We start from the raw sequence: 56,636 nt of genomic DNA on the forward strand, positions 1-56,636 counted from the left end.
GGGCGCTGCCGGCCCTCGCGGCCGTCACGGTGACCGGCGTGAGCAACGGCCTGATCCGGCTGGGCGGGCTGACGCCGCTGCTCGACACCGGGTACGGCCGCGTCCTGCTGGCCAAGACGGTGCTGCTGGCCGGGCTGCTCGCGCTCGGCTGGTGGTGGCGGCGGCACTGGGTGCCGCGCGCGGGCGAGCACCGCATGACGGCCGAATCCTCGCTGCGCCGAGCGATTTTCGAGGTGGTGGCGATGGCCGTGGTGTTCGGGCTGGCGGCCACGCTGGCCGTCACCGCCTGACCGGCGGCCGGCCTGCCGCGGCGCGCCGGTGACCCGCTCGGCTCCCGCACGGCCGAGGCCTCGGGAAACGCCGCGACGCGCCGTGGCAAGCTGGCAGTCGTGACCGAATCAGCGAACACCGTCGCGACAGCCGACCTGGCCGACGAGATCGGCCCCGACATCCGCAGCTGCGATACCCAGTTCATCCGGTTCGGCGGGCGGGAGGCCTTCGCCGGGCGCATCGTCACCATCCGGTGCTTCCAGGACAACCTGCTGGTCAAGCAGACGCTGAGCGAACCCGGCGCGGGCCGGGTGCTGGTGGTGGACGGCGGGGCCAGCGTGCACACCGCGCTCGTCGGCGACATCATCGCCGGGCGCGGTGTGGACAACGGCTGGTCCGGCGTCGTCGTCAACGGCGCGGTGCGGGACTCGGCGATCCTGCGCACCCTCGACATCGGCCTGAAGGCGCTGGGCACCAACCCGCGCAAGAGCACCCAGACCGGCGCGGGCGAACGCGACGTGCCGGTGGAATTCGGCGGCGTCACCTTCGTCCCGGGCGAGATGCTCTACAGCGACGCCGACGGCATCGTGGTGCGCGCCGAGGACTGAGCGCACCGAGCTACCGCGGCGCACCCGAGCCGTTGTCGCAGTTGCGTCACGCGTCGACGACGCGGACCTGGTGGCCCGCCATCGCGACCACGTCGCCCGCGTGTAGCTGCCGTCCCCGGCGTAGCTCGACCTCGTCGTTCACGCGGACCAACCCGGCGGCGATCACCGTCTTCGCCTCCGAACCGCTCTCGATGAGGTTGGCCAGCTTCAGGAACTGCCCGAGTCGAATGACATGGTCATCGATCGGCACATCGACGGGATCCGACATGCCTACATCATTACCCGGACGCGCCGGTCGGCCGCATCCCGGCCCTGCGGCACGGACATGCCCACTTACGTTCTGTGCACGAGCCCGGTCAACATTCACACTGATTCGGTGACTTCGACGCAGGACCGGCAACACCAGGACACCGAGCACAGACCGCGGTCGCCGGAGGTGCCGCATCGCGGGCACGGGCGGTTGCGCGAGGTGCCCCACATCGTGGGACTCGTCCTGGGCGTCTTCGCCGTCCTGTGCGGCCTGTGGAGCATCTCCCCCGGCCTGCGTTTCATCACCCAGGTTCCCCGTCGCTATCTGGACGCCTACTACTTCGACGCGCCCGACACCAGCCTGGTGTGGGCCCTGATCGTCGGCCTGCTCGCCGGCGCCACGGCCAGCCGCAAGCGCATCGCGTGGTGGCTGCTGGTGGTGTACATGGCGCTGCTGGCGCTGGCCAACGCGCTCGAGTTCGCCGACGAGGGCAATATCCACGACCTGGTCGCGCTGGTGGTGCACGCGCTGGTGATCGGCCTGCTGATCGCCGCCTGGTCGGAGTTCTACACCCAGGTCCGCCGGGGTGCGGTGTGGCGGGCGCTAGGCGTGCTGGCGGGCGGGCTGGCGCTGGGCTGCCTGATCGGCTGGGGTCTGGTGGAGTTGTTCCCGGGCAGTCTCCCGCGCGGGGCCGAGCGCCCGCTGTGGGCCGTGTCCCGGGTGACCGCAACGATCCTGGTCAGCAACGACAACTTCGACGGTCACCCACCGCACCTGGTCAACCTGGCGCTCGGCTTCTTCGGCTTCGTCGCGTTGATGACGGCGGTGATCGTGCTGTTCCGTTCGCAGCGCGCCGAGAACGCCATGACCGGACCGGACGAGTCGGCCCTGCGCGGCCTGCTGGAGCGCGCGGACGTCGAGGATTCCCTGGGCTACTTCGCGACTCGCCGCGACAAGGCGGTGGTCTTCGCGCCGAGCGGCAAGGCGGCGATCACCTATCGCGTGGAGTGGGGCGTGTGCCTCGCCTCGGGCGACCCGATCGGCGTGCGGGAGGCGTGGCCGCAGGCGATCGACGCCTGGCTGCGGCTGGCCGACCGGTACGGCTGGGCCCCCGCGGTGATGGGCGCCGGCGAGCAGGGCGCGACGGCCTACCGCCGGGCCGGGCTGTCGGCGCTGCGGCTGGGCGACGAGGCGATCCTCGACACCCGCTCGTTCTCGCTGGCCGGGCCGGAGATGAAGCAGGTCCGCCAGGCCGCCAACCGCCTCCTGAAACACGGCTTCACGGTCCGGTTCCGGCGGCACAGCGAGCTCACGCCCGACGAGACCCAGCAGATGATCGCCCGCGCCGACACCTGGCGCGACACCGAGACCGAGCGCGGCTTCTCGATGGCGCTGGGCCGCCTCGGCGACCCGCTCGACGGCGACTGCCTGCTGGTCGAGGCGGTGGACGCGCAGGGCCGCGTGCTGGGCATGCTGTCGCTGGTGCCGTGGGGCCGCACGGGCGTCTCGCTGGACGTGATGCGACGGGATCCCAAGGGCCCCAACGGGATCATGGAGCTGATGATCTCGCAGCTGGCGCTGAGTTCGAGCCGGTACGGCATCACCCGGGTGTCGCTGAACTTCGCGGTGTTCCGGTCGGTGTTCGAGGAGGGCGGGCGCATCGGCGCGGGGCCGGTGCTGCGGTTGTGGCGCAGCGTGCTGATGTTCTTCTCGCGCTGGTGGCAGCTCGAGGCGCTGTACCGGTCGAACGTGAAGTACCAGCCGCAGTGGGTGCCGCGGTTCTTCCTGTTCGAGGACCGCCGCCAGCTGCCCCGGGTGGCGATGGCCAGCGCGCTGGCCGAAGGGTTCCTGCCGCGGTTCGGCAAGCAGCCCGACGCCACCGCGCACACCGGCCTGCGCCCGGCCGTGCCCGCCACGATCACCGGCCTGCGTCCCGACGGCAGCGCGCCGGAGCCGCCGCCCGCCGAACTCGAGCAGGCCGCGGCGCGCCGGCCCGAGCAGGTGCGGGTGCGGATGGACAAGGTCCGGCGGCTGGAGGCCGCGGGCGTGGACGTCTATCCGGTCGCCTATCCCCCGACCCACACCGTGGCCGCGGCCCGGCGCTCCCCCAAGGGCACCACGGTGCGAGTGTGCGGGCGGCTCTTGCGGATTCGCGACTACGGCGGGGTGATCTTCGCGGTGCTGCGCGACTGGTCCGCCGACATCCAGCTGGTCATCGACCGCGGCCGGGTGGGCGCCGACCGGTCCGCCGACTTCGACCAGTACTTCGATCTCGGTGACCTGATCGAGGTCAGTGGCCAGGTCGGGCACAGCCGCCGCGGCGAGCTGTCGCTGCTGGCGCAGGACTGGCGGATGATCGGCAAGTGCCTGCACCCGCTGCCGGACAAGTGGAAGGGCCTCGCCGATGCCGAGGCGCGGGTGCGGCAGCGCTACGTCGACATGGCGATCAACACCGAGGCCCGCGAGCTGCTGGCCAAGCGCAGCGCGGTGGTCCGCTCGCTGCGGGACACCTTGAGCGGCTGGGGTTTTCTCGAGGTGGAGACGCCCGTGCTGCAGCAGGTGCACGGCGGCGCCAACGCCACGCCGTTCGCCACCCACATCAACGCCTACGACCTGGACCTGTATCTGCGCATCGCGCCGGAGCTGTATCTCAAGCGGCTGTGCGTCGGCGGTATGGAGAAGGTGTTCGAGCTGGGCCGGGTGTTCCGCAACGAGGGTGTGGACTACAGCCACAACCCGGAGTTCACCATTCTCGAGGCCTACGAGGCGCACAGCGACTACGAGCGGATGATGCACGCCTGCCGCCAGCTCATCCAGGAGGCGGCCGTGGCCGCCAACGGCCGGTGCGTCGCGCTGCGGCACAATCCGGACGGCACGCTGACCGAGGTCGACATCTCCGGCGACTGGCCGGTGCAGACCGTGCACGGCGCGATCTCGGCGGCCCTCGGCGAGACGATCGGCCCCGACACCGAGGTGGAGCGGCTGCGCACGCTCTGCGACAAGGCCGACGTGCCCTACCAGTTCGGTTGGGACGCCGGGCAGATCGTGCTGGAGATGTACGAGCACCTGGTGGAGAACCGCACCGAGGAACCGACCTTCTACATCGACTTCCCCACCTCGGTGTCGCCGCTGACCCGCGCCCACCGCAGCATTCCCGGCGTGGCGGAGCGCTGGGACCTGGTGGCCTGGGGCGTGGAACTGGGCACCGCCTACAGCGAGCTGACCAATCCGATCGAACAGCGCCGCCGCCTCACCGAACAGTCGCTGCTGGCCGCGGGCGGCGACCCGGAGGCGATGGAACTGGACGAGGACTTCCTGCAGGCCCTGGAATTCGCGATGCCGCCGACCGGCGGGCTGGGCGTCGGCGTGGACCGGGTGGTCATGCTGATCACCGGCCGCAGCATCCGCGAAACTCTGCCCTTCCCTTTGGTGAAACCACGCACCTGAGCAAGTGCCCTACCTTCCGGCAGAAGCCGGGTGCCGGGGAGTGGCAGGCGTGGGCGGTACGGCAGAGTGAGGTGCGTGCAGTTGGTTCTCGTACGTCATGCGCAGCCGGAGCGGGTGTTCACCACCTCCGGACCGGCCGATCCGGAGCTCACGGAACTGGGGTCCGAGCAGGCGGCGCGGGTGCCGGATGTGCTGGCGCGGCTGGAGGGCGGGCCGCACCGGGTCACCCGGGTGGTCAGTAGTCCGCAGCGCCGTGCCCGGGCCACGGCCGTGCCGACCGCGGAGAAGCTCGGGCTCCCGGTGGAGACCGTCGACGACCTCGCCGAGTACGACCGCGACCTGCCGGTGTACATCCCCATCGAGGACGCGCGCCGGGAATTCCAGGCCACCTACGACCGCATCAAGGCCGGCTATCTGCCCGAGCAGATCGACGGCCCGGCGTTCGTCCGCCGCGTGCTCACCTCCTTCGACGACCTCGTCACGGCCGCGGGCCGAACCGACACCGTGGTGGTCTTCGCGCACGGCGGCGTGATCAACGTGCTGCTACAGGACGTGCTCGGCCTGGACCGCCCGCTCACCTTCCCGATCGACTATTGTTCGATCACTCGAATCCTGTACTCGCGCACCGGTACCCGCACCGCGGCCACCATCAACGAGAACGGGCACGTGTGGGACCTGCTCCCCCGCAATCTTCCCGGCGGCGCCTGACTCCCAGGAAACTCCCGGGATTCCCAGGAGACTGCCAGCCCGGTCGGATACCGGTCTCAGTGACGGATCGTTCCATGGGGCTTCGTGAGCCGCGCGATCGAGGCGGCTCATGTTCCTAGAGAAAGGCATTCCGTTGCTCTCAACCAGGAAGTCCACTCGCCCGCGCCGCACGGTGGCCCGCCTCGCCGTCGCCGGCGCGCTGGCCGCGGTGCCGATCGCCGCCGTCGCGGTCCCGGCCTTCGCCGACGCGCCCGCCGCCGGTGACGTCGACTGGCCGCAGCACCACGGCGACGGCGACCACCACCGCCACGGACCGGGCGACGGCCCGTGGCAGGGCGGTCCCGGCGGTCCGGGTGGTCCCGGCGGCCCCGGTTTCCCGGGCGGTCCCGGGTTCCCCGGCGGTCCCGGTCCGTTCCACCCGGGTCCCGACGGCCCGCCGCTGCCGCCCACCGGTTCCTTCGGCTGATCGACAGAACCCTTCGACACGAGGGCCACTCCCGAAGAGTGGCCCTCGTGTCGTCTACCGACCCTCGACGTGCGCCGACGAGTTGCCCACGCACCACTTTCCGTTCCCAGAGGGTTGCCAGCCTGATCGCATTCCGGTCCCAGCCACCGCGACTTGGATGGGAACCATGAACGCCGACCGCGGCGATTCATCTTCCGACAGAAAGGGATTGCGTTGTCGAACACCGCGAACACCTCGTCCACCAAGCCGAACCGCGCCCGCCGCCGGGTGATCCGCGTGGCCGCCGCCGGCGCGCTGGCCGCCGTCTCCCTGACGGCCGTCGCCGTCCCGGCCTTCGCCGCCACCACCGACTCGGACGTGAGCGCCACCTCGATCGCCTGGCAGCCGGACGGCCAGCGCCCGCAAGGCGATCAGGACCACCGCGACGACGGCGACCGCCGGGACGGCGATCACCGCGGCGACGACCAGCGCGGCCCCGACGGCGACAACCGCCGCCCCGACGCCCCGAACCAGAACCCGAGCCCGTTCCCGGGCTTCCAGCTCCCCTCCACCGGCTCGGCGGGGTAGCTACCCACAACGACCGAGGGCCGCTCCCCGTGGGGAGCGGCCCTCGAAACTTCACGAAACCCGTTGCCGGGCCGCGGCTCACGCCATGCCGGCGATCCAGTTGTGCATCCAGGAGATGGCGGTCTGCCCGCCACCGACCCGGTAGTTGCCGTAGGAGGTGTGCGCGCCGGAACCGTAGAAGTCCTCGAGCTGCGTCACGCGCTGCTTGTTGGCGTCCTCGGACAGCTGGGACTGCAGGGTCGGGATGCCGCCGTGCGCCATCAGGTCGCCGACGATCGAACCCGCCTCCAGCTGGTAGCGCCACATGTTGGCCGCGGTCGCGCCGGAGGCCTGCGCCAGGAACCCGGCGAAGCGGGTGACGAAGTCCGTGTCGGCGGTCGAGCAGTACAGGTCGCCCTCGGCGCAGATGGTCCGGACCCGGTCGCTGACGAAACCGAAACCGCCCAGCCGCGGCCCGCTCGCGCCGGCGCCGCCGACGACGGGACCCACCTGAACGTCGGCCGGCGAGCGCCGCGGGTCGGAGATCAGCCCGACACCGGCGATCCGGTCCGGGGGCACCACGCCGAGGCCGGTGCCGATCTCGGCGGCCAGGTCGCCCGCCGCGTCCGCGCCCTGGCTGTAGCCGACGAGGGCGTACCGGGTGGCGGCGCAGCTCACGGCCTTGTCGTGGATGAGTCCGCGAGCGGCATCGATCGCCTGCTTCTTGGACGCGCCGTAGATATCGCCCTCCCAGGGGAAGGCCGTCGCCGCGTAGGAGACGTAGTCGACGTCCGTGTTGCTCGGCAGACCGCGCGTCACGCCCGCCAGCATGCCGGGACCCGTCATGTCCTCGGGCTTGTGGTCGCCGGTTTCCCAAGTACCGGGAATGGCAACCACATACAGGCTCGGGCAACCGGGATCCGCTGCGGCGGAACCGGTTCCGAGCGTGGCGCCGGTCATCACGACACCAGACAACACCGCTGCCGCTGCGCCCGCAGCCGCGACAAACTTCTTCAACCGCATACCGCTCCAGTTCAAGCCTGCCCCGGCACGGGGACATCCCGACTCGTTTCGCCATCATGGTGGCGGCACCGAATTTCCGAACGGTAAACAACGGGCTAACCGAAGTTGCGCATTACCCCGAGCACGGAAAACAGACCATTCGGCCGGTTCGGCGGCACACCGCTGCTAAGAATAAAGGGCACTTACCCGAAGTGCCATTCGACCACACCGACATGTCCGATTTCCGTCGGATTCGGCGGCGGCGCGGCCGTTTCCGCACTACGGGCCCACCGCGGCGCGAACGACATCCGCCCGGACCGGACGGCCCCGGAAGACGAGAAGTGCCCGCGGGCAACGACCCGCGGGCACTCTCGTCGTACAGCGCTAGCGCTGGGCGACCGTCGTCGGCGCGATCGGCGACGGCAGCGCCGTCTCGCCCTCGAGGAACTTGTCCACCGCCGACGCGACGGCCCGGCCCTCGGCGATGGCCCACACGATCAGCGACTGGCCGCGGCCCATGTCACCGGCGGCGAACACGCCGGGCACCGTGGTCTGGAACTCGCCGTCGCGCTTGACGTTGCCGCGCTGGTCGTAGCCGACGCCCAGGTCCTCGAGCAGGCCCGGCTTCTGCGGCCCGGTGAAGCCCATGGCCAGCAGCACCAGATCGGCCTCGAGGGTGAAGTCGGAGCCCTCGACCTTCTCGAAGCGCCCGTTGACCATCTGCACCTCGTGCGCCTGCAGCGCGGTGACCTTGCCGTCCTCGCCGACGAAGCGCTCGGTGTTGACCGAGTACACCCGCTCGCCGCCCTCCTCGTGCGCCGAGGAGACCCGGTACATCAGCGGGTAGGTCGGCCACGGCGTCGAGTCGGCGCGCGCCTCCGGCGGCCGCGGCATGATCTCGAACTGGTGCACACTGGCCGCGCCCTGGCGGTGCGAGGTGCCCAGGCAGTCGGCGCCGGTGTCGCCGCCGCCGATGATGACGACCTTCTTGCCGCGCGCGTTGATCGGCGGCAGGCCGTCCTCGTCGGTGATCGGGTCACCGAGCTGCACGCGGTTGGCCAGCGGCAGGAACTCCATCGCCTGGTGGATGCCGTCCAGGTCGCGGCCCGGGATCGGCAGATCGCGCGCGATGGTCGACCCGCCGGCCAGCACCACCGCGTCGAACTTCGCGCGCAGCTGCGCCGCGGTGATGTCCACGCCCACGTTCACGCCGGCCTTGAAGACGGTGCCCTCGGCCTCCATCTGCGCCAGGCGGCGGTCGATGAAGCGCTTCTCCATCTTGAATTCCGGGATGCCGTAGCGCAGCAGGCCGCCGATGCGGTCGTCGCGCTCGAACACCGTCACCGTGTGCCCGGCCCGGGTGAGCTGCTGGGCCGCGGCCAGACCGGCCGGGCCCGAGCCCACCACGGCGACCTTCTTGCCGGTCAGCCGGGTCGGGTACACCGGCGCCACCCAGCCCTCGTCGAAGGCGTTCTCGATGAGTTCGACCTCGACCTGCTTGATGGTCACCGGGTCCTGGTTGATGCCGAGCACGCACGACGCCTCGCACGGCGCCGGGCACAGCCGCCCGGTGAACTCCGGGAAGTTGTTGGTGGCGTGCAGGCGATCGATGCCCTCGCGCCAATTGCCCCGGTACACCAGGTCGTTCCACTCGGGAATCAGGTTCCCCAGCGGACACCCGTTGTGGCAGAACGGGATTCCGCAGTCCATGCAGCGGCTGGCCTGGGTCTGCAGGGTCTCGTGCGGGAAACCCTCCTCGTAGACCTCTTTCCAGTCCATCAGCCGCAGCGGCACGGGCCGCCGGGTCGGCAGCTCCCGCTTCGTGTGCTTCAGAAATCCTTGTGCGTCACCCATGAACGGCCTCTGACCTCCGCGCCTCCTCGGCGCACCCAACAGATACGGTGCTTTGCCCGATGCCGCCCGGGCGGGGGCGCTGCGTGGTTACGCAAGCTGCCTCCTCCGCGCCCTGACCGCCCGGACGGGTCATCTCAGCCACGGGCGGCTTCCATGATTGCTTCGTCGACGTTCCTGCCGGCCTTCTCAGCCTCGGAGATAGCCAGCAGTACCTTCTTGTAGTCGCGCGGCATAACCTTCACGAAGTGGTTCACCTGCTGCGACCAGTCACCCAGAATCCGCTCCGCGACGGCCGATCCGGTCTCGTCGCGGTGCCGGGTGATGATGTCGCGCAGCCACGTGAAGTCGTCGCCGGACAGCGCCTCGATCGCGTCGGCCTGCTCGGGGTTGATGCGCTCGCCGAACCGGCCCTCCGGGTCGTAGACGAAGGCGATGCCGCCCGACATGCCGGCGCCGAAGTTGCGCCCGGTCTCGCCGAGGATGACCACCCGGCCGCCGGTCATGTACTCGCAGGCGTGGTCGCCCACGCCCTCCACGACCGCCGTGGCGCCCGAGTTGCGCACCGCGAACCGCTCGCCGACCACGCCGCGGATCAGTGCCTCGCCGCTGGTGGCGCCGAACAGGATCACGTTGCCCGCGATGATGTTCTGCTCCGCCACGAACTCCGCCGGGGCGTTCAGCGCGGGCCGCACCACCAGGTGGCCGCCCGAAAGACCCTTGCCGACATAGTCGTTCGCGTCACCGAACACCCGCAGCGTGATGCCCGCCGGGACGAACGCGCCGAAGCTGTTGCCCGCCGAACCGGTGAAGGTGATGTCGATGGTGTCGTCGGGCAGGCCCGCGCCGCCGTAGAGCTTGGTGACCTCGTGGCCGAGCATGGTGCCGACGGTGCGGTTCACGTTCGTGATCTTGGTCTCGAACTTCACCGGCTTGCCGCGCTCCAGCGCGTCGGCGGACTGGGCGATGAGCTGGTTGTCCAGCGCCTTGTCCAGGCCGTGGTCCTGCTCCTTGGTGCGCCGGCGGTCCTGGTACATGAACGCCGTCTCGACGTCGTCGAGGATCGGCGACAGGTCCAGCTTGGCGGCCTTCCAGTGCTCCTTGGCCTGGGTGGTGTCGAGCAGGTCGACCCGGCCGATGGCCTCGTCGAGGGTGCGGAAGCCCAGCGACGCCAGCAGCTCGCGCACCTCCTCGGCGATGAACAGCATGAAGTTCTCGACGAACTCCGGCTTGCCCGAGAAGCGTTCGCGCAGCACCGGATTCTGTGTCGCCACGCCCACCGGGCAGGTGTCGAGGTGGCACACGCGCATCATGATGCAGCCCGACACCACCAGCGGCGCGGTCGCAAAGCCGTACTCCTCGGCGCCGAGCAGCGCGGCGATCATGACGTCGCGGCCGGTCTTCATCTGACCGTCCACCTGCACCACGATGCGGTCGCGCAGGCCGTTGAGCAGCAGCGTCTGCTGGGTCTCGGCGAGGCCGAGCTCCCACGGGCCGCCCGCGTGCTTGAGCGAGGTGAGCGGCGAGGCGCCGGTGCCGCCGTCGTGACCCGAGATCAGCACCACGTCGGCGTGCGCCTTGGAGACGCCCGCAGCGACCGTGCCGACGCCCGGCTCCGCGACCAGCTTCACGTGGATCCGCGCCTGCGGGTTCGCGTTCTTCAGGTCGTGGATCAGCTGGGCCAGATCCTCGATGGAGTAGATGTCGTGGTGCGGCGGCGGCGAGATGAGGCCGACGCCCGGCGTGGAGTGCCGCACCTCGGCGACCCACGGGTACACCTTGTGCGCCGGAAGCTGGCCGCCCTCACCGGGTTTCGCGCCCTGCGCCATCTTGATCTGGATGTCGGTGCAGTTGGTCAGGTAGTGCGCGGTCACGCCGAAGCGGCCGGAGGCCACCTGCTTGATCGCGCTGCGCCGCCAGTCGCCGTTCTCCTCCGGCTCGAAGCGGGCCGGGGACTCGCCGCCCTCGCCCGAGTTCGAGCGGCCGCCGAGCCGGTTCATCGCGATGGCCAGGGTCTCGTGCGCCTCGGCGGAGATGGAGCCGTAGCTCATCGCGCCGGTGGAGAACCGCTTGGCGATGTCGCGGGCCGACTCCACCTCGTCGATCGGGATGGCGTGGCGGCCTTCGGTCCGGAACTTGAACAGGCCGCGCAGCGAGGCCAGCCGCTCGGACTGGTCGTCGACGAGCCGGGTGTACTCCTTGAAGATCTTGTACTGCCCGGTGCGGGTGGCGTGCTGCAGCTTGAACACCGTGTCCGGGTTGAACAGGTGGTACTCGCCCTCGCGCCGCCACTGGTACTCGCCGCCCACCTCGAGCTCGCGGTGCGCGCGCTCGTTGCGGTTCTCCAGGAACGCCACCCGGTGCCGGGCCGCGACCTCGGCCGCGATGTCGTCGAGGCCGATGCCGTCCAGCGGCGAGCTGAGACCGGTGAAGTACTGGTCGCACAGCTCCTGCGAGAGACCCACGACCTGGAACAGCTGCGCGCCGCGGTAGGAGGCGATGGTGGAGATGCCCATCTTGGACATCACCTTCAGCACGCCCTTGCCGGCGCCCTTGATGTAGTTCTTGCACGCCTTGTCGTAGTCGGCGGCGAGGTCGCCGGTGCTGTCCGGCATCTGCAGCGCGTTGCGCTCGAGCATGTCCTCGATCGACTCGAAGGCCATGTACGGGTTGATCGCGGCCGCGCCGAAGCCGACCAGCATGGCCATGTGGTGTACCTCGCGGGCGTCACCGGCCTCCACGACCAGGCCGACCTTGGTGCGGGTGCGCTCACGCACCAGGTGGTGGTGCACCGACGCGGTGAGCAGCAGCGACGGGATCGGCGCCAGCTTCTCGTTGGACTCGCGGTCGGACAGCACGATGATGCGCGCGCCGCCGTCGATGGCGGTCGACACCTGCTCGTTGATGGCCTGCAGCGCCTTGCGCAGGCCCTTGCCGCCCTTCTTGACCGGGTACAGGCCGTGCACCACGACCGAGCGCAGGCCCGGGTGCGAGCCGTCGTCGTTGATGTGGACGAGCTTGGCCAGCTCGTCGTTGTCCAGGATCGGCTGGGTCAGCGTGATCTGGCGACAGGAGTCCGCGCTCGGGTGCAGCAGGTCGGCCTCCGGGCCGATCATGCTGCGCAGGCTGGTCACGATCTCCTCGCGGATGGCGTCCAGCGGCGGATTGGTGACCTGCGCGAACAACTGCGAGAAGTAGTCGAACAGCAGCCGCGGGCGGGCCGAGAGCACCGCGATCGGGGTGTCGGTGCCCATCGAGCCGAGCGCCTCGCCGCCGGTCTTGGCCATCGGCGAGATCAGCAGGCTCAGTTCCTCGGTGGTGTATCCGAAGATCTGCTGCCGGATCAGGACGCGGTCGTGCGACATGTGCACGTGCGGGCGGTCGGGCAGGTCCGACAGCTTGGTCGGGCCGTCGTCCAGCCACTCCTGGTACGGGTGCTCGTTGGCGAGCTGGGTCTTGATCTCGTCGTCGCCGATGATGCGGCCCTGCGAGGTGTCGACCAGGAACATCCGGCCCGGCTGCAGGCGGACCTTCTTGACCACCTTGGACGGCTCGATGTCCAGCACGCCGACCTCGGAGGCCATCACGACCAGGCCGTCGTCGGTCACCCAGATGCGCGAGGGGCGCAGGCCGTTGCGGTCGAGCACGGCGCCGATGACGGTGCCGTCGGAGAAGCACACCGAGGCCGGGCCGTCCCACGGCTCCATCAGGAACGAGTGGTAGCGGTAGAAGGCGCGCCGGGCGGGATCCATCGACTCGGCCCGCTCCCAGGCCTCCGGGATCATCATCAGCACGGCGTGCGGCAGGCTGCGGCCACCCAGGTGCAGCAGCTCGAGCACCTCGTCGAAGCGCGCGGTGTCCGAGGCGCCCGGGGTGCAGACGGGGAAGATCTTCTCCAGGCGGTTGCGGCCCTCGTGGTCGGTGCCGAACACGTCGGAGTTCAGCAGCGCCTCGCGGGCGCGCATCCAGTTCTCGTTGCCGGTGACGGTGTTGATCTCACCGTTGTGCGCGACGCGGCGGAACGGGTGGGCCAGCGGCCAGGACGGGAAGGTGTTGGTGGAGAAGCGGGAGTGCACGATGCCCAGCGCCGACTCCACCCGGTCGTCCTGCAGATCCAGGTAGAACGCGCGCAGCTGCGGCGTGGTGAACATGCCCTTGTAGATGAAGGTCTGCCCGGACAGGCTCGGGAAGTACACGGTCTCGCGGCCGACCGCGCCTTCGCCGGGACCCTGCTTGCCGAGCTCGTGCTCGACGCGCTTGCGCACCACGTAGGCGCGGCGCTCCAGGTCCATGCCGGACAGCTGCTCGCTCGAGTCGGCCGGCGAGGCGATGAAGAGCTGACGGAAGGTCGGCATGGCATCGCGCGACAGCGCGCCCAGCGACGACTCGTCGATGGGCACCTCGCGCCAGCCGAGGACCGCCAGGCCCTCTTCCTTGACGATCTTCTCGACGTGGTACCGGGCGCGGGCCGCCTCGCGACGGGCCTGCGGGAGGAAGGCGATACCCGTGGCGTAGGCGCCCGCGGCGGGCAGCTCGAAGTCCACGACGGCACGGAAGAACTTGTCCGGTACCTGGATCAGGATGCCGGCGCCGTCGCCCGAGTTGGGTTCGGCGCCCGCGGCACCGCGGTGCTCCAGGTTCAGCAACGCCGTAATCGCCTTGTCGACGATGTCGCGGCTGCGACGGCCGTGCATGTCGACGACGAACGCGACACCGCAGGCGTCGTGCTCGTTCGCCGGGTCATAGAGACCGGTGGGTCCGTGCCCGTAACCGGCACCGCCGGTGGGGGACCTGTGGCCAGGAAGTTGCGTCATGCCTCTGCCTTCAAAAAAATCAGGCCTTCGATGAAATCGGGCCTTCGTCGAACGCCTCCGTCTAGACTGCGCCCGGACGTTTCGGAGACCAGCGGCGCTGATGGTCATCCCGTGCAGTCAACTCTCCAGTTGTCCTACCCGCTTCGATGTCGTAGCCGGGTGCTCGGCGGTAACGGAACCTCGGGGTCGTTCCATGCCGCCGCGCCGTTGTCGCCCGTGGGGCTGTAGCCACGGCTTGTGGCCGAATCGGGCGATGTAGTCGGACATTTCGTGCCCGACACAAGAGCAAACGATAAGTCAGGACCTGAGCCCAACCAACTTAGGTCGTGCTAATAACGGCGTCTACCTGGGCTTCTTCATCGGTCCTCCACTACCTGCGCGTTCTCCAGTGTAAAGCAGGCTCGGATGATCGCTGAGTCGTGTATGCCACTGTTCGTCAGAGTCGTGCCGGTCCGCTCGCCGAGCCTGCACGTACGCCGCAAGATGCCCTCTTACCTGCATCAACAGAGAATTCCCAGGACCCGGTTCGGACAAACCGATTGTAAGGCGGCTAACTTCCCGGACACCTGCGAGAGACGTTCCGGATACGCAGGCAGCGACCTGACGGCTGCGTTCAGACCGTACGGCTTCGTTTCTTCGATGTGCGTTTCAGCACAATCCCAGCAAACCCTGGTGAGTGGAATTTCTCACATCGTTGCGAGGCGGTCCCGGATCACCGGCACAAGGCGGCCGCCGCGCGTACCAGCGCCGTGCCGTGCAGGGCGTCGGCGCGTCCCGCGGCCACCACCGGGACAGCGGCCGCCGCCACCTGCCGCGGGCAATCGGCGCTGGTCAGCTCGGCGCGCCGGGCGGCCAGCTGGCGCAGGATGTCGCCGTTCACGCGGTCGATCACCGGACGCACCGCGGCGAGATCGGGCGGGGTGGCGGGCACGGTGCTCGCGTCGAAGCGCCACCAGGTGTGCAGACCGCGCTGCACGATCTTGTTGGCCTCGATCTGACCGAGGAACACCTGCCGCACCCACGGTTCCGGCAGGCCGAGGTCCGCGCCCGCGGCGGCCATCGAGTCGTAGACCTCGGCTTCCCGGCCGGGGTCGTCGATGACCGGCGGCTGCCCGGTGCGACCCGCGGCGACCCACTTGGCGGCGGCGACGGCGTCGGCGGTGTTCAGGCGCGCCAGCACGAGTTCCACCAGGTCGGCGAGGGGCGCGGCGGTGTGCTCCGCCGGGACCTCGGCAGTGGCGACGGGTGTCACCGGCAACGTCGCGGCCGAGACCGCCCCGAACGACAACGCCACGGTCAGTGCGAGCACAGCGCCGCGCATGCGAGTACCTCCTGCCGCCGGGCCCCGGGAACCGTTCCCGGAGCCGAATCACCCTCCGGGACCAGGGTATTCGCGCTCGGTCCCGGCATTCCGCGCGCCGCTGATCTGTGAGCCTGGCCACATCCCCCGCGACGTACTCGGTGGAACCCAGCCCAGCCTGTCACGCTGAGACAACGAATGAGCGACAATTTCGCCGAGCATCCGAATTGTTTGGGACTCAGAGGATGTGAGACCACATGACCGCCCCGCATGTCCCTGAACCGCCCGTTTCGTCCGCGGCCACCGACGGCCGCGCCTCCCGCTTCGCGGCGACCGCGCTGCCGACCTGGTTCGGCGGCGCGGGCGCCGAGGTGACCGACCCGCACGAGCGCGGCGGCTATGCCGTCGCCGGCGCCGCGGTGCTGCTGTTCGCCGTGGTGTCCACGGTGGTGGTCGCGGCGGCCACCGCCGCCGCGCACTGGCCGACGGCGCTCGTGGTGCTCGCGGCGCTGATCGTGCTGCCGCTCACGGCCTTCGGCGCGCGGGCGCTCGCCACCGCCACGCCGCCGAGCCGAGGACGCGGGCGATCGATCGGCCGCGTCGCCGTGGCCGTGCTGGCCGGCGTGGTGATCGCCGAACTCGCGAGCACCGTGCTGCTGAGCGGCACCGTGCACCGCGTGCTCGACGAGAACGCCGGGCGCGATACCGAATCCGCGTCGGCGGTGGTCGCCGCCCGGACCGAACTGGAGCAGGCGCGCGCGGAACGCACCGCGCTCGACCAGGCACTCGCCAAGGCGCAGAGCGATATCGACCAGGCACTGGTGGTCGCTCGCTGCGAGTACAACCCGACCCCGGGCTGCCCGCAGACCCGGATCACCGGCGTGCCGGGTCGCGGACCGGAAACGCAGACCGCCGAGGACATGCTCGCCGACGCCCGCGCCCGCCTGGCCGCGGCGCAGGGCCGGGTGCAGCCCCTCGACGATCGGATCACCGACCGGCAGCAGGCCCTGAACCGCGCTCGCACAACCGCTTTCGACACCGGCGACCGCGGGCTCGGCGCGCGCTGGCTGGCCATGCACGACTACACGATCGGGCACGCGGGCGCGCTGCTGCTGCGCCTGGCGACCGTGCTGGTGGGCGTGCTGCTGGCGCTGTTGCCGCTGCTGCTGCGCTGGTGGCGCGGGGAGACCTCGTTCGATCGCCGGGTCGCGGCGCGGGCGGTGGTGGACCGGGCGGAACAGGACGCCGCGACGGCCATCGCGGTCAAGCGGGCCGAGGTGCGTACCGAGGCCGAAAACCTGCGCGCCGACCAGGAATTGGCCGCGGCGCGCCTGGCCGTGCACGCCGACACCGCCATCGACCGCGAGCGGCAGCGCAAGCGCATCGTCGCCGCCATCGGCAATCTCGAGATCGGCATCACCGAGCCCGCCCGCCGGGCCGTCGCCGACTTCGAGTCGCTCGCGGAGCTTCCGGCCGCCCCCGACAACCCAACGGACCAGGAGGGGAACGTGACGCCGCGCAACCTACCCGCACCACGCACCCCGGCCGCGCTGGAATCCGCGCGTGGCTCGAATCTCCCGGTACCGACCGCCACCGACGTGCCCGCAGCGAAAATGACCGGCGGACTGGAACTTCCGGTGATCGGCACGGTCCCGTTCACCGACACGGCGGCCCGCTGGATCCGTCCGCTGGTGCCCTCGTTCGTCGCCGACGCCGTGGACACCGCCACCCATCCGCTGCGCACGGTCCGGCAGGCCTTCGAAGAGGCCGAGGAGATCACCTTCACCCTCCGCCGGACACGGAAGGTCACCGTCCACTCCGACGAATCGACGACGCCGTCCGCCTCCGCGCCGGGCACGCCGGACTATGCCCACCAGGTCGCCGCGCAGGTCGTCGACGCGGCGCACGAGCCACCGCGCTCGACGCTCCCGCCCGGCTCCTCGGCGCCTTCCTACGGCCTCACCGCCGCGGGTCAGCGCGACGCGTTGCCCGGCCCGTCCGGTGCCCGGGAACTGGAGTACCGCGGCCCGCGGCAACTCCCGCCCGCGCCGGACCGTGGCTGAGGAGGCGCGCCGAATGTTTCACGTAGAACATGTAAACCGCCTGGTTCCAACGCTTTCCACCGCGATCCGGCGCTAGCGGCGACCGCTCAGCCACGGACGGCGACGGCATCCACCTCGAACTGCATCCCCGGCAGCGCCAGCGCGGCCACGCCGATCAAGGTCTGCGTCGGGGGCCGCTCGCCCCAGATCTCGGCGATCTTCTTGCCGAGCACCGCCAGCTTGTCCAGGTTGTGGCCCACGATGTGGGTCCGCAGCTGGGCCACGTCGGCATAGTCGAGACCGGCGGAGCGCAAAGCGATTCCGAGGTTGGCGAAGGCACGGTCCACCTGCGTGGCGAAGTCGTCGGAGGTGGTGTGCCCGTGCTCGTCGGAGTCGTACTGCCCGGCGATGAACACCAACTCGCCGGTCGCCCGCGCCAGGTGGCTGTAGCCGAACCCGGTCGGGTCGTGCAGTCCGGCGGGATTGCTGATCTCGATAGTCATGCGACGTCTCCTTCGGTGTCGGTCGAATGTCGGCAACACAGTGACGACGACGCCTATGCCCGCGGTGTGACATCCGCCGGCACCGGTGCGTGCGGCGTGCTGTCGGCGTCGGCCGTGCGCCGCACCACGGGGACGGGCGTGCGGGCGGCGATCACGGCCGACACCAGCAGGATCACCGCCGTCGCGATCGCCGCGAAATGGATGCCGGTGACGAAAGACGTGCGGGCCGAGTCCAGTAGCGCCGCGGCGGCTTGGTCGGGCAGCCTGGTCGCGGCGTCGACGGCACCGCCGAGCGATTCCCGAGCCGCGGACAGCTGGGACTGCGGCACCCGGGAGACGTCGAGGCCGTGGCGGAACACCGACATCACCACGCTGCCGAGCACGGCGACGCCCAGCGCGACACCGGCCTCGTACGCGGTCTCCGAGACGGCGGCCGCGGCACCGGCGCGTTCGGCGGGCGCCGCGCCGACCACCAGGTCGGACGAAACTGTCAGCGCCACACCGACACCCGCGCCCAGCAGCAGGAACCCGACGATGAACACGGCGACGCCGGCGGCCGGATCGGCACTCAGCCACCCGAACAGCCCGGCGCCGGCCGCGGCCACCGCCAGCGCGCCCGCGAGCACCCGGTTCGGCTGCCACACCCGCACCAGCCACGCCGACATCAGCGCGGCCACCATGCTCGCCAGCATGCCGGGCAGCAGGTGCAGCCCCGCGTCCAGCGGCGACCGCCCCTGCACCAGCTGTAGATACTGCGAGCCGAAGAACAGCACACCGGCCAGCGCGAACACCGCGAGCAGGCTGGTCAGCACCGCCGTGCGGAACCGCGGCAGCGCGAACAACCGCAGGTCCAGCATGGGATCGGCGAGCCGCCGCTGCCGGCGCACGAACAGCGCACCGGCGAGCACACCGGCCGCGGCCACGCCCAGCAGCGCCGGGCGCACGCCGTGCGCGGCGGTCTCCTTGACGGCGTAGACGATCGGCACCAGCGCGAGCATCGACAGCCCGGCGCTGACCAGATCGAAACGGCCAGGGTTCGGATCCTTCGACTCCGGCACGAGGAACGGCCCCGCACCCACCAGCACCAGCATGACCGGGACGTTGATGAGGAACACCGAGCCCCACCAGAAGTGCTCGAGCAGCCAGCCGCCCAGCACCGGGCCGAGCGCCGCGCCGCCGGTGGCCGCCGCGCTCCAGACCGCGATCGCGGTGGTGCGCTGGCGCGCGTCGGTGAACATCGACCGGATCAGGCCCAGGGTGGCGGGCATGAGCGTGGCCCCGGCGACACCCTGCAGCACGCGGGCGGCGATGAGCATCTCCGGACTCACCGACCACGCGGCGAGCATCGAGGCCGCGCCGAAGCCGGCCGCGCCGAGCAGCAGCAGGCGGCGGCGGCCGATGCGGTCGCCGAGCACGCCCATGGTGACCAGCAGACCGGCCAGCACGAACGAGTACACGTCGATGATCCACAGCAGCTGCGGCGTGGTCGGGGCGAGGTGCGCGCTGATCGCGGGGACGGCGATGTCCAGCACGGTGGCGTCCACGGAGATCAGCAGCAGCGCCAGCACCAGAACGCCGAGGCCGGCCCAGTCGCGGGGCGTGGCGGTGGCGTTGTCGGTGTTCATGGTCCTTACTCCATCGTCGAGGTTTATTACCGTCCGGACGGTACAGTACCAAAGATAACCGTCCGGACGGTACAGTTGCCGACGTGACAGCTACCACCCGCGACCGAATCCTCGACGCCCTCGAGTCACTGCTGCTGGAGAAGGGCATGTCCCAGGTGACCCTGGAGAACGTGGCCGCGACCGCCGGCGTCTCCAAGGGCGGGCTGCTCTACCACTTCAAGAGCAAGGACGCGCTGCTGGCGGGCTTGGTGCGCCGGCTCGGCGAGCGGGCCGACGAGCAGTTGAATTCGGCCGTGGCACAGGGCAGATCGGTCGCCGAGTGGTACCTGCAGACCCCCAGCCCCGACAACGACGCCGACGCCCTGGAGCTGGCGCTGTACCGCTCGATGGTGGCGGCCATGCGCACCATCGACGCACCCCACGACGAGCACGACGACGAGGTCCAACGCGCCCTCACCGAAGTGATCGACGCCTGGAGCACCGGCCTGGACAGCGAGATCGAGGACCCGGTCCGCGCCGACATCATCCGCCTGGTCGGCGACGGCGTCTATCTCCGCGCCCTCCTCGGCCTCCCCCCGATCGACCCCGCCCGCTATCGCGCCGTCGTCACCCGCCTCCTCGAACACTGACCGACCCGGCCACCCTCGCGCGGAAACCGTACGCGGCGGGCTGCCACGGATAAACTCGGGCGCGTGTTTTCCGCCGCGGCCGAGGGGGCCGGTCCGTCGCCGCGTCACGGCGTGCCCGGCCTCGCCACCGATGCGTCCGTCCACAGCTCGGCGGCCACCAGCTCGACCGACCACGGATCGGCGGTCACCGGCCCGACCAGCCATGCATCGGCGGCCACCAGCTCGAACAACCACACATCGGCGGCCACCAGCTCGGCCAATCACTCATCGGCGGCCACCAGCTCGACCTACCACTCATCGGCAGCCACCAGCTCGAACAACCACACATCGGCGGTTACCAGCTCGACCGTCGCTGTTCGGGCGGCAGGCGCGGGAGCGTCTCCACCCGGCGCTGCCGACGGGCCGGAGTACGACGATCGGCAGGCCGGTGAGGTAGTGCCGGTGCGGCCGTTGTCATTTCGGGAGGCGCTCGATCTGCCCTTCGCCGCGGTTCAGCGGCATGTCCGGGTGTTGGCCGGGGTCGTGGGCACGGCGTATGTGGTCGCCGTGGGGGCGGTCGCCGCGAGTACCGCGGGCGGCTCGGTGGTCACCGGCGGTTCGGATGCCGGGACCGCTTGGGCGGCAGTGCTTTCCACGTTGCTCTTCGCCTGGGTGCTGCGGACGTTCGCGCGGGGTGTGACCGTCGCGACGACGCTCGCGGGCGTGCACGGCGAGGCGCTCACCTGGCGGGAGGCGGTGCGGCGGCCGGGCGCCGTCGCGGGATCGCTGCTGCGCTACCGGATCCTGTCGACGCTGATCGCGCTCGGTGTCGCCGCACTCGGCGTCGTCCTGATCATCAGCGTGCTGCCCGCCCTGGCGTGGTGGAGCTGGCTGCGGGGCCGCCGCGGGCTCGCCACGCCGGTGCTGTTCGAGGAGCGGGTGCGGTATCGCGGTGCGATGGATCGCGCGAAAACGCTTGCCGCCGGGTCGGAATGGCGGCTGGCCGGAGTGTGGCTGTGCCTGCGCGGCCTGGTCCTGGTGCTGGTCGTGCCGCTGGGCGGTCTCACGCTGTTCGTCGCGGAGTTCTCCGGCACCCACCGATGGGCCGCGATCGTCCTGCTCACCGCCACGGCACTGCTCACCGCGACACTCGCCGAGGTCTTCGAGTCGGCCGCCGACGTGGTGAGCTACGTCGACCGGCGCTGTCGGCGCGACGGCTGGGACATTCGAATACCGGCCGCGGGCAACAACTCCCGGACGGCCACCCGATGACCGAGCGACCGAGCGACACCGCGCCGCCCGAACCTCCCGGCGAGCCGCCCGCACCACCCACCCTGGGCCCCGCCGCCGACCACCGCGCCGCCGCGGAGACGGCCGCCGCGCGCCACGACTACGACACCGCCCTGCGGGAGCGCTACCGCGCGGTCACCCGCGGCCTCGAACAGGGCGGCGTGCTGAAGGTGCAGCGGTCGCGCACCGCCCGCGAGACGGCCGCCGCCGCGGTCACCGCGCTCCCCGGCAGAGCCACCGAGCTGCCCACGGCCGCAACGGGTTTCGACGAGGTCGTCTACGGTGGGCGACGCGCCACCGAGGCCGAGTACCGCCGCCTCGAACAGGCCGACCTCTTCTCGCTGGCCCCGCCGCCACCACCGGAACCGGTCGACACGACCTCCCCGCCGCGCCGTCGCCTCCGGATTCCCCCACTCCCGCAACTGATCCGGGATCCGAGGTTCTGGGCCGTCCTGGCGGGCGCGCTGGTGCTGGCGCTGATCATCTATGTGCTGTTCCACCTGTCGACCGCACCGACCGCGCCACCGCCACCGCAACATCCGCCGCCCCCACCGAATCCCGACGACTACCGCCCGCCCGCACCGGATTTCGGCGAGGGCTCCGACTCGATCTTCGCGCGCCTGCCGGGCTGGCTGGCGTACGGCGGTCTGCAATGGCTGATCTGCGGCGCGGTCGTGGTGTGGTGGCGCGCCCGCCGCCGCGGCGCGCTGGTCCCCGAGCCGCGGCCGGTGCGGGTGCCGGCCAACGAACTGCTCGCCGGACAGGCCGCGCTGTACCGGAAGTCGGGCGACCGCGACCACGTCGCCGCCCTGCTGCGCGCCGCCACCCTGCGCCGCCTCCGGCCCGCGCTGGGGCTGCCGCCGGACGCCCCGGTCAACCAGCTGGTGACCGGCATCGCCGTCCGGACCGGCACTCCGGCGGACCACATCGGCGCCACGCTGTTCGGCCCCGTGCACGACGACGACACGCTGCGCCTGGTCGCCGCGCGGCTGCGACACCTCGAATCGGAGATCGGATGACGGAGAACGAATGACAGCGGACACCGACCACACCCCGACCGCCGAGCAGGCCATCCAGGCGTTCGGCGCGCTGCGCGCCGAGATCGGCAAGGCCGTCGTCGGCAACGACCAGGCGGTGATGTTCCTGGTGCTGGCCCTGCTGTGCCGCGGGCACGTGCTGCTGGAAGGCGTTCCGGGCGTGGCGAAGACGCTGCTGGTGCGGTCCCTGGCGACGGGCCTGGACCTGGCGCACGCCCGCGTCCAGTTCACCCCCGACCTGATGCCCGGCGACGTCACCGGCTCGCAGATCTACGACCCGCACTCGGCCGAGTTCACCTTCCGCCAGGGCCCGGTGTTCACCAACCTGCTGCTGGCCGACGAGATCAACCGCACGCCGCCGAAAACCCAGTCGGCACTGCTGGAATCGATGGAAGAGCGCCAGGTCTCGGTCGACGGGAAGCCGCAGCCGCTGCCCGACCCGTTCGTGGTGATCGCCACGCAGAACCCGATCGAGCAGGAGGGCACCTACCCGCTGCCCGAGGCGCAGCTGGACCGGTTCCTGTTCAAGGTCGACATCGAACTGCCCGGCCGCGAGGACGAATTCCGCGTGTTGCAGCGGCACGCGGCGGGCTTCGACCCGCGGGATCTGACCGCCGCGGGCCTGCGGGCGGTCGCCGGGCCCGACCACATCGCGGCGGCGCGGACCGCCGTCGCCGGGGTCCGGGTCGACCCGGAGGTGCTGGCCTACATCGTCGACCTGTGCCGGGCCACCCGGGCCACGCCCGCGGTGCGGCACGGCGCCTCGACCCGCGGCGCCACCGCGTTGCTGGCGGCCGCGCGCGCCTTCGCCTGGCTCACCGGCCGCGATTTCGTCACGCCCGATCACGTGAAAGCCGTTGCGGTGCCGGTGTTGCGGCATCGGCTGCAGCTGCGCCCGGAGGCCGAGCTGGACGGCGTGACCACCGAGAGCGTGCTGTCGTCGCTGCTGCTGTCGGTGCCGGTCCCGGTCTAGGCGATGGTCGTCACGGGTCGGCTGGCCGTCCTCGCCGCGGTGGCGGCGACGGTGGTGACGGCCGTGTTGCCGACGTGGTGGGGCGTGCTCGCGGTGACCGGCGTGCTGTGCGCGCTGGCCGCCGCCGATCTGGCGGCCGTCGGCCGGATCACGGGCCTCGAGGTCGCGCGCGAGCCGCTCACCACGGTCCGCTCGGGCCGCACGGTGACGGTCGAGACGACCGTGCTCAACCGCGGGCCGCGCACCCTGCGCGGGCAGCTGTGGGACGACTGGCCCGACAGCGCGCAGGCCGCACACCACGGCCATCCGCTGCGGCTGCCGCCGAACAGCCGGACCCGGCTGACCACCACGCTGCGCCCGGAGTATCGCGGCGACCGCGTGGCGGGCCCAGTCACGCTGCGGCTGCTCGGCCCGCTGGGCCTGGCCGGTCGGCAGTTCCGCCGCGACGTGCCCGCCCGATTGCGCGCGCTGCCGCCCTTCCGCAGCGAGGGCGTGCTGGCCTCGAAGGTCGCCGAACTGCATCTGCTCGAGGGCAGCACGGTGGTCAATGCCCGCGGACAGGGTTCGGAGTTCGACTCCTTCCGCGAATACGTGGCCGGCGACGACGTGCGCGCGATCGACTGGCGCGCGACCGCTCGCGCCGCCGACGTGCTGGTGCGCACCTGGCGCCCGGAGCGGCACCGCCGGCTGCTGCTGGTGCTGGACACCGGCAGGCTCGGTGCGGGGCGGATCGGCGACGGCACCCGGCTGGACGTGAGCATCGAGGCCGCGCTGCTGCTGGGCGGCCTCGCCGCCGCGGCCGGGGACACCGTCGATCTGCTCGCCTACGACCGGCAGGTCCGCGCCGAGGTGTTCGGCACCGGCGGAAAAGGCTTGCAGCCCAAGCTGATGCACGCGCTGGCCGGCGTCGTCCCGGCGCTGGTCGACACCGACACCACCGGCCTGGTCCGGACGGCGGTGCGGCGCTCCCGCCGCCGCAGCCTCATCGTGTGGTTCACCAGCCTGGACGGCGCGATGGTGGAGGAGAACCTGCGCCCGGTCCTGCCGGTGCTGACCCAGCGCCACCGCGTCCTGATCGTCTCGGTCACCGACCCGGACGTCGCCGCGGCCGCCACCCGCCGCGACACCCTCTCGGACATCTACACCGCGGCCGCCGCCGAAACCCTCCTCGCCGAACGCACCCTCACCCGAGAATCGCTGCGCCGCACCGGCGTCGGCGTCGTCGCCGCCCCGCCCGACCAACTCCCCGCCGCCTTGGCCGACGAGTACCTCGAGCTCAAACGCTCGGGAGCGAGTTAGCCGACCACCCTGCCGCGAATCCGCCGGTCGCTACGCGGGTCGGCCCCAGGCGGCGAGGGGCGCGGGAGGCGGGACCGGGGTGAGGGTGCGGCGTTGGCGTTCCGCGATCACCGCGCCCAGGATGTGCAGCGGCGGATAGCCCGGGGGCGGGGGCACCCGCAGCTGGGCGCAGACGGCGACGACCAAGGCGTGGCCGAGTTCGGCGTGGGCCTCGGGGGTCAGCGTGCGGGCGCGGGTCAGGTACTGCCGGACGGGCAGCGCCAGCTCCTCGGTGAGCGCGGACAGGTCGAGTCGCTGCGCCCACCCTTGCAGCCAGGGCGGCGCGATGGCCAAGGCGGGCAACGGCACTCGGATGCGGTCGTGGACGACGACCGTCCCGGCGAGCACGTCGCCGACGCGGCGGGCGCGCGGCGAGCACAGCGACGTGACCACCGCGACGGCCCCGAAGCCCCCGAGCGCCCAGAAGTCGACGATGGCCCCGGCCAGCCCGCGGGTGAGCGCGTGGCGGAAGTCGACGGGGCCGCCGTCGGCACGCACCACGCGCAGCCCCAGCGCCAGCTTGCCGACGGTGCGGCCGCGCAGCAGCGTCTCGCAGACGATCGGATACCCGGCCAGCACCAGCACGACGATCACCAGCATCGCCACGTCGAGCCACGCCGGGTCAGGCCGCAGCCACACCACCACCACCGAGACCCCGACCACGACCAGCCACCCGACCACCAGTTGCAGCACCACATCGAGCAGGAATGCCGCGGCCCGGGTCGGGATGCGCGCGATCGGCAGGTCCAGGGCGACGGCCTCGCCGGTAGTGAAAACGGCCATGCTGCAGACAGACTAGCCTCTTGCGGGGACGGCGGGAGGGCACCGATGGATGTGGACGCGTACGCCTACGCGCACCGGCGAGCGTGGGACCGGCTGGATCAGCTGACTCGGCAGCGCCGGTTGTCCGGCGCCGAGGCCGACGAACTGGTCCGGCTGTACCGCCGCACCTCGCAGCAGCTGGCCCGCCTGCAGTCGCACTCCCCCGACCCGGAGCTGATCCGCGGCCTCAGCGCGCTGCTGGCCCGGGCGCGCGGGCGTGCCCTGGGCGCGCGCGTCGACGTCCGGCGCGAGATCGGCCTGTTCTTCACGCACGGCTTCCCGGCGGCGGTGTACCGGGCCTGGCCGTGGTGGGCGGGCGTGACGGTGGTGTTCCTCGCGGTGTCGACCGGCCTCGGTGTCTGGGTGTCCGGTTCGGCCGCCGCGCGGCGGGCGCTGGACATCCCGCAGAACACCGACGTGCTCACCGGTCCGGGCGGGCGGTTCGAGACCTATTACTCCGAACATCCGCACGACGCGTTCGCCGCGCAGGTGTGGACCAACAACGCGTGGGTGTCGGCGGTGGCGCTGTTCACCGGGGTGCTGATCCTGCCGGCGGCCTACGTACTGTTCATGAACGCGCTGAATCTCGGCATCTCGGGCGGGCTGATGGCCGACGCGGGCCGGCTGGACGCGTTCTTCGGATTCATCCTGCCGCACGGCATGCTCGAGCTCACCGCCGTGTTCGTCGCGGGCGGCGCGGGCCTGAAGCTCGGGTGGACACTGATCGATCCGGGCCGGCTCAGCCGCGCGCAGGCGCTCGCCCGCCAGGGCCGGGCCACCGCCACCATCGCGCTGGGTCTGGTTGTGGTGCTGCTGGTTTCGGGCCTGATCGAGGGCTTCGTGACGCCGAGCGGCCTGCCCGCCGCCGTGCGGATCGCCCTGGGCGCCGCGGCCGAGCTGTGTTTCCTCGGTTACGTCTGGACCGCCGGACGCCGTGCGGTGCGGGAGGCGGTAGCTACCGATCGGCGCACGAACGCCGGGTGACCGGAAAATCGGTTGCGGGGAGGGTGGCCGCCGACCATGATCGAGGCGGGGGATTTGAGAGCCACTGGCCGCAGCGAGTCCAGCTCAGCTGCGGCCAGCGTTACCGTCAACTCTACACAATCGTTATCGCGATGCAACCAGCCACACGGCTGCCGGACGTCTGGGTAACGCTCCGGAAACGGCTCGGGGTCAGGGGATCCGGGCCGCCTTCGCAAATATGTAGCGTCCGCCACACCCGCACGGCCCGACAGTGTGTCCGACCAAACCATCCGGTCCCTCCCATTCACCCGATTTCGCTGTCGCCGCTTCGTCCCGGATGACCCGAAATGCGCATTTGCCAGGCCGGTTCGGTTACCGCATGGTCCAGCGTTAGGATCGCCGTGATCTGGATGTTCACGAATGGTCCACCGGGTGTCCACGAGGTTGCCGCCCAGCTAAACAAACCTCAAGTTTGTTATCGGGCCGAGTTGCTTGATTTCAGTACTGTAATGACACGTATTTCGCCGATGCACATCTGTTGAACCTCGTCACAACGGCGACGGCTGTACTAATAAGGTGCGCCCGCAACCCCCCGCGTAGTACTGTCTCGCCCGCTCGGGACGACTCCGGGAGTGCGGCGAAGATCACACCGAGGTAACCGTGCGCCGCCGCCAAGACGCCTGGCCACGCCCGCCCTGCGGCGCGCGACCCGATGCCTCGCGGTCCGCGCGATCACCGATGACCTTCTCGTCATGGGTCATTGACACGAGCGGCGCGCCGAACCTGTTCACGCGCAACGCTTCCGATCGCCCGCACACCCGCTCAGCAGCGGGTTCTCGATGGCGGCAACGCTTTTCGGGACCATACCGCTGCACGCCGGGAGGCGAACGGCGAAGATAAGCCGGTGCGGACGAAATTCTCCTCCGAGCTCGCGGCGCTCACCGGTGAGCTGGCGCGCCTGTCGGACCTGGCGCACGAGGCCACCGAGCGCACCGCGGTCGCGGTCGCGGAGGCCAATCTGACCGCCGCGTACGAAGTCCTCGCCATCGACGAACAGTTACAGGCCCTGCACGGCGGCTGCGAGAACCGTGCGGTGATCCTGCTCGCGCTGGAGGCGCCCGTCGCCCGCGATCTGCGGCACGTCGTGACCGCGATGCAGATCGCCGACGACCTGTCCCGGCTGAGCCGGCTGACCAGTCGCATCGCCGACATCGTGGTGCACCGCTACCCGGAACCCGTAGCGCCGCCGGAGATTCTGCGCCTGCTCGACGAGATCGGCCGGATCGTCACCGACCTCGCCGCGGCCGCCGGGCGCGCCATCACCGACGTCGGCCCGTCCGCCGATGGCGGTTCCGGCGCCGACCACGACCGGCTGACCGGGATACAGCAGCAGGTGCTGGCCGCGATCTCGGATCCCGCGTGGCCGCACGGCAGCGCCATGGCCGTCGATCTCGCGCTGCTGGCCCACCACTACGAGCGCTGCGCCGACCACTGCGTGCGGATCGAGCGGCTGATCCACTTCTTCCACACCGGAATTCCGCTGTCGGCCCAGGCCGAGGACTGAACCGCCGCCGACACCCGTAACAGCCGACGTGCCCGTGATTACTCGCCGGGATCGCGGGAATGCATGAGTCATGCATACGGAACGGTTGGCGAATCTGCTCGGCGCGACCGCGCTGGCCGTCAGCGACAAGATGATTCGCGAGGTGACCGCGCGGACGAAGACGAGTCCGAGCGCGTCGGCGGCGCTGGTGGTGCTGCTCGAGGGCGGCCCGAAGGGGGTGACCGAACTCGGCGGCTGCCTCGGCCTGACCCAGTCCGCCGCCACCCGCACCCTGGACTCGCTGGAGAGCGCGGGCCTGGTGCGCCGGACCCGAGCCGGCCGCACCAGCGCGGTCGCGCTGACCGCTACCGGAAGGCGCAGGGCCGCAACGGTTCTGCGGGCGCGCACCGACTGGCTGGCAGACCTCACCGCCACCCTCGACGAGGCCGACCGCGCCCACCTCGACCGGATCCTCGGCACACTGCTGACCCGCGTCTACGACGAGATCCCCGCGGCGGACCTGCTCTGCCGGCTGTGTGACCGGCGGGCCTGCACGCACGAAAGCGTCTGTCCCGTAGGGCAGGCCGAGCGCGACCGGTCCGGGTGAGCGCGATGACCTGGCTGCCGGCCCTCGCCTCCGCCGTCCTCTACGGCATCTCCGACTATCTCGGCGGACTCGCCTCGCGGCGTATACATTTCGCCGTCACCGCGCTACTCGGCCAAGCCGCCGGACTGGTCGTCGCCGTGCTGCTCGCCGGGGCGACCGCCGGGGGCCCGCCGCGCCCGGCCGACCTGGCCTGGGGCGCGCTGTCCGGGCTGGGCACCGCGACCGGCATGGCGGCACTGTTCCGCGGGCTCGGTCGCGGCGCGATGAGCACGGTGGTGCCGACCAGCACGCTGACCGGGATGGGCCTGCCGGTGCTGTTCGGTGTCCTGGTGGAGGGTCAGCGGCCGACGCCGGCGGCGGCCCTCGGGATCGTGGCGGCGCTGCCGGCGCTGTGGCTGGTGTCGCGCACGCCCGACAGCGCGCCCGCCGCGTCGCGCGCGGCCGTGCTCGACGGCCTCTTCGCGGGCGTGGGCATCGCGATCCAGTATCTGGCGCTGGCACACGCCGATCCGGTGTCCGGGTGCTGGCCGGTGGCCGCCGGGCGGGTCGCCGCCGTCTGCGCGCTGATACCGCTGGTCCTGCGTTCGCGTGCGGTGTTCGAGGTGGTGCTCCGGCCGATCCTGCTGGCCGCGCTGGCCGGGGTGACCGCGGCGCTGGCGCTGGCGGCCTATCTCGACGCCACGCAACGGCAGCTCGCCGTCGTCGCCGTCGCGCTCTCGTCGCTGTACCCGGTGATTCCCGTGCTGCTCGGCATCACCGTGCTGCGCGAGCGGCTCACCCGCGCCCAGTGGGCGGGTCTGGGGATCGCCGCGCTCGCCGTGGTACTGCTCGCGCTCTGATACCGGGGTTGACGAGAAACCGCGAGCGACGACCGCTGCGAGTCTCGGAGCTGTGATATCGCGAACATTTCGCGAGAGCCGAGCGCCACGGAACGGTCACGGAAACGACCGAGGGCCCGGATCTGGTGATCCGGGCCCTCGATGCCTGGTGGGCGAAGGGGGACTTGAACCCCCACGTCCCGAAGGACACTGGCACCTGAAGCCAGCGCGTCTGCCATTCCGCCACTCGCCCGAGCGACTCGAAAACGTTATCACGCACCCGTTGTCGATATGAAATCGGCTGGTCAGCGCCATTGTAGCCGCCTCGTTGCCCGACGGGAACTTCGCCGGAGCGCCGAGAGTTACAGGTGTGGAGGATCGTGGATATCATGCAGAGACCGTGTCGGTCCGACGACACGCCCTATCGGTGTGTCGCGGATTGGTGACAGCGGGATCTGCGACCACACAGAGGACAGGACGAGCGCGCGCCGAAGGGAGGACCGGGATGGGGATCGTGTCACGCTTCGAACGCCGCCTGCAGGGCGCGGTCGGCGACGCCTTCGCCCGGGTCTTCGGCGGCAGCGTCGTGCCGCAGGAGGTGGAGGCGGCGCTGCAACGCGAGGCCACCGATCGGGTCACCGAACTCGAGGGTGGGCACCTGCTGGCTCCCAACAGTTACGTGATCACCATCAACACGTCGGACCTGCAAGAACTCGACGCCGATCACGAGCTCACCAGTCGCGCGTTCGCCAAGCATCTGCAGGACTACATCCGTGAGCAGGGCTGGCAGACCTACGGCGAAGTGCACGTCGAATTCCAGGCATCCCCTACGCTGCACACCGGGCAGTTCAGAACGCGCGGCCGGGTCGACCCGGACGCGGGCCGCCGGAACACGCCGGACCGACGGCCGCCCGACCGGCCTGGACAACCCGCACAACGAACCGCACACCCGCAACCAGGAGCTGGCCCCATGACGCAGAACTCAGGCTACGACCCCAGCCGTGAGCCCGCGGAGTCCGATCCACGCAACCGCGGGTACGCGCCGCCCGGTGGCCGCCCCGGTCCGGGGAACTACGACTACGGCCGCGGCGGCGGGCAGTACCCCGCCGCGAGCGACTACGCCGCGCCCGACTCGCAGCAGGCCTACGGCGACTACCAGAACGGCTACGACTACCAGCAGGGTGGCGGCAGCTACGGGCAGCCCGGCTACAGCGATCCGGCCTACGGCCAGCAGGCGGGATACGAGCAGGGCGGCTACGCCCAGCAGGGCTACGCCGACCAGGGCTACGGGCAGCAGGGCGGGTACGACCAGGGCTACGCCGACCAGGGCTACGACCAGGGTTACGGGCAGCAGGGCTACCCGAACCAGGACTACGGCCAGCAGCAGCAGGCCTACGGCCAGGCCCCGGCCGGGTACGAGCAGGGTTACGCGGGCCAGGGCTACGGCCAGGCGCCTGCCGGCTACGAGCAGGGCTACGCCGACCAGGGCGGCTACGAGCAGGCCGGGTACGCCCAGGCCGGGTACGCCGATCAGGCCTACGGCCAGCAGCAGCCCGGATACGGCGCCGCGCCCGCGCAGCCGCAGCAGCCCCCGCGCAGCGGTTCGGGCTACTCCGCCACCTTGCAGCTGGACGACGGCAGCGGCCGCACCTACCAGCTGCGGGAAGGCAGCAACATCATCGGCCGCGGCCAGGACGCGCACTTCCGGCTGCCCGACACCGGGGTCTCCCGCCGCCACATCGAGGTCCGCTGGGACGGCCAGGTGGCCATGCTCTCCGACCTCGGATCGACCAACGGAACGCTGGTCAACGGCTCGCCCGTGCAGGATTGGCAGCTCGCCGACGGTGATGTCATCCGCGCCGGGCATTCGGAGATCCTGATCCGGATCGTCTGATCCCGTAAGCTCGCCGGTGCAGGTCACGATGGGGCCCGAGAAGTCCTCGGCCGTATCGTGATCGCAACCGGTCGTCGACCCTATTATGCTGCCACCATTCGCTCGGCAGCCGGGCCGTGCTGACCAGCACGCCGGTTGGGGGTCGAACCGTACCAACGGCACCGGTCGAACAGGAGGTGGAGCGCCGTGCAGGGACTGATCCTGCAACTGACCCGTGCGGGGTTCCTGCTGCTGTTGTGGTTGTTCGTCTGGGCGGTGCTCCGCACCCTGCGCAGCGACATCTATGCGGCATCCGGCATTCGGATCCAGCCCCGGGCCGCACGCGGTTCCGCGGTGCTGCCATCCTTCAGCCGCGGCCAGAAGGGCGCCAGACATCTCGTGGTGACTCAGGGTTCACTCGCAGGCACGCGCATCACGCTGGGTACCCAACCGGTACTCATCGGCCGTGCCGACGACTCCACTCTCGTGCTGACCGACGACTACGCGTCGACCAGGCACGCGCGGCTCTCACCGCGCGGTGACGACTGGTACGTGGAAGACTTAGGCTCCACCAACGGGACCTACCTCGATCGAGCGAAGGTCACCACCCCCGTCCGAGTTCCGCTCGGCACCCCTGTCCGTGTCGGTAAGACAGTGATCGAGCTGCGATCGTGACTCTTGTTCTCCGCTACGCAGCGCGCAGCGACCGTGGTCTCGTCCGGGCCAACAACGAGGATTCCGTCTACGCCGGCGCGCGCCTGCTCGCGCTCGCCGACGGCATGGGCGGGCACGCGGCCGGCGAGGTCGCCTCCCAGTTGATGATCGCCGCGCTGGCCCATCTCGACGACGACGAACCCGGCGACGATCTGCTCGGCAAGCTCGACCGCGCGGTGCGCGAGGGCAACGCCGCCATCGCGGATCAGGTCGAGGAGGAACCCGAACTCGACGGCATGGGCACCACGCTCACCGCCATCCTGTTCGCGGGCAAGAAACTCGGCCTCGCCCACATCGGCGACTCCCGCGCGTACATGCTGCGCGGCGGCGAACTCGCCCAGATCACCCGCGACGACACCTTCGTGCAGTCGCTGGTCGACGAGGGCCGCATCACGCCCGAGCAGGCGCACACCCACCCGCAGCGCTCGCTGATCATGCGCGCGCTCACGGGCAACGAGATCGAGCCGACGCTGACCATGCGCGAGGCTCGCGCGGGCGACCGCTACCTACTCTGCTCCGACGGCCTGTCCGACGTGGTCAGCGACGAGACGATGGCCAACACGCTGCGCGAGGGCAGCACCGACGAGGCCGCCGACCGGCTGATCGAACTGGCGCTGCGCAGCGGCGGACCGGACAACGTGACCGTCGTCGTCGCGGACGTCATCGACCTGGACTACGGCCAGAGCCACCCGATCGTGGCCGGCGCCGCGTCCGGCGAGGACGAGGACGCGCCGCCGCCCAACACCGCCGCCGGCCGCGCCGCGGCGATGCGCCCGCCGCGTGCCGCGCCCCGCCGGGCTCCCGTGGCCGCCGAACCGCCCGCCCCGCGCAAGAGCCACAAGCTGCGCTGGATCCTGCTGTCGCTGGCGCTGATCCTGGCCGTGGTGGTCGGACTCGTGGTGGGCTACAAGATGATTCGCAGCAACTACTACGTCGGGACCGACAACAACAGCGTGGTCATCATGCGCGGGCTGCCCGGCTCGGTGCTGGGTTACTCGATCCGCGACGTCGACCAGCTGGCGTGCGTCGACCACGACGGCCGGCTGAGCCTGCTGCGCCCCGGCAACAACTTCCCGTCCGGCTGCAAGCAGCTGCAGGTCACCGACCTCAAGCAGACCGGCCGCGACAAGGTCGTGAACAACGGCCTGCAGCCCGGCACCTTCGCCGAAACGCACCGCCAGCTCGAGAAGCTCACCACCTCGGAGTTGTTGCCCGCCTGCGTGAAGCCGGTCCCCGTGCCGATCCCGGCGCCGGCGGTCGACCCGAACGCGGCCACCCCCACGCCGAGCCCGGCCAACCCCGGACCCACCAACGCCCCCGCTCAACAGCCGGTCCCGCCGACCACCTCCGCGCCGGCCCCGCAGACTCCGGGGGAGAACTGCAGGAAGGCGGACTGATGTCCGCACCGGCACCGCCGTCCGCTGGGGCCTTCCCCAGCCCGCCGGGCGGCTTCGCTCCCGCGCCACCACCGACGACGCGGCGCAACGTCGAGGCGTTGCTGCTCGGCGGCGCGGTGGTGATCACCACCGTGGCGCTGGTGCTGGTGGAGGCCAGCCAGGACCAGGAGGTCACCTGGGATCTCGCCAAGCTGGGCCTGGCCTACCTGGGCCTGTTCGGGGTCGCGCACCTGGCGGTGCGGCGGTTCGCGCCGTTCGCGGATCCGCTGCTGCTGCCGATCGTGGCGCTGCTCAACGGCGTCGGGCTGGTGCTGATCCATCGCCTGGACCTGGCCGACGAGCAGACCGCCGCCTACAACTCCTGGCCGATGCCCTCGCCGGACGCCAACCAGCAGGTGCTGTGGACGGCGTTCGGGATCGCGCTGTTCGTCGCGCTGCTGGTGCTGCTGCGCGACTACCGCACGCTCGCGCGCTACAGCTACACCCTGGGCCTGCTCGGCCTGGTGGCGCTGGCCATTCCCGCGCTGCTGCCCAGCGCGTTCTCCGAGACCAACGGCGCCAAGATCTGGATCCGGCTGCCGGGGTTCAGCATGCAGCCGGGCGAGTTCTCCAAGATCCTGCTGATCATCTTCTTCGCGTCGGTGCTGGTGGCCAAGCGCGAGCTGTTCACCGCCGCCGGCCGGCGGGTGCTCGGCATGGAACTGCCGCGCGGCCGCGACCTCGGGCCCATCCTCGGCGTCTGGCTGGTGTGCCTGCTCGTGCTCGTGTTCGAAAAGGACCTGGGCACCTCGCTGCTGATCTTCGCGACCGTGCTGGCGCTGCTCTACATCGCCACCGAGCGGGTGGGCTGGCTGCTGGTCGGCGGCCTGCTGCTCGCGGTCGGATTCTTCATCGCCTACAACAGCTTCGGACACGTGCGGGTGCGCGTGGCCACCTGGCTGCACCCGTTCGCGGACTACAACAGCACCGGCTACCAGATCTCCCAGTCGTTGTTCGGGCTGGCCACCGGCGGGCTGGCCGGTACCGGCCTGGGCAGCGGGCGGCCCTCGCAGGTGCCCTTCGCCAAGACCGACTTCATCGTCGCGACCATCGGCGAGGAACTCGGGCTGATCGGGCTGACCGCGGTGCTGATGCTGTTCGCGATCTTCGTGGTGCGCGGGCTGCGCACGGCGCTCGCGGTGCGTGACAGCTTCGGCAAGCTGCTGGCCGCCGGGTTGTCGTTCACCATCGCCGTGCAGGTCTTCGTCGTCGTCGGCGGTGTCACCAAGCTGATCCCGCTGACCGGTCTCACCACCCCGTTCGTGTCCTACGGCGGCTCCTCGCTGCTGGCCAACTACGCGCTGCTGGCGTTGCTGGTGAAGATCTCCGACGCCGCGCGGGCACCGGCCCCGTCCCGGCGGCGCGAGCAACAGGCCCCGATCGCGGACGCGCAGACCGAACTCATCCGGTCGAAAGGAGAAGCGGTGTGAACACTCCCCTGCGCCGCGTCGCCCTGGCCGTGATGATCATGATCGTCGCGCTGCTGGCCAACGCCACCTACGTCCAGGTCATCAAGGCCGACAGCCTGCGCAACGATCCGCGCAACTCGCGGGTGCTGCTCGACGAGTACTCCCGCCAGCGCGGCCAGATCTCCGGCGGCGGCGCGGTGCTCGCCAGCTCGATCGCCACCGAGGACCGGTACAAGTACCTGCGCACCTACCCCACCGACCCGGCCGCCTACGCCCCGGTCACCGGCTTCTACTCGATGCAGTACGGCAGCACCGGGCTCGAGCGTGCCGAGGACTCGGTGCTCAACGGCTCCGACAGCGCGCTGTTCGGCCGCCGGCTGGTGGACATGATCTCCGGGCGCGACCCGCGCGGCGGCAACGTGGTCACCACCATCAATCCGGCGATGCAGCAGGTCGCCTACGAGCAGCTGACCAGCAAGGGCTACACCGGCTCGGTGGTCGCGATCGAGCCGAGCACCGGCCGCATCCTGACCATGGTGTCCACGCCCAGCTACGACCCCAACCAGCTGTCCGGCCACGACGGCGCCAAAAGCACCCAGGCCTGGGAGTCGCTGTCGTCCGACGAGTCCCAGCCGATGCTCAATCGCGCTGTCTCCCAGACCTATCCGCCCGGCTCGACATTCAAGATCGTGACGACCGCGGCCGCGCTGTCGATGGGCATCAAGCCCGAGGACCAGTTCACCGCCGCGCCGAACATCACACTGCCGGGCACCAACACCACGCTGGAGAACTACAACGGCTCCACCTGCGGCGGCGGCGCCACGGCCTCGCTGTACGACGCCTTCCGGCTCTCCTGCAACACCGCCTTCGCCGAGATCGGCATGAAGGTGGGCGCGGCGAAGCTCAAGGACGAGGCGGCCGCGTTCGGCATCGGCGCGCACGCGGGCATCCCGATCCAGTGGGCCGACAGCACCGTCGGCACCATTCCGGACAACCCGTCGCTGGCGCAGAGCAGCATCGGGCAGCGCGACGTGGCGCTGACGCCGCTCGACGACGCGGTCATCGCGGCCACCGTCGCCAACGGCGGAGTCCGGATGGAACCGCACCTGGTCGACCAGCTGCAGGGCCCGGACCTGAGCGAGCTCACCAAGACCAAGCCGGTCTCCGTCGGTCAGGCGATCAGTGCCCCGGTCGCCACGGAACTGACCAACCTGATGATCGCGTCGGAGAAGAACACAGCCGGAGGGAACCAGTCACGCCCCTACCAGATCGCGTCCAAGACCGGGACGGCCGAACACGGCAGCGATCCGCGCAACACCCCGCCGCACGCCTGGTACACGGCCTTCGCGCCGGCCCAGAACCCGAAGATCGCGATCGCGGTCATCGTGGAGAACGGCGGCGACCGCGCACTCGCGGCCACCGGCGGATCGGTCGCCGCACCCGTGGCCCGGGCGGTTCTCGACGCCGGACTCCAGGGGGGCTGACCAGATGAACGTGCTAGTACGCCTGTGCGGTTCGGGCGTAGTGAAACAGAGCCTACGGGGGCTGCAATGCTGAACAACGGTGCGATGATCGCGGACCGCTACCGACTGCAACGGCTGATCGCCACCGGCGGCATGGGCCAGGTGTGGGAGGCCCTGGACACCCGGCTGGACCGCCGCGTCGCGGTCAAGGTGCTCAAGGCGGAGTTCTCCGCGGATCCGACCTTCCGGCACCGGTTCCGGACCGAGGCCAAGACGACCGCGCAGTTGAACCATCCCGGTATCGCGGGGATCTACGACTACGGCGAGACCTACGACCCGCAGGGCGGCGAAACCGCCTATCTGGTCATGGAATTGGTCCAGGGCGAGCCGCTCAACGCGGTGCTCAACCGGCTCGGCCGGCTGTCGGTGGCCCAGGGCCTGGACATGCTGGAGCAGACCGGGCGGGCGCTGGAGGTGGCGCATGCCGCCGGTGTCGTGCACCGCGACGTCAAGCCGGGCAACATCCTGGTCACGCCGACCGGTCAGGTGAAGATCACCGACTTCGGCATCGCCAAGGCGGTCGACGCCTCGCCGGTGACCAAGACCGGCATGGTGATGGGCACCGCCCAGTACATCGCGCCCGAGCAGGCCACCGGCGAGGACGCCACCTCGGCCAGTGACGTGTATTCGCTCGGCGTGGTCGGCTACGAGGCGCTGTCCGGGCAGCGCCCGTTCACCGGCGACGGCGCGCTGACCGTCGCGATGAAGCACGTGCGCGACACCCCGCCGCCGATGCCGGCGGACCTGCCGCCGAACGTGCGCGAACTCATCGAGATCACGATGGCCAAGGATCCGTCCCGGCGCTACGGCAGCGGCGGCGAGTTCGCCGACGCGGTGTCCGCCGTGCGCTCCGGTCGCCGCCCACCTCCGCCGCGCAGCATCGGGCACGCGCCGCAGACCGGTTCCGCCCGGGTGCTGCCGCCCGGCCCGACCACCGTGCTCCCCCGCGGCGACTACGACGACGCCACGATGCGCTACACGAACCCGAATGCCGCTCGGGCACAGGCACAACCGCCCGGCACCGCGGTGATGGCCGGCCGGACCGGTGCGTCCGTGCCGCCGGGCGACGAGGACAAGTCGCGGTTCGGCAACGGCCAGAAGGCGCTCGCCGGGCTGGGCATCGGCGCGCTGGTGCTCGGCGGGATCGCGGCGTGGGTGCTGCTCAGCGGCAAGCCGCCGGAGTCCACGGTGACGCCGAAGTCGCCGACCTCGGTCGTCGCCCCGCCGCCTGCGCCGCCGACGACGACCACCGAACCGCCGACGACCTACTACCAGCCGCCGGTCACCACCACGACCGAGCCGCCGACCACGACGCAGCCGCCGACGACCACGACCACGCCGCCGCCGTCCAGCACCACGACCCAGCGGCCGACGACCACCGCGCCGACGACCACGGGTCGCGCTCCCCGCACGACGTTCGAAATACCATTGCCGAACATCCCGGGCGTGGACACCACCTACGGCCGCAACGGCACGCACGGCACCACCGGGAACGGCTCCCGCGGCACCACCGAGAACCAGTCCGACAACAGCAGTAGTTCACCGGCCCTCGCACCGCAAGGACTGCCATGACGACCCCGAAGAACCTCTCCTCGCGCTACGAGCTGGGCGAGATCATCGGGTTCGGCGGGATGTCCGAGGTGCACAAGGCCCGCGACCTGCGCCTCGGACGCGACGTCGCGATCAAGGTGCTGCGCGCCGACCTGGCCCGCGACCCCACCTTCTACCTGCGGTTCAAGCGCGAGGCCCAGAACGCGGCCGCGCTGAACCACCCGGCCATCGTGGCCGTGTACGACACCGGCGAGGCCGAGGTCGACGGCGGGCCGCTGCCCTACATCGTGATGGAGTACGTCGACGGCGACACCCTGCGCGACATGGTGCGCGGCAAGGGCCCGCTGCCGCCGCGGCGCGCGATGGAGGTCATCGCCGACGTCTGCGCCGCACTGGATTTCAGCCACAAGAACGGCATCGTGCACCGCGACATGAAGCCGGCCAACATCATGATCAACCGGCAGGGCGCGGTGAAGGTGATGGACTTCGGCATCGCGCGCGCGATCGCCGACAGCTCCAACCCGATGACCCAGACCGCCGCGGTGATCGGTACGGCGCAATACCTTTCGCCCGAGCAGGCCCGCGGCGAACAGGTCGACGCCCGCTCCGACGTGTACTCGGTCGGCTGCGTGCTGTTCGAGATCCTCACGGGCGAACCGCCTTTCACCGGCGACTCGCCGGTTGCGGTGGCGTATCAGCACGTGCGGGAGGATCCCCGGCTGCCGTCGCTGGTGAATCCGGGAGTGCCGCGCGAACTGGATTCGGTCATCCTCAAGGCGATGGCCAAGAATCCGGCCAACCGCTACCAGACCGCCGCGGAGATGCGCGCCGACCTGATCCGGGTGCTGGGCGGACAGAAGCCGCACGCGCCGATGGTGATGACCGACGAGGACCGCACCACCATCCTCGGCAGCATGGATTCCTCGCCGCGCAGCTACCGCACGGTCGAGCGCGACGACATCGATGAGCCCGACGGCGAGGAGCCCCGCGATACGCGCCGCGTCGCCGTGCTCGCGGGCGCGGTGCTGGCCGGTGTCGCGGCGATCTTCGCGCTGTTCTGGTTCCTGGTCGGCCCCGGTAGCAAGCCGGACCAGGTGGCCGTGCCGGACCTGTCGAACAAGTCGGCCCAGGTGGCGCAGGACGAACTGCAGAAGGCCGGATTCAACGTGGCCACCCAGGACAAGGCCGACAGCAAGGTGGCAATCGGCAACGTCATCGCCACCCAGCCGCTCGGCGGCTCCCGCGCGCCCAAGGGCAGCACCATCACCATCCTGGTGTCCACCGGACCCCAGCTGGTCCCCGTGCCGCAGCTCGCCCAGCTCACCCAGCAGCAGGCCGAACAGCAACTCAAGGCCTCGGGCCTGCTCCTCGACGGCAACATCCAACGCGACTGGTCCAGCGCCGAGGACAAGGACAAGGTCATCCGCACCGACCCGTCCGCCGGCTCGCGCATCGACACCGGCACCGCCGTCAAGATCACCCTCGGCAAGGGCCCGGAGCAGGTGCGCGTCCCCGACGTGGTCGGCCAGCCGATCGACGTGGCCGAACCCAACCTCACCCAGAGCGCCGGCTTCAAGGTCGTCATCCAGAAGGTGACGTCGTCGCGGCCCGGTGGCGAGGTGATCTCCACCGATCCGGCGGGCGGCTCGATGGCCGACCGCGGTTCCACCATCACGGTGCAGGTGTCCAACGACCAGATCCAGATGCCGAACCTGGTCGGGATGACGCCGTCGCAGGCGGTGGACAAACTGCGCTCGGCGGGCTGGTCCGGTGGCGCCGGGCAGATCCAGCAGACCACGCAGGGCACCTTCGACGCGGGCAATGTCGGCCGCATCGTCGATCAGCAGCCGAAGGCCGGTTCCGCACTGAGCCGCAACGGCACCGTCATCATCGTGACCGGTGTGATCGGGCCGCCCTGACGGCCGTTACGACAGGTCGAGGTGGCGGTTCATCGACATGGCCTCGGCGGCCAGGTCGGGGAGTTCGATCACCTCGATGCCGTGTTCGCGCAGCTTTTCCACGCCGACGCAGTTGTCGACGAAGGTGGCGGGCTCGCGCCAGGCGATGACGACGCGGGTGAGGCCGGCCGCGAGGATGCGGTCGGTGCAGGGGGCGCGGTCGGTCGAGGCGCGCTGAGAGCACGGTTCGAGGGTGCTGTAGAGGGTGGCCTCGGGCAGGCGCGGGTCGTCACCGAGCTTGTTCAGCGCGGATTCCTCCGCGTGCACCTTGAGGTCGGTTTCGCGCGAATAGCCGTGTGCCAGTTCGATTCCGTCGGCGCCGACGACGACCGCGCCGACCGAGAAGGCGGTCGGGCTGCGCGGGCACAGCCGGGCCAGGCCGATCGCGTGGTGCATCCAGAACCGGTGTGTCTTCTGGGCTTCCGGGCCCAGCTCCGCGAAATGTGATGTCACAGCACCGTTCCCCTGTCGTGCGGTCCTCCGTCGGTCCCCCTCGGCAGATACCGCAGCAGGGCCACGTCCCCGACGCGGCCGACATCCGCCAGTTCCATTCTGCGCCGCGGCCCGCCGGGGAAGGCGGCCGGATGCAGAAACCGCGGCGCGCCGGAGTCACCGACCAGCAACGGGGCGACGGCCAGCAGCAGCTCGTCGGCGAGGTCGGCGGCCAGGAAGGCGGTGTGGACGCGCCCGCCGCCCTCCACCATCAGCCGGGTGACGCCGCGCCTACCCAGGTCGTCGAGCAGGGCGGCGAAATCTATTGTGGCGCCGAGGGATACGACCTCGGCCAGACCGGCGAGCGGCGCGGCGGCGCGCGCGGAGCCCCGGTCGGTGGTGTAGACCAGCCGGGCGTCGCCGGTGTGGAAGAACCGCAACCCGGGATCCAGTTCGCCGCCCGCGGTGACGACGATCTTCAGCGGATGCTCCGGACGTCCCGCGGCGACCCGCCGGGCCCGGCGGCCGGCGTCGCGCACCAGCAGCCGCGGGTCGTCACGCCGCAGCGTCTCCGCGCCGACCAGGATGGCGTCGTATTCGGCGCGCAGGGCATCGACCCGGTCGAAGTCCTCCGGGCCGGACAGCAGCAATCGCTCGGGACTCGCGTCGTCGAGGTAGCCGTCGACGCTCACCGCCACCGACAGCAGGACGTACGGCCGGGCGCTCATACCGTGATCACACCACGCCGGCCGTCAGACCAGCGCCGCGACCTCCGCTTCCAACTGCTCGACGAGCCCCTCCGCGGGACGCTCGCCGCACACGCCGAGCCAGTTGGCCAGCATCCGGTGCCCGCCCTGGGTGAGCACGGACTCCGGGTGGAACTGCACGCCGTGCACGGGGAGCGTGCGGTGCCGCATCGCCATGACGATGCCGCTCTCGGTGCGGCCGAGCACCTCGATGTCCTCGGGCAGGGTGTCCTCGAGCACGGTCAGCGAGTGGTAGCGGGTGGCGGTGAACGGATCCGGCAACCCGGCCAGCACGCCCGCGCCGACGTGGAACACCGAACTGGTCTTGCCGTGCAGCAGCTCGGGCGCGCGGGTGACGGTCGCGCCGAAGGCCGCGCCGATGGCCTGGTGCCCGAGGCACACGCCGAGCAGCGGCACCCGGTGTGCGGCGCACGCGTGCACCAGGTCGATGCTCTTGCCCGCGCGATCCGGCGTGCCGGGGCCGGGGCTGATCAGCACACCGTCGAAGCCGGTGACCACCTCGTCCGCATTCGCCAGTTGCGGGTCGTCGTTGCGCCAGACCGTCGCCTCGACCCCGAGCTGGCCCAGGTACTGCACCAGGTTGAAGACGAAGCTGTCGTAATTGTCGACGACCAGTACACGCATGGTTCGAGGGTACGTGGCGCCCGCGCGGCCGTCGCGGGAATACCTGGCCAGGCGCCCGACAACGGTCCGAACCGGACGGGTATACCCAGCTGGGATAGCCTTTAGACAGACTCGGCGGCCTGCTCCGCCGGTACGACCTGTACGCCGAATACGAGGACGTCATGCCCAAGTCGAAGGTCCGCCGCAAGAAGACCGACTACACGATCAACCCGGCCAGTCGCACCCCGGTGAAGGTGAAGGGCGGCCCGTCGCCGGTCTGGTACGTCGCCATCATGCTCGGTTTCATGCTGGCCGGGCTGGTGTGGCTGCTGGTGTACTACCTGGCCAACGACAAGATCGAGTGGATGGCCAACCTCAACGCGTGGAACTTCTTGATCGGGTTCGGGCTCATGGTGATCGGCCTGATCATGACGATGCGGTGGCGCTGACCGGGCTACATCCGTGTAGTTAATGCACACTTGTGGATGAATCTGTGGACAACTCGAGGAGCAGGTGGGGACCGTGACCGTACCCGACTCGACGTCCCGCCTCACCTGGTCCACTCCCCCGGCGGCGCTGGCGGTGACCGCGCTCGGCGGGGTGGCGCTCCTGCTCGCGGCGATCTTCACCGGTGACGGGCCGAGTCGTCTGCTGGTCGGGATCGCGGCGGCGCTGCTGCTCGGCCTCACCGCCCTGGGCCTGCGGCAACGCCCCCGGCTGACCGTCGTCCCGGGCACGATGCCCGCGCTGATCGTGCGCGGCCTGCTCGGCCCGGTGGTGTATCCGCCGGAGAAGATCCTGCGCGCCCGGGTGGTCGGCTTCCGGCGGCTGGGCCGCAAGGTGCCCAACCTGGAACTCGACGTCGAGCACGACGGTCACGACCGCCTGCTGATCTTCGGCCGCTGGGATCTGGGCGCCCATCCCCAGGACGTGCTGGACGCGATGATCGTGCACGGCCTGACCCGCGGCGAATAACTCACGCGGCCAGCGACATCGCCGCGCCGACGATGAGCAGCAACGCGAGCGCGGCGACGCCGACCGCCGCCGACCACCCGATCCCCCGCGCCGCCTGCGGTGTCTTCGCCCGCAGCCACTGCGGCAGGAAGAGGATGCCGGCCGTGGCGAGCGTGCCCGCGGCGAGCCCGCCGAGATGACCCCACAGCGAGATTCCCGGCAGCGACACGCTGATCAGCACGTTCACCGCGATAAGCACCAGCATCTGCACCGGGCTCTGCCGCAGCCGCAGCAGAATTACCGTCATCGCCCCGAACAGGCCGTAGATCGCGCCGGACGCCCCCGCCGTCGCGGTGTCCTGGGCCAGCCACATCACCGCGGCCGACCCGCCCAGCAGCGAGGCCAGGTAGACCGTGACGAACCGCAGCCGACCGAGCACCATCTCGCAGTCGCGCCCGAGGATGTACAGCGCGAACATGTTGACCAGCAGGTGAATCGGTCCGTAGTGCAGGAATCCCGCGCCGAGCACCCGGACCCACTGCCCGTCGGCCACCGCCGGGGGCGCCAGCACCCAGTCGTGGAACAGCCGCGAACGCTGATTGTCGGCGACGCTGTTCGCCTGGGCCGCGGTGATCGCGAAGATCGCGACGTTCAGGGCGATCAGCAGATAGGTCACATACGGCGTCGCGCGCTGCACGGCGGGCGCGCCCGCCACGGTCCGCACCGGGCGCACGTCCGCCTGCCCCTGCCGCAGGCAGTCCACGCAGTGCTGGCCGACCGAGGCTGGGCGCAGGCATTCCGGGCAGGCCGACCGGCCGCACCGGGTGCATGCCAGGCCGGTGGCCCGATCGGGGTGGCGGTAGCAGGTCGGTGCGGGCGGCTGGGGATTCACGAAACTCCGTCGAGATTCAGTCGATGGTGATGGAGGAGACGACCACCGGGTCCTTCGGACGGTCGTTGCGGTCGGTCGCGGTGGTGCCGATGGCGTCGACGACCTTGCGCGAGTCCGGGTCCACCACCTCGCCGAAGATGGTGTGGCGGCGGTTGAGATGCGGCTGCGGGGCGAGGGTGATGAAGAACTGCGACCCGTTGGTGCCCGGCCCGGCGTTGGCCATCGCCAGCAGGTAGGCGCGATCGAAGCGCAGTTCCGGGTGGAACTCGTCGCCGAACTCGTACCCCGGGCCACCGCGGCCGGTGCCGGTCGGGTCGCCGCCCTGAATCATGAAACCCTCCATCACCCGGTGGAAGGTGCAGCCGTCGTAGAACGGGCCGGACGTGCCACCGCTCGCGTTCTTCGTCGTGTACGGCGCCGAGCCGTCGACGAGACCGACGAAGTTGCGCACCGTTTTCGGGGCATGGTTACCGAAGAGCGAGATCTTGATGTCGCCGTGATTGGTGTGCAGCGTGGCCACGGCGGTCTGATTCGGTGAGGTCACGCCGAACATCGTGCCATGCAGGCGGCGAATCGAGTTGTATCCCACTGTCTTCGGGCCGCGCCGGTGCCGGTCAGGGCAAGCGGGCGGCTTCCTCCGGCGCGGAGCCGTTGGTCGAGTAGCCCAGCCGCGGCGGTTCCGGGGCCGGCTCGGGCAGTTGCGGGCGACGGCGGGCCGCCAGCCAGGCGGCGCTGCCCGCGAATCCGACGAGGGCGGCGACGATGAGCCGGTTGCGCAACCGGCCGGACTTCCGAGAGCTCCCCAACTGCATGCGACCACTGTGGCACAGCAGCACCTTGCGTGCAGCAAAGGCTGGTCACAGTGGTCGCCGCCGCGGCTCAGCGACTGACCGAGCGCTGGAACTGGCGCACGGCCAGCGGCACGAACACCGCCAGGATCGCGACCACCCAGATCAGCGTCGTCGCCACCGGGTGCTGCATCGGCCAGGCGTCCGGTGTCGGCACCGCCGGGCCGGTGTTGCCGAACAGGTCGCGGGTGGCCTGGGTGACCGCCGACACCGGATTCCACTCGGCGAACACCCGCAGCGGGGTGGGCAGCTTGTCCAGCGGCACAAAGGTATTGGCGAGGAACGTGAGCGGGAAGATGACCATGAAGCTGGCGTTGTTGAACACCTCGGGCGCCCGCACGACCAGGCCGACCACGGCCATGATCCAGGAGATGGCGTAGGCGAACAGCAACAGCAGCACGTAGGCCAGCACCGCGTCGAGCAGCGATCCGCGGATCCGCCAGCCGACGAGCAGGCCGGTCAGCGACATCACGACCAGGCTGACCACGTTGATCACCACGTCGGCGGCGGTGCGGCCGATCAGCACGGCCACCGGCGCCATCGGTAGGGAGCGGAACCGGTCGATGATGCCCTTCTGCATGTCCTCGGCCAGGCTCAGGCCGGTGAACGTGGCGCCGAAGACCGACGTCTGCGCGAAGATGCCGGCGATCAGGAATTCGCGGTAGCCGCCCGGAAGGCCCGGCACCTCGATCGCCGTGCCGAAGATGTAGGCGAACAGCAGCACGAACATGATCGGCGACAGCGTCGAGAAGATCAGCACGTCGGGGACGCGCCTGATCTTGATGACGTTGCGTTTGGTGATCGTCAGGCTGTCGCTGACGACCATGGACAGGCGTTGTCCGAGCGTGGGCTGATCGGCGACCGCCGCGGCCGTGCTCATCTGGCTCTTCCTTCCGTCGCGTCGACACGGCCGGCGGCGTCCTCGCCCTCGGACCGGCCGTTCCCGTTGCTCAGTTCCTCGGCCTCGTGGCCGGTCAGGGTCAGGAAGACGTCGTCGAGCGAGGGGCGCCGCAGGCCGACGTCGTGAATCTGGACCCGGTGCTCGGCCAGCCGGCCGATGGCGTCGACGAGCGCCTGCGAGCCCTCGCTGACGGGCACGGTGATGCGCCGCAACCCAGGTTCGAGATGGATCTCGCCGACCGCGAGCGCGGCCAGGGCCTGCTGTGCGACCGCCAGGCTGTCGGCGTGGTCGACGGTCAGTTCGATGCGGTCGCCGCCGACCATGGTCTTGAGTTCGTCGGCGGTGCCGCGGGCGATGACCTTGCCGTGGTCGATGACCGCGATGGCATCGGCCAGCCGGTCCGCCTCCTCCATGTACTGCGTGGTCAGCAGCAGCGTGGTGCCGCCGGCCACCAGCTCCTCGATGACATCCCACAGATCCAGGCGGGCGCGCGGGTCCAGGCCCGTGGTCGGCTCGTCGAGGAACAGGACGGGCGGGTTGGCGACCAGGGCGCCCGCCAGATCCAGCCGGCGGCGCATACCGCCGGAATAACCCTTGACCGGGCGGTCCGCCGCGTCGCTGAGCCGGAAGCGCTCCAGCAGCTCGCGGGCGCGGTCCTTGCTGCGCTGCACGCCCATGTGGTACAGCCGCCCGACCATCTCCAGATTCTCGAAGCCGGTGAGATATTCGTCGACGGCCGCGTACTGGCCGGAGGCGCCGATGTGCGCGCGCAGCCGCTGCGGCTCGCGCAGGACATCGATGCCGGCGACGGTGGCGCGGCCGGCGTCCGGGATGAGCAGTGTGGTCAGCACCCGGACCGTGGTGGTCTTGCCGGCGCCGTTCGGACCGAGTAGCGCCGTGACCGTACCTTCCGGGACGGTGAGATCGAGTCCGTCGAGAGCGGTCAGCTTCCCGTACTTCTTGACCAGACCCTCGGCGATGATGGCGTCGGGCATGATGCTCCTGCCGTTCGTAATGGATTGTGCAGTGACCTGAGCGACACTGAGGCCCAGTATTGCCGACGGCACCGACAAGTTCATTCGATTAAGACCGTGCCCCCTGCACCGGCACGCGGTCCGGCCCGTGGCCGGACGGCAGAGGCCGCATCCCGGGAATCCGGCGGTGCTCGGGGGTGCCGGCGGGATGCGGCCGATTAGATCGTCGCCCAGGCGCCGCCGCGGATCGCGAGTAGTGCACTACTCGTTCCGCCCGCGGCGCGGATACTCACTCCGGTTCGACGCCTTCCGCATGACACGCCGGGAATCCCGGCAATCCGGAACGTCGCCCCCTAATCGGGCGGGTACGGCGGTGCCGGACGCCGGGCGGAGCGCCCGATCCGATGGTTTCACAGCCGCTTCCCAGCTCGCGTAACACGTTGTCCCGCAAGCTTTTCGGACCCATCCGGGGAGCACGCGACAGCTACCGCGCGACCTACCCGAACGACCCCGCACCCCCACCGGGCAAAAACTTTCCGAAAGTGGCAGCCCTCATACACACACAATCACGGATCGTCGCGTAGGATCGTTCACGTCGGCCCCTCCCCCCCGGGCCGACCCTACGCGGGCCTCGGCTAACTCCCCCCCTTCGCCGAGGCCCGCTCCTAATTTCCGAGGTGGTTTCGCGGTCGGATCAGGCCCGCCGCAGCACATGCGATCGCAGCCGATTGATGCCGCGCACCCGCACGCTGCGCAGGTGCCGCAGCGCGAAACCCGGCTCACCGCTCAGCTGCGCGGCCGCCCCGTCGTCGATGAGAACGGTGCCCGGGCGCGCCACACCGGTCAGCCGGGCCGCGGTGTTCACCACCGATCCGTACAGGTCGCCGAAGCGTTGCAGCACCTCGCCGTAGGCCAGCCCGACCCGCAGGTCCGGCGTGGTGCCCGCGGACAGCGTCGCCTCCTGGACGGCCAGCGCGATGCGCGCGCCCACCACGGCCGACTCCGCCGCGAACATCACCTCGTCGCCGACGTTCTTGATCACCCAGCCGCCGTGCGCGGTGATCGCGTCGGTGGTGATCGTCTCGAACGACTCCAGCAGCCGCGTCAGCTCATCGGGATCGAGGTGCCTGGTCAGCCGGGTGTAACCGACCATGTCGGCGAATCCCACGGCCAGTTCGCGCAGCGTGTCGCCGCCGCCCGCGCCGTCCAGCGACCGGGCCAGCGCCGCGGCCAGATGCCGCCGCCAGGCGTAGGCCTGCAACTGTTGCAGCGTCGACACGACCTCCTCGGTCGCCTCCTGCGCGACGGCGACCTCGTCGGCGTCCGGGTCGGCCGCGGTGATGGCCCGGATCCGGTCCACGATCTCCTCCGCGACCAGATCGACCTGCCACTCCGCCAGCCGCGCCATGGACTGGCCCAGCGTGCGCGCGGCCCCCGACTGCTGCCGCAGATCGGTCGCGGTCAGGGCGGCCAGGCTCTGAAAGTTGTTGACCGCCTCCACATCCGCGTCGGTGTATTCGATCGCGTCGTCGTCCGGATTGGCGGGGAAGCCGAGCGAGATCCACAGCCGGCGCGTCAACTCCGGCGGCACCCCGGACTGCCGCGAGACGTCCTCGCGGGTGTACCGGCGCGGCCCGTCCAGCAGATACGGCTCGACGACCGACTGCACCAGTTTCGACAAGTCCGCGGAGGCCATGTCTCGACCTTACGGGGCCGCTCGGACACGCACGACCGCCGTAGTGACGAGTCACAGCCGAGCCGCCCGGCGCAGACGCTCGCGAATGTTCGCGCGCTCCTCGGCCATGTTCCGTCCAGCCGATCGACGATGTACTCGAACCATGACGAATTCGAACAACACAATCCTGGTTCTCGGCGGCACCGGCAAGACAGGCAGTCGCGTGGCCGCGCAGCTGCGGGCGCGGGATATTCCGGTCCGGCTCGGATCACGTTCGGCGCAACCGCCTTTCGACTGGAACGACCGCGACACCTGGGCGGCGGCGCTCGACGGCGTGGCCGCCGTGTACATCGCCTACCAGCCGGATCTCGCCGCGCCCGGCGCCCCGGAGGCCATCCACGCGCTGTCCGCCGCCGCCCGCCGCCACGGCGTGCGGCGGGTGGTGCTGCTGTCCGGACGCGGCGAACCCGAGGCGGCCGAGTGCGAGCGGATCGTGCTGGAGTCCGGGTTGGCGGCGACGATTCTGCGGTGCAGCTGGTTCGCGCAGAACTTCAGCGAGGGCGGCTTCGCCGACTTCGTCCTGGCCGGGGAGGTGGCGCTGCCCGCCGGTGCGGTGCCCGAACCGTTCATCGACGCCGAGGACATCGCGGCGGCGGCCGTCGCCGCGCTCACCGACGACCGGCACATCGGCGCGACCTACGAACTGACCGGCCCCCGGGCGCTGACCTTCGGCGAGGCGGTCGCCGAGATCGCCCGCGCGACCGGCCGGGACATCGCCTACGTCCCGATCGGCCGCGCCGACTTCGTCGCCGCCCTCACCGGCTACCAGGTGCCCGCGGAGGAGATCAGCCTGCTCGACTACCTGTTCGGCACCGTGCTGGACGGCCGCAACTCGGCGACCACGGACGGGGTGCGGCAACTCCTCGGCCGCGCGCCGCGGGATTTCGCCGACTACGCCCGCGCCACCGCCGCCACCGGCGCGTGGGCGGTGCCGGACCACTCCGGCACCGCCTGAGACACCGGAAACGCTGCGGCTCAGAACATTCCGTGCGGATGGGGCAGCCGGTCGGGCACCGGCTGCACCACGTCCCAGTGCTCGGCGATCAGCCCGTCCCGCACGCGCAGCAGGTCGACCGCCGCGGTCTCGGCGTCGCCCGACAGCAGCCGGATGTGTACGGCGACAAGGTCTTCGTCCGCCACCACGCGCACCACCTCCTGCGTCGCCGTCGCCAGCGCCCGCCCGGCCGGGGTGCCGAAGAAGTCTCGGAACGCCTGCTTGCCGGTACTTTTCGCCGGGTCGTGCGGCACGCGCGGATTGTGCGTCACGAAGTCCTCGTGCACGAGCGCGAAGGCGCCGTCCAGGTCGCCGGCGGCGAGGCGGCGGTAGAGCTGCCCCACCACGTGCCGGTTGGCCTCGGCGCGGGAGATGCGGTCGACGGTCATGGGAATCGGGTCCTCTCCGTTCGGGTTACGCCAGGCAGACGAATCCCGGGGCATCGGCGTCACGCGCGTGACGCGCCGGGGATCGGAAACGTCGATACGGATATGAGCGTGGAATTCGAACACCACCGCAGCGAGCTGTTCGCGGCGGCCTACCGCATGCTGGGCAGCCGCGCCGACGCCGAGGACGTGCTGCAGGAGGCGTGGCTGCGCTGGCGCGAGGTCGACCACGACACCGTGACGCAGCCGCGCGCCTACCTGTTCCGGCTGGTCTCCCACCTGGCCATCGATCAGCTGCGCAAGGCGAAGACCCGGCGCGAGACCTACCTCGGGCCGTGGCTGCCCGAGCCTCTGCTCACCGGACCGGAGACGAACGGCGAACTGGCCGAATCGGTTTCGATGGCGCTGCTGGTGGTGCTGGAGGCGCTGGACCCCGCCGAACGCGTCGTCTTCGTGCTGCACGAGGTGTTCGGTTTCGCGCACGCCGAGATCGCCGCGCTGCTCGACCGCACCGAGCGGGCCACCCGCCAACTCGGCTACCGGGCCCGCCGGCACGTCGAGGCCCGGCGGCCGCGGTACCGGCCCAGCCCGCACGAGCACCGTGAACTCACCGACCGTTTCCTGACCGCCGCGGCCGGCGGCGATCTCACCGCGCTGACCCGGCTGCTCGCCCCGGACGTGGTCTTCTGCGCCGACGCCGACGGCCGCTCGGAGACACCGCGCGAGTCGTTGTCCGGCCTGAATACCGTTGCGGGCTACCTGTGTTCGGTCACCTGGGCCTGGCCCGCGGGACTGCGGCGGCGGACCATCTCGATCAACGGCGGCCCGGGCGCGGTGCTGCTGACCGACGCCGGGATCTACGCGGTGCTGTCGCTGGACGTCGACGCCGACGACCGGATTCGCGCGATCCGGCTGATCCTCAATCCCGACAAGCTGACTGCCGTCGGGTAGCACCTGGCACCATATCGGTACATTGTGTACCGTTAAGAACATGACAACCGCAACGGCGCACTGGCCGACCGGACTCGCCGTGGCCCAGGTGCGCGTGGCCCGGCCGACCGACAAACTCGCCGAGGTCGAGGCGTTCTACAGCGAGGTCCTCGGGCTGCCCGTGCTGTACCGCTTCGAGCGGCACGCCGGCTACGACGGCGTGATGCTCGGACTGCCGGGCACGCGGTATCACCTGGAATTCACCTCGCACGTGGACGGCAGCCCGTGCCCCGCGCCGACCGCGGACAATCTGCTCGTCCTCTACTTCCAAGGCGACGCGCAGATGTACGAGGCGGTCGAGCGGCTGGCCGCGGCCGGGCACGAACCGGTCGAGGCGGAGAACCCGTACTGGGCCGGCGTCGGCGCGCTGACCTTCGAGGACCCGGACGGCTGGCGGGTCGTGCTGGTACCGCGCCCGGTCTTCTAGAGTCGGCGCATGGTTCGCACCCGTGACGCCCGGCTCGACGACGCGATCCTCACGGCCGCCGTCGACGTGCTGAGCGAGGTCGGGTATCAGCGGCTCACCATGGGCGCGGTGGCGGCCGCGGCCGGCGTGCACCGGCCCGCCGTCTACCGGCGCTGGCCGTCGAAACGACACCTGGTCGTCGACGCGGTGGCCGACCGCCTGGGCGTGACACCGACCCCCGACACCGGTGACCTGCGCCGCGATCTCGTCGCGGGCATGACGACGCTGGTCCGCGCGCTGTCCGGGACCACACTCGGGCGCGCGCTGCCCGCCCTGGTGGCCGACCTGGCGTCGGATGCCGAACTGGCCGCGGACTTCCGGCGTCGCGTGTTCGATCCGCGCCGCGAAACCACCGCCGCGGCACTACGTTCCGCGATCGAGCGAGGCGAGATCGATCCCGGTGTCGACCTGGATTTCGTCCTCGACGCGCTGGCCGCTCCCCTGTACTACCGCGTCCTGTTCGGCCACCTGCCGCTCACCGATCGGCTCGCCGAGCAGACCGTCGACACCGTGCTGAACAAGATATGGACACGCCCGCCGGTCGCCGCCCACACGGCGGCGCGGCCGGGACCACAATAGGAAGATGAAACGCGACGTCTCGGCTCGCCTGGACGTCGCAGTCCACGCACCGACCGTGCTGGAATTCCAGCTCGCCGTCGCGCGGCAGCCGGGCGTCGAGGTGCACGAAGCACTCGAGTTCACCCTCGACGGCGCGCGGCTGCCCGCGCGCGAGGTGACCGGGTCGCACGGCACCCGCATCCACGTATTCGACTGCCCCGCAGGCACTCTGCGCGCCCGCTACCGCGCGACGATACTGGGCTGCGCATACCCCGAGCCCGCCACGGACTACGACCGCGCGCTGTACCTGCGCCCCAGCCGATTCGCCGAATCCGATCGGCTGCTCGGCTACGCCGCCACCGAATTCGGTTACGCCACCGGCGATCCCGACTTCCCGGCGCGGATCTCCGACTGGGTCGCCCGCCGGGTGCGCTACGCCGCGGGCGGCGATCCCGGCGACGGTGCGGTGGCGACCCTGCTGTCCGGCACCGGGGTGTGCCGCGACTACGCGCATCTCCTGGTGGCGTTGCTGCGAGCGACCGGCGTGCCGGCCCGGGTGGCGTCGGTGTACGCGCCGGGCTGCACGCCGATGGACTTCCATTGCGTCGCAGAGGCTTACACGCACGGCGGCTGGCGGGCGTTCGACCCGTCCCGGCTCGCGCCGCGCACCGGCCTGGTCCGCATCGCGACCGGACGCGACGCCTCCGACATCGCCTTCCTCGACAATCACGGCGGCGCCGTCACCATCACGGAGCTGTCGGTGGACGCTCGCGCGGACGGCCCGCTTCCCCTCGACGACTTCGCCCGGCCGGTCTCGATCACCTGAACCGGGCGGCGGTGGAGCCTAGGGGAATCGAACCCCTAACCCCTGCCTTGCAAAGGCAGTGCTCTGCCAATTGAGCTAAGGCCCCGGACGACCTAGCGCGTCGTCACCTCGTGCCACGTATCCGCCTCGTTGCCCTTACGGAACTTGCTGACAGCGAAGACCACCGCGACCACGACACCGAATGTGAGGAGAAGTTTCATGGGCACCAGCCTACTGGAAGTCGAACGCCCGCCGGGTGCGCGGACCTCGCCTGCGCCACCATGATTCACGAATTCCGGAGCGATTCCGGTGAATGGGTTGTACTGGTGGAGCCAAGGGGAATCGAACCCCTAACCCCTGCCTTGCAAAGGCAGTGCTCTGCCAATTGAGCTATGGCCCCTGGGAGAAAACAGTGCGGTGGGTGGTGCGGAGAATTCTCGGGAATCCACCCGACTGCGATGTCCGGGAAGTGGGTCTAGGAGGACTTGAACCTCGCCACAGTCCCACGTGAACTAGCTGGTCATCGCCTTGCTGCCTGGTCACCGTAAGGCCGCAAGTGACATTTCAGATCGGTTCAGGACGTCTCGCGACCGTACTTTACCACGCGGCTGATGACACCGTCATCACTCGCGTGGCCTGCAGCGCTTCGATGCCAATCCCGCGCAGCAAGGCCGACAGGGAGTCCTCGTAAGGTGGCAGGTCGGACCTGAGACCATCCCGGGCACGCCGGGCACGCGGGTGGGTGTGTCATAGGTCTCGTATATGGTTCGCGCCCGTGATCATCTCCGATGCCGCATCCGTCGACACGCGGAAGCTCGTGCTCGCTCCTCGCAGGGCGCGGCCTGTGCGCTACAACGACCGTGATCTCAGGAGGTTCGTCGGCCAGGTCATCGGCCAGACCGACGTGGATGCTCTGCTGGCTTGCCAGCTATGGCACGCCGAAGGGACCGCTGCGCGCCAGGTAATGGAGAACGTTCAGGACGACATCTCCGAACTCGACGAACACATCGCGAAACAGGACAAGCGCCTCGATTCCGTAGCATCCTCCGCCGACCAATGGCGCTGCACCCGAGACGAATTCGCGGCGCTGATGCAAGGCCACATCGAACAGTGCCGCCATCAGCGGTCCATCATGGCCGAGGCGCTCGGACTGATTCAGGAGGAGTTTTCTGCGCTCCAAGATCGGCTCGGTCGAGATCTCGTCGCACATTTCGACACGTCGGTCCGGACCGAGTCGCCCGCAGAGCGCGTTTGTCGGCATGGCGATTCCGCCGACCGAGCGTTCAATACGGTGGTGCGCAGTTGGAAAGCGACGTGCGCCGAGGCCGCCGCCCTCTCGCAGGTCGATCGGCGCCGATCAGCCTTTCTGGCGTCCAAGGCAAGCGTGCGCGAAGATTTTATTCATCATGCGGATTGGTGGGAGTTCGAGGACCTCGTCGCTCGAACGCTGCGGCGAGACGGGCTCACGATCATCAGAGACGGTGGCGGGCAGTGCGATCAAGGAGTCGATGTCATCGCCTCGATATCCGACGGGCGGCGAGTCGCCGTGCAGTGCAAAGTCCGCCAGTCCGGGTCGATCGCACCGCGATACCTGCGTGAACTGAACGGAACCGCGCGTCCAGTTCACGGTGCCGACATCGTCATCCTCGCCACTAACCGGCACTTCACCACCGAGGGAATCAAATTCGCCGACGGTCAAGCCATCCACCTTATGGACGGGAAAGCTATGCGCGCCTGGGCATGCTGGGGAGATTCACTGTATGACGTGCTACAGATTTCTCCGCCAGTTATGGCGAGCTGAGCCGAACCATCCGACGTAACCCCGCACGTACGGGCCGGCGACGTGATCCGCAGCCGCTCGCGCCAGGCCCCGAAGGACGGTCCCCGCGCGTGCAGGCCGACTTTCGCGGTGTCGTCCTATATCTCCAAAGTAGCGACGATCTCCGCGCGCAGGAACGGTTCCCACAACCGGTACCGGATCAAGTTCGCGAGAATTCGGCCCCCGCGCGCGGATGGTCTTTGGATCACGGTCGCGCCCATCGAACGATTCGACTCGGCCCCGCGCAGGATCGTCCCAGCGCCCCTCCCGCATGACCGGACACCGAAGATCCGGAGGGACTCTCCTGTAAGCGGTCCCTCCGGCGTCCGAAACAAGATTCGCCGACCCGGCCTTCCTCGCCTACACAGGGAAGCGCAGCGCCTTGCGCAGGCCGTAGATGGCTTGCGCGACGTGACAAAGGCCATAGGTGCTGCCGGTTCGGATGACTACCACCGCGCACAACGCGAGGTAGCAGACAAAACAGACTGTGACTAGCAGAGCAATGGTGACCACCAAGTCTCCTCTCAGATTATCCATCCACCCCTCCTTTGAGCGGCGGATTAAGCTGAGAATGTGGGGTCGGGGTCAACAACTATGAAGCCGCATGAAGATCCGGATGTCAATACAGTTTCAGAAATCTCGCTGAAAAAACGTACGAAGATCCGGTCGCTTCTCGCCGACCGTATATATCGTGACACTCCGCAGCGATGGTCGTAATTTTTATAGTAGGAATAAGCGATATCGCTTATTCCTACGAAGTGGTGCGACGTCCCCATCTCCGACGTCCGGGTGCCGCGCAAGGCCAAGGCGGATGCTCTGGTCGCTAGTGCCGTGTCCAGGTAGTTCGTGTCAGTGATCGGGTGTCGATTTGATCGGCGCCTCCACCGGCGGCGATGCTGCCGGTGGAGGTGGTGTTTCGGCCCCGTGCGCGCGCGGGGATGCTCCGTGCGGCTACGGCTGCGCCCTGGCCAACGGCGGGTCGGCCCCGTACACGCGGGGATGGTCCGGCCGGCGGTTCACCCAGCTCGAGTAGGTCGGCAGGAATACCAGTTCCGCCTCGACGCGATCGAGGACTGTGTCCTCGGTCTGGGAGCATCCCCGCGTGCGGGGCCGACGCCATAGGCGGCCGCGAATTCGTCCTCGGCGCGGGAGCATCCCCGCGCGTACGCCCTGGGCCCAGGCGCGGCGGACGCGTTGCCGATGATTCCTGATTTGGTGGGTTCGGGCCAGGTGTCGCGGAACCACGACACCGTGCTGCTGCTGCGGCTGGGCGGTCCACTGCAATCCTGGGGCGAAGCAAGCACATTTGTGCCGACACGCCGCCCTCGCTGCTTCTTTCCGTAGCTAGATTGCCGCTCAGAGCAATAGCCCAGCGTCGCGACTGACCACTGAATGCCGCACCGCCGCTGAGCTGCTCGGCTCTATCCCGCCACCGCTAGGCCCCGAACCATACCGTCGACAGATTAGCGGGACCGCACGATCTTACGTCTCGTAGGCTTCGGAACTCCTTCACTCCTTCTTGGGACCCGTCGCCTTATCGCCCTGTCTGGGCCCCCTTGCTGTTGGCGTGCCGAAGCCGCCTGAGCCAACGCAGACTCTACTAGCAGCTGATACTGCGCGGTGCGCTCCTCGGGAGGCATCTGCGCTATAAACCGTTCTGCCATCAGGAGGTAGCTCTGTACCAGCGGCTGCTCGAAGTAGTACCGCACCTGGTCCTGAATCGAAGAATTCAACCTGATGAACGTCTGAGCGATGTAGCCGCCCGTCGCAGTTCCAACCGCTGCGACGATCGCCGCAGAATACTTCGCCGCCGAAGTGTCAGCCAACACAGTGATGGTAAGGCCGGTGCCCACAATCACCAGGCCAACCACCATCGCGCCGACGCTGATCCAGTGCGAGGTAACGCCCTGCGACCTCGCTTGAGCGTCATAGGCATCCATCTGCTTCCGGTTGGCTTGCATTAAGCCCAATAGATCGTGCTCGCTCTTGATCTCCGCCAGCGCTGTATCGAGAGCTCCCTGAGCCTGGGCTTCCCGCGCCTCCGCGCGACGAACCGTCGCACCGAACCAGTTCCAAGTGAACGCGATGAGGCAAAAGCTCGAAGCCCCGACCGCGAGCCAGAACCATCGGCGGGAGGGCAGAAGCGACTCGGACATCGCAACCGCCGTGAGCGCCAGGACCATTAAGCCAGTCGTGTACCAAACAACTGCCCACCGGCGCGCTTTGACCTCCCCGACGGACCGGCTGAGTGTGTCTGGTCGGTCAGGTGCAGCCTCGCGACGACCGATAAGGCGAGTCCACAACCCCTCTACCGAAGGCTGCTCTGGCCCTTGGTCATCGCCTGATGCGGACTCCGCTTCCATGGGACCTCCCCATACCACATCCCCGCTCGTTACGCGGAATAGTAATTCAGCTGCGGCGCATCTCTACGTTGGATCTCCAGGATGCTGGCACCGTTACTCAGAACCCGACTGCGCCCCCGTTTCCTGCCGTTTTCGACCGATCGCAGCGAGCAAGACCAAACTGGCGTCCGGCAAGCCGGGGCGGAACGCTCGATTTGGAGACGGGACCATCCCCGGGTGCGAGGCCGACGTCGCTGTCGCCCGGCTCGTTCGGC

Annotated in this window: 53 protein-coding genes and 3 tRNA genes (1 of these 56 only partly in view); 31 read left to right on the forward strand and 25 right to left on the reverse strand. The window is 70.1% G+C overall.

What is annotated here, in order from left to right; all coding sequences use genetic code 11:
- Together IU476_RS18890 and rraA are read left to right on the forward strand one after the other, a co-directional pair.
- On the forward strand, positions 1 to 290 hold the final stretch of the coding sequence (locus IU476_RS18890; RefSeq protein WP_195101825.1) for a CopD family protein. 652 nt of this gene lie to the left of the window's left edge; 290 of the gene's 942 nt are visible here — the last part of the coding sequence; its start codon lies beyond the left edge, outside the window; it ends in the stop codon at positions 288 to 290.
- Positions 291 to 389: 99 nt separating this feature from the next.
- Positions 390 to 878, forward strand: coding sequence for a ribonuclease E activity regulator RraA (gene rraA, locus IU476_RS18895; protein ID WP_195101826.1), 489 nt, complete (start codon positions 390 to 392; stop codon positions 876 to 878).
- A gap of 46 nt (positions 879 to 924) precedes the next feature.
- Here rraA and IU476_RS18900 read toward each other — a convergent pair whose 3' ends face one another.
- Entirely contained in the window at positions 925 to 1,146 is a 222-nt protein-coding gene (locus tag IU476_RS18900) for an RNA-binding S4 domain-containing protein (RefSeq protein WP_195101827.1), read from the reverse strand.
- Positions 1,147 to 1,254: 108 nt separating this feature from the next.
- On the opposite strand from IU476_RS18900, the gene lysX reads away from it, so the two are divergent.
- From lysX to IU476_RS18920, 4 genes are all read left to right on the forward strand, one after another.
- Positions 1,255 to 4,575, forward strand: a complete 3,321-nt coding sequence (gene lysX, locus IU476_RS18905) for a bifunctional lysylphosphatidylglycerol synthetase/lysine--tRNA ligase LysX (protein ID WP_438944030.1) — start codon at positions 1,255 to 1,257, stop codon at positions 4,573 to 4,575.
- Positions 4,576 to 4,650: 75 nt separating this feature from the next.
- Positions 4,651 to 5,283: a histidine phosphatase family protein gene (locus tag IU476_RS18910; RefSeq protein WP_195101831.1), complete on the forward strand. Its 633-nt coding sequence runs from the start codon at positions 4,651 to 4,653 to the stop codon at positions 5,281 to 5,283.
- Between the two features lie 109 nt (positions 5,284 to 5,392).
- Complete coding sequence (locus IU476_RS18915; RefSeq protein WP_195101833.1) at positions 5,393 to 5,749, forward strand: hypothetical protein; 357 nt, start codon at positions 5,393 to 5,395, stop codon at positions 5,747 to 5,749.
- A 213-nt stretch (positions 5,750 to 5,962) separates the two neighbouring features.
- Complete coding sequence (locus IU476_RS18920) at positions 5,963 to 6,316, forward strand: hypothetical protein (RefSeq protein WP_195101835.1); 354 nt, start codon at positions 5,963 to 5,965, stop codon at positions 6,314 to 6,316.
- 78 nt (positions 6,317 to 6,394) lie between these two features.
- Here IU476_RS18920 and IU476_RS18925 read toward each other — a convergent pair whose 3' ends face one another.
- The 4 genes from IU476_RS18925 to IU476_RS18940 form a co-directional block, all read right to left on the reverse strand.
- Entirely contained in the window at positions 6,395 to 7,318 is a 924-nt protein-coding gene (locus IU476_RS18925) for a cutinase family protein (protein ID WP_438944031.1), read from the reverse strand.
- A 363-nt stretch (positions 7,319 to 7,681) separates the two neighbouring features.
- A complete protein-coding gene (locus IU476_RS18930) occupies positions 7,682 to 9,151 on the reverse strand; it encodes a glutamate synthase subunit beta (protein ID WP_195101839.1) in 1,470 nt (489 codons plus the stop codon).
- A gap of 134 nt (positions 9,152 to 9,285) precedes the next feature.
- Positions 9,286 to 13,962, reverse strand: a complete 4,677-nt coding sequence (gene gltB / locus IU476_RS18935) for a glutamate synthase large subunit (RefSeq protein WP_195101840.1) — start codon at positions 13,960 to 13,962, stop codon at positions 9,286 to 9,288.
- 712 nt (positions 13,963 to 14,674) lie between these two features.
- Entirely contained in the window at positions 14,675 to 15,283 is a 609-nt protein-coding gene (locus IU476_RS18940) for a chorismate mutase (protein WP_195101842.1), read from the reverse strand.
- Between the two features lie 236 nt (positions 15,284 to 15,519).
- On the opposite strand from IU476_RS18940, the gene IU476_RS18945 reads away from it, so the two are divergent.
- Entirely contained in the window at positions 15,520 to 17,325 is a 1,806-nt protein-coding gene (locus IU476_RS18945; RefSeq protein ID WP_195101844.1) for a DUF4407 domain-containing protein, read from the forward strand.
- Between the two features lie 86 nt (positions 17,326 to 17,411).
- Here the strand turns inward: IU476_RS18945 and IU476_RS18950 are convergent, their stop codons facing one another.
- Together IU476_RS18950 and IU476_RS18955 are read right to left on the reverse strand one after the other, a co-directional pair.
- Entirely contained in the window at positions 17,412 to 17,807 is a 396-nt protein-coding gene (locus tag IU476_RS18950) for a RidA family protein (protein WP_195101846.1), read from the reverse strand.
- Positions 17,808 to 17,860: 53 nt separating this feature from the next.
- Positions 17,861 to 19,432: an MFS transporter gene (locus IU476_RS18955; RefSeq protein WP_195101848.1), complete on the reverse strand. Its 1,572-nt coding sequence runs from the start codon at positions 19,430 to 19,432 to the stop codon at positions 17,861 to 17,863.
- 83 nt (positions 19,433 to 19,515) lie between these two features.
- On the opposite strand from IU476_RS18955, the gene IU476_RS18960 reads away from it, so the two are divergent.
- Positions 19,516 to 20,061 (forward strand): TetR/AcrR family transcriptional regulator, encoded by a 546-nt coding sequence (locus tag IU476_RS18960; RefSeq protein ID WP_195101850.1) that lies wholly within the window; start codon positions 19,516 to 19,518, stop codon positions 20,059 to 20,061.
- A gap of 104 nt (positions 20,062 to 20,165) precedes the next feature.
- On the opposite strand, the gene IU476_RS18965 is transcribed toward IU476_RS18960, so the two are convergent.
- On the reverse strand, positions 20,166 to 20,321 hold the full coding sequence (locus IU476_RS18965) for a hypothetical protein (RefSeq protein ID WP_195101852.1): 156 nt from the start codon (positions 20,319 to 20,321) through the stop codon (positions 20,166 to 20,168).
- 190 nt (positions 20,322 to 20,511) lie between these two features.
- Between IU476_RS18965 and IU476_RS18970 the strand changes: the two genes are divergently transcribed.
- Genes IU476_RS18970 through IU476_RS18985 form a run of 4 tightly spaced genes read left to right on the forward strand, consistent with a single transcriptional unit; the run spans position 20,512 to position 24,639 of the window.
- A complete protein-coding gene (locus tag IU476_RS18970) occupies positions 20,512 to 21,312 on the forward strand; it encodes a hypothetical protein (RefSeq protein ID WP_195101854.1) in 801 nt (266 codons plus the stop codon).
- Complete coding sequence (locus tag IU476_RS18975; protein WP_195101857.1) at positions 21,309 to 22,349, forward strand: DUF4129 domain-containing protein; 1,041 nt, start codon at positions 21,309 to 21,311, stop codon at positions 22,347 to 22,349. The genes IU476_RS18970 and IU476_RS18975 overlap by 4 nt, the downstream gene beginning before the upstream one ends.
- Positions 22,350 to 22,359: 10 nt before the next feature.
- Complete coding sequence (locus tag IU476_RS18980) at positions 22,360 to 23,340, forward strand: AAA family ATPase (RefSeq protein ID WP_195101859.1); 981 nt, start codon at positions 22,360 to 22,362, stop codon at positions 23,338 to 23,340.
- Positions 23,341 to 23,343: 3 nt separating this feature from the next.
- A complete protein-coding gene (locus tag IU476_RS18985; RefSeq protein ID WP_195101861.1) occupies positions 23,344 to 24,639 on the forward strand; it encodes a DUF58 domain-containing protein in 1,296 nt (431 codons plus the stop codon).
- Between the two features lie 30 nt (positions 24,640 to 24,669).
- Here the strand turns inward: IU476_RS18985 and IU476_RS18990 are convergent, their stop codons facing one another.
- Positions 24,670 to 25,461, reverse strand: coding sequence for an RDD family protein (locus IU476_RS18990; protein WP_195101863.1), 792 nt, complete (start codon positions 25,459 to 25,461; stop codon positions 24,670 to 24,672).
- A 45-nt stretch (positions 25,462 to 25,506) separates the two neighbouring features.
- Between IU476_RS18990 and IU476_RS18995 the strand changes: the two genes are divergently transcribed.
- The 4 genes from IU476_RS18995 (at position 25,507) to IU476_RS19010 (ending at position 29,452) form a co-directional block, all read left to right on the forward strand.
- Positions 25,507 to 26,484, forward strand: a complete 978-nt coding sequence (locus IU476_RS18995; protein ID WP_195101865.1) for a stage II sporulation protein M — start codon at positions 25,507 to 25,509, stop codon at positions 26,482 to 26,484.
- 883 nt (positions 26,485 to 27,367) lie between these two features.
- Positions 27,368 to 28,027, forward strand: a complete 660-nt coding sequence (locus IU476_RS19000) for a phosphate signaling complex PhoU family protein (RefSeq protein WP_195101867.1) — start codon at positions 27,368 to 27,370, stop codon at positions 28,025 to 28,027.
- A gap of 70 nt (positions 28,028 to 28,097) precedes the next feature.
- Positions 28,098 to 28,613, forward strand: coding sequence for a MarR family winged helix-turn-helix transcriptional regulator (locus IU476_RS19005; protein WP_195101869.1), 516 nt, complete (start codon positions 28,098 to 28,100; stop codon positions 28,611 to 28,613).
- A gap of 5 nt (positions 28,614 to 28,618) precedes the next feature.
- Complete coding sequence (locus tag IU476_RS19010) at positions 28,619 to 29,452, forward strand: EamA family transporter (protein ID WP_195101871.1); 834 nt, start codon at positions 28,619 to 28,621, stop codon at positions 29,450 to 29,452.
- Positions 29,453 to 29,598: 146 nt separating this feature from the next.
- Here the strand turns inward: IU476_RS19010 and IU476_RS19015 are convergent.
- Positions 29,599 to 29,684 (reverse strand) — tRNA-Leu (locus IU476_RS19015).
- Between the two features lie 252 nt (positions 29,685 to 29,936).
- On the opposite strand from IU476_RS19015, the gene IU476_RS19020 reads away from it, so the two are divergent.
- From IU476_RS19020 to pknB, 7 genes are all read left to right on the forward strand, one after another.
- On the forward strand, positions 29,937 to 31,325 hold the full coding sequence (locus IU476_RS19020) for an FHA domain-containing protein (protein ID WP_195101873.1): 1,389 nt from the start codon (positions 29,937 to 29,939) through the stop codon (positions 31,323 to 31,325).
- Positions 31,326 to 31,511: 186 nt separating this feature from the next.
- On the forward strand, positions 31,512 to 31,979 hold the full coding sequence (locus IU476_RS19025; RefSeq protein ID WP_187686012.1) for an FHA domain-containing protein FhaB/FipA: 468 nt from the start codon (positions 31,512 to 31,514) through the stop codon (positions 31,977 to 31,979).
- A complete protein-coding gene (locus IU476_RS19030) occupies positions 31,976 to 33,415 on the forward strand; it encodes a protein phosphatase 2C domain-containing protein (RefSeq protein ID WP_195101875.1) in 1,440 nt (479 codons plus the stop codon). The genes IU476_RS19025 and IU476_RS19030 overlap by 4 nt, the downstream gene beginning before the upstream one ends.
- Positions 33,415 to 34,884 carry an FtsW/RodA/SpoVE family cell cycle protein gene (locus IU476_RS19035; RefSeq protein ID WP_195101876.1) on the forward strand — a complete coding sequence of 490 codons (1,470 nt, stop codon included), beginning with the start codon at positions 33,415 to 33,417 and terminating at the stop codon, positions 34,882 to 34,884. Before IU476_RS19030 ends, IU476_RS19035 begins: the two co-directional genes overlap by 1 nt.
- On the forward strand, positions 34,881 to 36,347 hold the full coding sequence (locus tag IU476_RS19040) for a peptidoglycan D,D-transpeptidase FtsI family protein (protein ID WP_195101877.1): 1,467 nt from the start codon (positions 34,881 to 34,883) through the stop codon (positions 36,345 to 36,347). The genes IU476_RS19035 and IU476_RS19040 overlap by 4 nt, the downstream gene beginning before the upstream one ends.
- Positions 36,348 to 36,413: 66 nt before the next feature.
- Positions 36,414 to 37,958: a protein kinase domain-containing protein gene (locus IU476_RS19045; protein WP_195101878.1), complete on the forward strand. Its 1,545-nt coding sequence runs from the start codon at positions 36,414 to 36,416 to the stop codon at positions 37,956 to 37,958.
- Entirely contained in the window at positions 37,955 to 39,856 is a 1,902-nt protein-coding gene (gene pknB / locus IU476_RS19050; RefSeq protein ID WP_195101879.1) for a Stk1 family PASTA domain-containing Ser/Thr kinase, read from the forward strand. Before IU476_RS19045 ends, pknB begins: the two co-directional genes overlap by 4 nt.
- Positions 39,857 to 39,862: 6 nt before the next feature.
- On the opposite strand, the gene IU476_RS19055 is transcribed toward pknB, so the two are convergent.
- From IU476_RS19055 to IU476_RS19065, 3 genes are read right to left on the reverse strand one after another with little or no spacing between them, the layout of a single operon-like run.
- Positions 39,863 to 40,348, reverse strand: a complete 486-nt coding sequence (locus IU476_RS19055) for a dCMP deaminase (RefSeq protein ID WP_324194123.1) — start codon at positions 40,346 to 40,348, stop codon at positions 39,863 to 39,865.
- The gene (locus tag IU476_RS19060) at positions 40,345 to 41,055 is read right to left on the reverse strand and encodes a RibD family protein (protein ID WP_195101880.1); all 711 of its coding nucleotides are present in this window, start codon (positions 41,053 to 41,055) and stop codon (positions 40,345 to 40,347) included. Before IU476_RS19060 ends, IU476_RS19055 begins: the two co-directional genes overlap by 4 nt.
- 24 nt (positions 41,056 to 41,079) lie before the next feature.
- On the reverse strand, positions 41,080 to 41,718 hold the full coding sequence (locus IU476_RS19065; RefSeq protein WP_195101881.1) for an aminodeoxychorismate/anthranilate synthase component II: 639 nt from the start codon (positions 41,716 to 41,718) through the stop codon (positions 41,080 to 41,082).
- Positions 41,719 to 41,879: 161 nt separating this feature from the next.
- Here IU476_RS19065 and crgA point away from each other — a divergent pair, with 161 nt between their 5' ends.
- Both crgA and IU476_RS19075 read left to right on the forward strand, forming a co-directional pair.
- Positions 41,880 to 42,146 carry a cell division protein CrgA gene (crgA, locus tag IU476_RS19070; protein WP_195101883.1) on the forward strand — a complete coding sequence of 89 codons (267 nt, stop codon included), beginning with the start codon at positions 41,880 to 41,882 and terminating at the stop codon, positions 42,144 to 42,146.
- Positions 42,147 to 42,219: 73 nt separating this feature from the next.
- Positions 42,220 to 42,672 carry a PH domain-containing protein gene (locus tag IU476_RS19075; RefSeq protein ID WP_195101885.1) on the forward strand — a complete coding sequence of 151 codons (453 nt, stop codon included), beginning with the start codon at positions 42,220 to 42,222 and terminating at the stop codon, positions 42,670 to 42,672.
- Position 42,673: 1 nt separating this feature from the next.
- Here the strand turns inward: IU476_RS19075 and IU476_RS19080 are convergent, their stop codons facing one another.
- From IU476_RS19080 to IU476_RS19105, 6 genes are all read right to left on the reverse strand, one after another.
- Positions 42,674 to 43,543 carry a rhomboid family intramembrane serine protease gene (locus tag IU476_RS19080; RefSeq protein ID WP_195101887.1) on the reverse strand — a complete coding sequence of 290 codons (870 nt, stop codon included), beginning with the start codon at positions 43,541 to 43,543 and terminating at the stop codon, positions 42,674 to 42,676.
- 16 nt (positions 43,544 to 43,559) lie between these two features.
- Positions 43,560 to 44,087, reverse strand: coding sequence for a peptidylprolyl isomerase (locus IU476_RS19085; protein ID WP_324194124.1), 528 nt, complete (start codon positions 44,085 to 44,087; stop codon positions 43,560 to 43,562).
- A gap of 70 nt (positions 44,088 to 44,157) precedes the next feature.
- Positions 44,158 to 44,355 (reverse strand): hypothetical protein, encoded by a 198-nt coding sequence (locus tag IU476_RS19090; protein WP_195101891.1) that lies wholly within the window; start codon positions 44,353 to 44,355, stop codon positions 44,158 to 44,160.
- Between the two features lie 67 nt (positions 44,356 to 44,422).
- Positions 44,423 to 45,271 (reverse strand): ABC transporter permease, encoded by an 849-nt coding sequence (locus IU476_RS19095; protein ID WP_195101892.1) that lies wholly within the window; start codon positions 45,269 to 45,271, stop codon positions 44,423 to 44,425.
- Positions 45,268 to 46,287, reverse strand: a complete 1,020-nt coding sequence (locus IU476_RS19100) for an ATP-binding cassette domain-containing protein (protein ID WP_195101893.1) — start codon at positions 46,285 to 46,287, stop codon at positions 45,268 to 45,270. The genes IU476_RS19095 and IU476_RS19100 overlap by 4 nt, the downstream gene beginning before the upstream one ends.
- A 673-nt stretch (positions 46,288 to 46,960) precedes the next feature.
- Positions 46,961 to 47,962, reverse strand: coding sequence for an adenylate/guanylate cyclase domain-containing protein (locus IU476_RS19105; RefSeq protein WP_195101894.1), 1,002 nt, complete (start codon positions 47,960 to 47,962; stop codon positions 46,961 to 46,963).
- Positions 47,963 to 48,104: 142 nt separating this feature from the next.
- Here IU476_RS19105 and IU476_RS19110 point away from each other — a divergent pair, with 142 nt between their 5' ends.
- Positions 48,105 to 48,956 carry an NAD(P)H-binding protein gene (locus IU476_RS19110; protein ID WP_195101895.1) on the forward strand — a complete coding sequence of 284 codons (852 nt, stop codon included), beginning with the start codon at positions 48,105 to 48,107 and terminating at the stop codon, positions 48,954 to 48,956.
- 20 nt (positions 48,957 to 48,976) lie between these two features.
- Here IU476_RS19110 and IU476_RS19115 read toward each other — a convergent pair whose 3' ends face one another.
- Entirely contained in the window at positions 48,977 to 49,384 is a 408-nt protein-coding gene (locus IU476_RS19115; protein ID WP_195101896.1) for a nuclear transport factor 2 family protein, read from the reverse strand.
- A 102-nt stretch (positions 49,385 to 49,486) separates the two neighbouring features.
- Between IU476_RS19115 and sigJ the strand changes: the two genes are divergently transcribed.
- The 4 genes from sigJ to IU476_RS19135 are packed head-to-tail and all read left to right on the forward strand — an operon-like array spanning position 49,487 to position 52,221.
- Positions 49,487 to 50,332 carry an RNA polymerase sigma factor SigJ gene (sigJ, locus tag IU476_RS19120; protein WP_195101897.1) on the forward strand — a complete coding sequence of 282 codons (846 nt, stop codon included), beginning with the start codon at positions 49,487 to 49,489 and terminating at the stop codon, positions 50,330 to 50,332.
- Between the two features lie 40 nt (positions 50,333 to 50,372).
- Complete coding sequence (locus IU476_RS19125) at positions 50,373 to 50,798, forward strand: VOC family protein (protein WP_195101899.1); 426 nt, start codon at positions 50,373 to 50,375, stop codon at positions 50,796 to 50,798.
- A 9-nt stretch (positions 50,799 to 50,807) separates the two neighbouring features.
- Positions 50,808 to 51,416 carry a TetR/AcrR family transcriptional regulator gene (locus IU476_RS19130; RefSeq protein ID WP_195101900.1) on the forward strand — a complete coding sequence of 203 codons (609 nt, stop codon included), beginning with the start codon at positions 50,808 to 50,810 and terminating at the stop codon, positions 51,414 to 51,416.
- Positions 51,417 to 51,420: 4 nt separating this feature from the next.
- Positions 51,421 to 52,221, forward strand: a complete 801-nt coding sequence (locus IU476_RS19135; RefSeq protein WP_195101901.1) for a transglutaminase-like domain-containing protein — start codon at positions 51,421 to 51,423, stop codon at positions 52,219 to 52,221.
- Between the two features lie 12 nt (positions 52,222 to 52,233).
- Here the strand turns inward: IU476_RS19135 and IU476_RS19140 are convergent.
- The 3 genes from IU476_RS19140 to IU476_RS19145 form a co-directional block, all read right to left on the reverse strand.
- Positions 52,234 to 52,306, reverse strand: a tRNA-Ala gene (locus IU476_RS19140).
- Between the two features lie 7 nt (positions 52,307 to 52,313).
- Complete coding sequence (locus IU476_RS36215; protein ID WP_228823831.1) at positions 52,314 to 52,421, reverse strand: DLW-39 family protein; 108 nt, start codon at positions 52,419 to 52,421, stop codon at positions 52,314 to 52,316.
- Between the two features lie 103 nt (positions 52,422 to 52,524).
- Positions 52,525 to 52,600 (reverse strand) — tRNA-Ala (locus IU476_RS19145).
- 375 nt (positions 52,601 to 52,975) lie between these two features.
- On the opposite strand from IU476_RS19145, the gene IU476_RS19150 reads away from it, so the two are divergent.
- A complete protein-coding gene (locus tag IU476_RS19150) occupies positions 52,976 to 54,001 on the forward strand; it encodes a restriction endonuclease (RefSeq protein ID WP_195101902.1) in 1,026 nt (341 codons plus the stop codon).
- A gap of 378 nt (positions 54,002 to 54,379) precedes the next feature.
- Here the strand turns inward: IU476_RS19150 and IU476_RS19155 are convergent, their stop codons facing one another.
- Positions 54,380 to 54,556 (reverse strand): hypothetical protein, encoded by a 177-nt coding sequence (locus IU476_RS19155; RefSeq protein WP_195101903.1) that lies wholly within the window; start codon positions 54,554 to 54,556, stop codon positions 54,380 to 54,382.
- A gap of 926 nt (positions 54,557 to 55,482) precedes the next feature.
- Complete coding sequence (locus IU476_RS19160) at positions 55,483 to 56,202, reverse strand: hypothetical protein (protein ID WP_195101904.1); 720 nt, start codon at positions 56,200 to 56,202, stop codon at positions 55,483 to 55,485.
- Positions 56,203 to 56,636: the final 434 nt, after the last annotated feature.

The organism is Nocardia blacklockiae (assembly GCF_015477355.1).
Lineage (GTDB): Bacteria > Actinomycetota > Actinomycetes > Mycobacteriales > Mycobacteriaceae > Nocardia > Nocardia blacklockiae.

Excerpts from the sequence above, each read along its gene's own strand:
- IU476_RS18900 (WP_195101827.1), bottom strand. The coding sequence starts at position 1,146 with ATGTCGGATCCCGTCGATGTGCCGATCGATGACCATGTCATTCGACTC.
- IU476_RS18915 (WP_195101833.1), top strand. The coding sequence starts at position 5,393 with ATGTTCCTAGAGAAAGGCATTCCGTTGCTCTCAACCAGGAAGTCCACT.
- IU476_RS18925 (WP_438944031.1), bottom strand. The coding sequence starts at position 7,318 with ATGCGGTTGAAGAAGTTTGTCGCGGCTGCGGGCGCAGCGGCAGCGGTG.
- IU476_RS18930 (WP_195101839.1), bottom strand. The coding sequence starts at position 9,151 with ATGGGTGACGCACAAGGATTTCTGAAGCACACGAAGCGGGAGCTGCCG.
- gltB (WP_195101840.1), bottom strand. The coding sequence starts at position 13,962 with ATGACGCAACTTCCTGGCCACAGGTCCCCCACCGGCGGTGCCGGTTAC.
- IU476_RS18940 (WP_195101842.1), bottom strand. The coding sequence starts at position 15,283 with ATGCGCGGCGCTGTGCTCGCACTGACCGTGGCGTTGTCGTTCGGGGCG.
- IU476_RS18945 (WP_195101844.1), top strand. The coding sequence starts at position 15,520 with ATGACCGCCCCGCATGTCCCTGAACCGCCCGTTTCGTCCGCGGCCACC.
- IU476_RS18950 (WP_195101846.1), bottom strand. The coding sequence starts at position 17,807 with ATGACTATCGAGATCAGCAATCCCGCCGGACTGCACGACCCGACCGGG.
- IU476_RS18955 (WP_195101848.1), bottom strand. The coding sequence starts at position 19,432 with ATGAACACCGACAACGCCACCGCCACGCCCCGCGACTGGGCCGGCCTC.
- IU476_RS18975 (WP_195101857.1), top strand. The coding sequence starts at position 21,309 with ATGACCGAGCGACCGAGCGACACCGCGCCGCCCGAACCTCCCGGCGAG.
- IU476_RS18980 (WP_195101859.1), top strand. The coding sequence starts at position 22,360 with ATGACAGCGGACACCGACCACACCCCGACCGCCGAGCAGGCCATCCAG.
- IU476_RS18985 (WP_195101861.1), top strand. The coding sequence starts at position 23,344 with ATGGTCGTCACGGGTCGGCTGGCCGTCCTCGCCGCGGTGGCGGCGACG.
- IU476_RS18990 (WP_195101863.1), bottom strand. The coding sequence starts at position 25,461 with ATGGCCGTTTTCACTACCGGCGAGGCCGTCGCCCTGGACCTGCCGATC.
- IU476_RS18995 (WP_195101865.1), top strand. The coding sequence starts at position 25,507 with ATGGATGTGGACGCGTACGCCTACGCGCACCGGCGAGCGTGGGACCGG.
- IU476_RS19005 (WP_195101869.1), top strand. The coding sequence starts at position 28,098 with ATGCATACGGAACGGTTGGCGAATCTGCTCGGCGCGACCGCGCTGGCC.
- IU476_RS19010 (WP_195101871.1), top strand. The coding sequence starts at position 28,619 with ATGACCTGGCTGCCGGCCCTCGCCTCCGCCGTCCTCTACGGCATCTCC.
- IU476_RS19020 (WP_195101873.1), top strand. The coding sequence starts at position 29,937 with ATGGGGATCGTGTCACGCTTCGAACGCCGCCTGCAGGGCGCGGTCGGC.
- IU476_RS19035 (WP_195101876.1), top strand. The coding sequence starts at position 33,415 with ATGTCCGCACCGGCACCGCCGTCCGCTGGGGCCTTCCCCAGCCCGCCG.
- IU476_RS19045 (WP_195101878.1), top strand. The coding sequence starts at position 36,414 with ATGCTGAACAACGGTGCGATGATCGCGGACCGCTACCGACTGCAACGG.
- pknB (WP_195101879.1), top strand. The coding sequence starts at position 37,955 with ATGACGACCCCGAAGAACCTCTCCTCGCGCTACGAGCTGGGCGAGATC.
- IU476_RS19060 (WP_195101880.1), bottom strand. The coding sequence starts at position 41,055 with ATGAGCGCCCGGCCGTACGTCCTGCTGTCGGTGGCGGTGAGCGTCGAC.
- IU476_RS19065 (WP_195101881.1), bottom strand. The coding sequence starts at position 41,718 with ATGCGTGTACTGGTCGTCGACAATTACGACAGCTTCGTCTTCAACCTG.
- crgA (WP_195101883.1), top strand. The coding sequence starts at position 41,880 with ATGCCCAAGTCGAAGGTCCGCCGCAAGAAGACCGACTACACGATCAAC.
- IU476_RS19090 (WP_195101891.1), bottom strand. The coding sequence starts at position 44,355 with ATGCAGTTGGGGAGCTCTCGGAAGTCCGGCCGGTTGCGCAACCGGCTC.
- IU476_RS19095 (WP_195101892.1), bottom strand. The coding sequence starts at position 45,271 with ATGAGCACGGCCGCGGCGGTCGCCGATCAGCCCACGCTCGGACAACGC.
- IU476_RS19100 (WP_195101893.1), bottom strand. The coding sequence starts at position 46,287 with ATGCCCGACGCCATCATCGCCGAGGGTCTGGTCAAGAAGTACGGGAAG.
- IU476_RS19105 (WP_195101894.1), bottom strand. The coding sequence starts at position 47,962 with ATGGCCTCCGCGGACTTGTCGAAACTGGTGCAGTCGGTCGTCGAGCCG.
- IU476_RS19110 (WP_195101895.1), top strand. The coding sequence starts at position 48,105 with ATGACGAATTCGAACAACACAATCCTGGTTCTCGGCGGCACCGGCAAG.
- IU476_RS19115 (WP_195101896.1), bottom strand. The coding sequence starts at position 49,384 with ATGACCGTCGACCGCATCTCCCGCGCCGAGGCCAACCGGCACGTGGTG.
- sigJ (WP_195101897.1), top strand. The coding sequence starts at position 49,487 with ATGAGCGTGGAATTCGAACACCACCGCAGCGAGCTGTTCGCGGCGGCC.
- IU476_RS19125 (WP_195101899.1), top strand. The coding sequence starts at position 50,373 with ATGACAACCGCAACGGCGCACTGGCCGACCGGACTCGCCGTGGCCCAG.
- IU476_RS19130 (WP_195101900.1), top strand. The coding sequence starts at position 50,808 with ATGGTTCGCACCCGTGACGCCCGGCTCGACGACGCGATCCTCACGGCC.
- IU476_RS19135 (WP_195101901.1), top strand. The coding sequence starts at position 51,421 with ATGAAACGCGACGTCTCGGCTCGCCTGGACGTCGCAGTCCACGCACCG.
- IU476_RS36215 (WP_228823831.1), bottom strand. The coding sequence starts at position 52,421 with ATGAAACTTCTCCTCACATTCGGTGTCGTGGTCGCGGTGGTCTTCGCT.
- IU476_RS19155 (WP_195101903.1), bottom strand. The coding sequence starts at position 54,556 with ATGGATAATCTGAGAGGAGACTTGGTGGTCACCATTGCTCTGCTAGTC.
- IU476_RS19160 (WP_195101904.1), bottom strand. The coding sequence starts at position 56,202 with ATGGTCCTGGCGCTCACGGCGGTTGCGATGTCCGAGTCGCTTCTGCCC.